Origin of the sequence: Niabella agricola (assembly GCF_021538615.1) — a bacterium.
In the GTDB taxonomy this organism is placed as follows: domain Bacteria; phylum Bacteroidota; class Bacteroidia; order Chitinophagales; family Chitinophagaceae; genus Niabella; species Niabella agricola.
Genome location: NZ_JAJHIZ010000003.1, coordinates 4,209,345 through 4,267,015, shown reverse-complemented (window position 1 = coordinate 4,267,015; position 57,671 = coordinate 4,209,345). Strand labels below are relative to the sequence as shown.

Annotated in this window: 45 protein-coding genes (1 of these 45 only partly in view); 22 read left to right on the top strand and 23 right to left on the bottom strand. The window is 48.8% G+C overall.

Annotation, left to right across the window (positions count from 1 at the left end; genetic code table 11):
- Positions 1-246 precede the first annotated feature (246 nt).
- From LL912_RS23170 to LL912_RS23130, 9 genes are all read right to left on the bottom strand, one after another.
- Complete coding sequence (locus LL912_RS23170; protein WP_235555999.1) at positions 247-1,830, bottom strand: DHA2 family efflux MFS transporter permease subunit; 1,584 nt, start codon at positions 1,828-1,830, stop codon at positions 247-249.
- A 137-nt stretch (positions 1,831-1,967) separates the two neighbouring features.
- The gene (locus LL912_RS23165; RefSeq protein WP_235555998.1) at positions 1,968-3,083 is read right to left on the bottom strand and encodes an HlyD family secretion protein; all 1,116 of its coding nucleotides are present in this window, start codon (positions 3,081-3,083) and stop codon (positions 1,968-1,970) included.
- A gap of 34 nt (positions 3,084-3,117) precedes the next feature.
- On the bottom strand, positions 3,118-4,452 hold the full coding sequence (locus LL912_RS23160) for a TolC family protein (RefSeq protein ID WP_235555997.1): 1,335 nt from the start codon (positions 4,450-4,452) through the stop codon (positions 3,118-3,120).
- Positions 4,453-4,490: 38 nt separating this feature from the next.
- Positions 4,491-5,129 carry a TetR family transcriptional regulator gene (locus tag LL912_RS23155; protein ID WP_235555996.1) on the bottom strand — a complete coding sequence of 213 codons (639 nt, stop codon included), beginning with the start codon at positions 5,127-5,129 and terminating at the stop codon, positions 4,491-4,493.
- Between the two features lie 410 nt (positions 5,130-5,539).
- The gene (locus tag LL912_RS23150) at positions 5,540-6,817 is read right to left on the bottom strand and encodes an amidohydrolase family protein (protein ID WP_235555995.1); all 1,278 of its coding nucleotides are present in this window, start codon (positions 6,815-6,817) and stop codon (positions 5,540-5,542) included.
- 18 nt (positions 6,818-6,835) lie between these two features.
- A complete protein-coding gene (locus tag LL912_RS23145) occupies positions 6,836-9,886 on the bottom strand; it encodes an amidohydrolase family protein (protein WP_235555994.1) in 3,051 nt (1,016 codons plus the stop codon).
- Positions 9,887-10,144: 258 nt separating this feature from the next.
- Entirely contained in the window at positions 10,145-11,464 is a 1,320-nt protein-coding gene (locus tag LL912_RS23140) for an ammonium transporter (protein WP_235555993.1), read from the bottom strand.
- A 305-nt stretch (positions 11,465-11,769) separates the two neighbouring features.
- Entirely contained in the window at positions 11,770-12,969 is a 1,200-nt protein-coding gene (locus tag LL912_RS23135; RefSeq protein WP_235555992.1) for a pyridoxal phosphate-dependent aminotransferase, read from the bottom strand.
- Positions 12,970-13,062: 93 nt separating this feature from the next.
- Positions 13,063-13,452: a DUF1573 domain-containing protein gene (locus tag LL912_RS23130; protein WP_235555991.1), complete on the bottom strand. Its 390-nt coding sequence runs from the start codon at positions 13,450-13,452 to the stop codon at positions 13,063-13,065.
- A gap of 136 nt (positions 13,453-13,588) precedes the next feature.
- On the opposite strand from LL912_RS23130, the gene LL912_RS23125 reads away from it, so the two are divergent.
- From LL912_RS23125 to LL912_RS23110, 4 genes are all read left to right on the top strand, one after another.
- Positions 13,589-15,976 (top strand): alpha-ketoacid dehydrogenase subunit alpha/beta, encoded by a 2,388-nt coding sequence (locus LL912_RS23125; protein ID WP_235555990.1) that lies wholly within the window; start codon positions 13,589-13,591, stop codon positions 15,974-15,976.
- 126 nt (positions 15,977-16,102) lie between these two features.
- On the top strand, positions 16,103-16,441 hold the full coding sequence (locus tag LL912_RS23120; protein WP_235555989.1) for an L-rhamnose mutarotase: 339 nt from the start codon (positions 16,103-16,105) through the stop codon (positions 16,439-16,441).
- Positions 16,442-16,580: 139 nt separating this feature from the next.
- Positions 16,581-17,078 (top strand): hypothetical protein, encoded by a 498-nt coding sequence (locus LL912_RS23115; protein WP_235555988.1) that lies wholly within the window; start codon positions 16,581-16,583, stop codon positions 17,076-17,078.
- 177 nt (positions 17,079-17,255) lie between these two features.
- Positions 17,256-17,825 (top strand): cupin domain-containing protein, encoded by a 570-nt coding sequence (locus tag LL912_RS23110; protein ID WP_235555987.1) that lies wholly within the window; start codon positions 17,256-17,258, stop codon positions 17,823-17,825.
- Between the two features lie 84 nt (positions 17,826-17,909).
- On the opposite strand, the gene pyrF is transcribed toward LL912_RS23110, so the two are convergent.
- Both pyrF and manA read right to left on the bottom strand, forming a co-directional pair.
- On the bottom strand, positions 17,910-18,710 hold the full coding sequence (gene pyrF / locus LL912_RS23105) for an orotidine-5'-phosphate decarboxylase (protein WP_235555986.1): 801 nt from the start codon (positions 18,708-18,710) through the stop codon (positions 17,910-17,912).
- Between the two features lie 30 nt (positions 18,711-18,740).
- Positions 18,741-19,949 (bottom strand): mannose-6-phosphate isomerase, class I, encoded by a 1,209-nt coding sequence (manA, locus tag LL912_RS23100; protein ID WP_235555985.1) that lies wholly within the window; start codon positions 19,947-19,949, stop codon positions 18,741-18,743.
- Between the two features lie 38 nt (positions 19,950-19,987).
- On the opposite strand from manA, the gene LL912_RS23095 reads away from it, so the two are divergent.
- The 5 genes from LL912_RS23095 (at position 19,988) to LL912_RS23075 (ending at position 24,093) form a co-directional block, all read left to right on the top strand.
- Positions 19,988-20,341, top strand: coding sequence for a YraN family protein (locus tag LL912_RS23095; RefSeq protein WP_235555984.1), 354 nt, complete (start codon positions 19,988-19,990; stop codon positions 20,339-20,341).
- A 116-nt stretch (positions 20,342-20,457) separates the two neighbouring features.
- The gene (locus LL912_RS23090; protein WP_235555983.1) at positions 20,458-21,138 is read left to right on the top strand and encodes a hypothetical protein; all 681 of its coding nucleotides are present in this window, start codon (positions 20,458-20,460) and stop codon (positions 21,136-21,138) included.
- A gap of 55 nt (positions 21,139-21,193) precedes the next feature.
- Entirely contained in the window at positions 21,194-22,102 is a 909-nt protein-coding gene (xerD, locus tag LL912_RS23085; RefSeq protein ID WP_235555982.1) for a site-specific tyrosine recombinase XerD, read from the top strand.
- 257 nt (positions 22,103-22,359) lie between these two features.
- A complete protein-coding gene (locus LL912_RS23080) occupies positions 22,360-23,190 on the top strand; it encodes a DUF2911 domain-containing protein (RefSeq protein ID WP_235555981.1) in 831 nt (276 codons plus the stop codon).
- 24 nt (positions 23,191-23,214) lie between these two features.
- Positions 23,215-24,093, top strand: coding sequence for a DUF6263 family protein (locus LL912_RS23075; RefSeq protein WP_235555980.1), 879 nt, complete (start codon positions 23,215-23,217; stop codon positions 24,091-24,093).
- Positions 24,094-24,149: 56 nt separating this feature from the next.
- On the opposite strand, the gene LL912_RS23070 is transcribed toward LL912_RS23075, so the two are convergent.
- Positions 24,150-26,288 (bottom strand): S9 family peptidase, encoded by a 2,139-nt coding sequence (locus LL912_RS23070; protein WP_235555979.1) that lies wholly within the window; start codon positions 26,286-26,288, stop codon positions 24,150-24,152.
- Positions 26,289-26,466: 178 nt separating this feature from the next.
- Here LL912_RS23070 and LL912_RS23065 point away from each other — a divergent pair, with 178 nt between their 5' ends.
- Positions 26,467-26,967 (top strand): hypothetical protein, encoded by a 501-nt coding sequence (locus tag LL912_RS23065; RefSeq protein ID WP_235555978.1) that lies wholly within the window; start codon positions 26,467-26,469, stop codon positions 26,965-26,967.
- An 88-nt stretch (positions 26,968-27,055) separates the two neighbouring features.
- On the top strand, positions 27,056-27,763 hold the full coding sequence (locus LL912_RS23060) for a hypothetical protein (protein WP_235555977.1): 708 nt from the start codon (positions 27,056-27,058) through the stop codon (positions 27,761-27,763).
- Positions 27,764-27,820: 57 nt separating this feature from the next.
- On the opposite strand, the gene LL912_RS23055 is transcribed toward LL912_RS23060, so the two are convergent.
- The 6 genes from LL912_RS23055 to LL912_RS23030 form a co-directional block, all read right to left on the bottom strand.
- Positions 27,821-31,213, bottom strand: coding sequence for a glycosyl hydrolase (locus LL912_RS23055; protein WP_235555976.1), 3,393 nt, complete (start codon positions 31,211-31,213; stop codon positions 27,821-27,823).
- Between the two features lie 22 nt (positions 31,214-31,235).
- Positions 31,236-33,242: an aceric acid hydrolase gene (locus LL912_RS23050; RefSeq protein ID WP_235555975.1), complete on the bottom strand. Its 2,007-nt coding sequence runs from the start codon at positions 33,240-33,242 to the stop codon at positions 31,236-31,238.
- Positions 33,243-33,557: 315 nt separating this feature from the next.
- Positions 33,558-35,801 (bottom strand): alpha-L-rhamnosidase-related protein, encoded by a 2,244-nt coding sequence (locus LL912_RS23045; protein ID WP_235555974.1) that lies wholly within the window; start codon positions 35,799-35,801, stop codon positions 33,558-33,560.
- Positions 35,802-35,805: 4 nt separating this feature from the next.
- On the bottom strand, positions 35,806-37,377 hold the full coding sequence (locus tag LL912_RS23040; RefSeq protein WP_235555973.1) for a sodium:solute symporter family transporter: 1,572 nt from the start codon (positions 37,375-37,377) through the stop codon (positions 35,806-35,808).
- 214 nt (positions 37,378-37,591) lie between these two features.
- Positions 37,592-38,668: a Gfo/Idh/MocA family protein gene (locus LL912_RS23035; protein ID WP_235555972.1), complete on the bottom strand. Its 1,077-nt coding sequence runs from the start codon at positions 38,666-38,668 to the stop codon at positions 37,592-37,594.
- Positions 38,669-38,892: 224 nt separating this feature from the next.
- Entirely contained in the window at positions 38,893-41,379 is a 2,487-nt protein-coding gene (locus tag LL912_RS23030; protein ID WP_235555971.1) for a right-handed parallel beta-helix repeat-containing protein, read from the bottom strand.
- A 208-nt stretch (positions 41,380-41,587) separates the two neighbouring features.
- On the opposite strand from LL912_RS23030, the gene LL912_RS23025 reads away from it, so the two are divergent.
- The 11 genes from LL912_RS23025 to LL912_RS22980 all read left to right on the top strand — a co-directional run bounded on the left by LL912_RS23025 (position 41,588) and on the right by LL912_RS22980 (position 52,812).
- Positions 41,588-41,806, top strand: coding sequence for a hypothetical protein (locus LL912_RS23025; RefSeq protein WP_235555970.1), 219 nt, complete (start codon positions 41,588-41,590; stop codon positions 41,804-41,806).
- Between the two features lie 106 nt (positions 41,807-41,912).
- Positions 41,913-42,041: a hypothetical protein gene (locus tag LL912_RS26015; protein ID WP_255785828.1), complete on the top strand. Its 129-nt coding sequence runs from the start codon at positions 41,913-41,915 to the stop codon at positions 42,039-42,041.
- Positions 42,042-42,226: 185 nt separating this feature from the next.
- Complete coding sequence (locus tag LL912_RS23020; protein WP_235555969.1) at positions 42,227-43,834, top strand: carboxyl transferase domain-containing protein; 1,608 nt, start codon at positions 42,227-42,229, stop codon at positions 43,832-43,834.
- A 472-nt stretch (positions 43,835-44,306) separates the two neighbouring features.
- Entirely contained in the window at positions 44,307-44,768 is a 462-nt protein-coding gene (gene tnpA, locus LL912_RS23015; RefSeq protein WP_235555968.1) for an IS200/IS605 family transposase, read from the top strand.
- A gap of 777 nt (positions 44,769-45,545) precedes the next feature.
- Complete coding sequence (locus tag LL912_RS23010) at positions 45,546-46,325, top strand: enoyl-CoA hydratase/isomerase family protein (protein ID WP_235555967.1); 780 nt, start codon at positions 45,546-45,548, stop codon at positions 46,323-46,325.
- A 54-nt stretch (positions 46,326-46,379) separates the two neighbouring features.
- Positions 46,380-48,377 carry an acetyl/propionyl/methylcrotonyl-CoA carboxylase subunit alpha gene (locus LL912_RS23005; protein ID WP_235555966.1) on the top strand — a complete coding sequence of 666 codons (1,998 nt, stop codon included), beginning with the start codon at positions 46,380-46,382 and terminating at the stop codon, positions 48,375-48,377.
- Between the two features lie 43 nt (positions 48,378-48,420).
- Positions 48,421-49,566: an acyl-CoA dehydrogenase family protein gene (locus LL912_RS23000; RefSeq protein WP_235555965.1), complete on the top strand. Its 1,146-nt coding sequence runs from the start codon at positions 48,421-48,423 to the stop codon at positions 49,564-49,566.
- Positions 49,567-49,644: 78 nt separating this feature from the next.
- Entirely contained in the window at positions 49,645-50,517 is an 873-nt protein-coding gene (locus LL912_RS22995) for a beta/alpha barrel domain-containing protein (protein WP_235555964.1), read from the top strand.
- Between the two features lie 27 nt (positions 50,518-50,544).
- Positions 50,545-51,141, top strand: a complete 597-nt coding sequence (locus LL912_RS22990) for a DUF6992 family protein (protein WP_235555963.1) — start codon at positions 50,545-50,547, stop codon at positions 51,139-51,141.
- 235 nt (positions 51,142-51,376) lie between these two features.
- Positions 51,377-52,066 carry a CoA transferase subunit A gene (locus LL912_RS22985; RefSeq protein ID WP_235555962.1) on the top strand — a complete coding sequence of 230 codons (690 nt, stop codon included), beginning with the start codon at positions 51,377-51,379 and terminating at the stop codon, positions 52,064-52,066.
- An 86-nt stretch (positions 52,067-52,152) separates the two neighbouring features.
- Positions 52,153-52,812: a CoA transferase subunit B gene (locus LL912_RS22980; RefSeq protein WP_235555961.1), complete on the top strand. Its 660-nt coding sequence runs from the start codon at positions 52,153-52,155 to the stop codon at positions 52,810-52,812.
- A gap of 253 nt (positions 52,813-53,065) precedes the next feature.
- Here the strand turns inward: LL912_RS22980 and LL912_RS22975 are convergent, their stop codons facing one another.
- The 5 genes from LL912_RS22975 to smc all read right to left on the bottom strand — a co-directional run.
- A complete protein-coding gene (locus tag LL912_RS22975; protein WP_235555960.1) occupies positions 53,066-53,440 on the bottom strand; it encodes a YdeI/OmpD-associated family protein in 375 nt (124 codons plus the stop codon).
- Between the two features lie 2 nt (positions 53,441-53,442).
- Positions 53,443-53,661, bottom strand: a complete 219-nt coding sequence (locus LL912_RS22970; protein ID WP_235555959.1) for a hypothetical protein — start codon at positions 53,659-53,661, stop codon at positions 53,443-53,445.
- Positions 53,662-53,812: 151 nt separating this feature from the next.
- Positions 53,813-55,927, bottom strand: coding sequence for a penicillin-binding protein 2 (mrdA, locus tag LL912_RS22965; RefSeq protein ID WP_235555958.1), 2,115 nt, complete (start codon positions 55,925-55,927; stop codon positions 53,813-53,815).
- Positions 55,928-55,950: 23 nt separating this feature from the next.
- On the bottom strand, positions 55,951-57,456 hold the full coding sequence (locus LL912_RS22960; protein ID WP_235555957.1) for a succinate CoA transferase: 1,506 nt from the start codon (positions 57,454-57,456) through the stop codon (positions 55,951-55,953).
- A 204-nt stretch (positions 57,457-57,660) separates the two neighbouring features.
- Positions 57,661-57,671: the end of a chromosome segregation protein SMC gene (gene smc, locus LL912_RS22955; protein ID WP_235555956.1), read on the bottom strand. It continues 3,520 nt past the right edge of the window; only the last 11 of its 3,531 coding nucleotides appear in the window; its start codon lies beyond the right edge, outside the window; the stop codon is at positions 57,661-57,663.

Here is a 57,671-nt window from a genome sequence, read left to right as displayed (position 1 = left end):
CTCCATTACAGTCAGCATGACGATCGCGATAATTAGTTAAAATATCAAATACCAAAAGACAAGAACCAAATAAAGGACAAAGCATTAAATTATAGATACTAAATTCTATGGCTCAGGATCTGGCTTCCGGAGGACTGTAGTAACATATCAAAAATCAAATTAAAAAGTAAGGCGTTCAATACATCAATTCAGATTAAAGAACAAACATTGTTCACATGCAGGATCCGGACCTGGAACTGGTCCTGGTTAATGCATCATTTCACCCATATCCATTTTCTCCTGCTTCCCCCTTTTCTTTTTAATAAACAAGATAAAGGGGATACAGATCAGGAACATTAATCCCAGGTAAAGAAATACATCCATATAGGAAAGTACAGTAGCCTGTTTGGTTACGGTAAAATCGAGGATCTTATGCGCCGACGCCAGGGCCGCATCCGGCGTCATGCCTTTAGCGGTAAAGTTATGTTGCAGGGCGCTCACACGTTGCTGTACATTAAGATCGTTTACATCCAGCTTCGATACCAGGTCATTGCGGTAAAGCATGTTCCGGTTTGCAATAAATGTAGTGATGGCGGCTACTCCGAAAGACCCTCCCAACTGGCGCATCATCCCCGTAAAGGCAGCACCCTGGCCAATCTCCTGCCCTTTAAGGGTCGACAATGCCAATGTGGTAATGGGTATAAACAACAATCCCAACCCTACCCCCCGAACAATCAGCATCCAGAAAAACGCATCCTTCCCTGTGTCCGGCGTAATGATCTTATAGCCCCAGAAGCTATACACAAAGAAGAGGAATAACCCAGTAGCTACAAGGTATTGCTGTGGAACGCCCTTTGCAATCATCCGTCCGATAAAGGGCATCATGAAGGCGGTGGCCAGCGTAGCCGGTATCATCAACATCCCCGACTGAAGCGCCGTCCACCCTAAGATGCTTTGGGTGTACAGCGGAACAATAAAGGTGGACCCATACAGACCGAAACCCAGTATAAAGGACATTACTGTACCGATCCTGAGATTCCCGTTCTTCAATACCCGTAGCTCTACAATCGGGTTCTTATACGTTAATTCACGCCAGATAAAAAAGAACAATCCCAAAACTGCCGTGATGGTCAGCACTACTATGATCTTACTGGAAAACCAGTCATCCTCATGACCCCGTTCCAGGATATATTGCAGGGATCCGACAGTTGCACTTAACAGAAAGATGCCCAGCCAGTCAATTTCATGCGCGGCTTTTTTTTCTGCATATCTTGGGCTGCGCACAAATTGCAGGGTCAGCAACGTGGCAATAATGCCCAGGGGGATGTTGATATAAAAGATATACGGCCAGCTGAAGTTATCTACGATATAGCCCCCAAGTGGAGGTCCCAGTGTTGGACCGGCAATTACGCCCAACCCATAGATCGCCTGAGCCATCCCTCGCTTTTCTACGGGATAGGATTCGGTAATGATCGTTTGGGATGTTACCAGCAGGGCACCGCCGCCTACTCCCTGCAGGAAACGGAATGCTACCAGTTCCCAGATGTTGGAGGCATTGCCACACAAAAAGGAACAAATCGTAAACAATACAATCGATACGGCAAAATAATTTCTCCGGCCAAATTGCTGCGAAAGCCAGCTCGTCATAGGAACAATGATTACGTTGCCGATGGCGTAAGCTGTAATCACCCAGCCTACTTCAGACAAAGTGGCACCAAGGTTTCCCTTCATATCGTTCAACGCCACATTCACAATGGTACTGTCTACAATCTCGAGCAACGCACAAATGATCGCAGTAACGGTAACAATTACACGCCGCGCACCATATTCTACAAGGGAGTCCTGTTGCATATTTTCAATATCTGTTTATTGTGTATGGTCTGGTATGAATAGTCAATTGTCAATGGCGAGATGCGAAATGTGGGCAGAAAGAAATGCGCGTATAACAAGAACCTATTCACCATTAACTATTCACCATTCACTGCTCACTAATTAAGATGAACATCTACCAGCACGTTCATACCGGCACGAAGTTTTTGAATCAGGGAGTCATTTTTATTTACGAATTCTATTCTTACCGGAACCCGCTGCACCACTTTTACAAAGTTGCCGCTGGCATTGTCTGCAGGTAACAATGCAGATACCGATCCTGTAGCCGGGGCAAATGATCCTACCACTCCTTCAAAGGGATGCTTCGGAAATGCGTCGACGCTAATTTCCACTTTTTGCCCGGTTACCATCCTCGACAACTGGGTTTCTTTAAAATTTGCTACTACCCATTTATCATTATCCAGAATAATGCTGAAGAGTTGCGCACCGGCCTGGATGAACTGTCCGATTTGTACCGGAACCTTGGAAACCACCCCATCTTCATGAGCCACGATTGCCGCATAGCTGAGGTTGAGTTTTGCATTTTCCACATCCACTTCCCGCTGATGTGCGGTTGCCGATGTAACGCCTATTTCCTTGGAGGTAGCTTTTGTTTGAAAACTAACAGCCCCGGTTTGCGCCGTCGCCTGTCCCCGTTGTTCCTTCAGGATAGCAAGCTGCCGGTCGGCTGTTTGTTTGGCCGCAAGCGCCTGTTCATACTGCTGCTGGGTAATGGAATGATCTTTTATCAGGTTTTCATAACGTTTCAGATCTTCCGTTGTACGCCATACATTTACTTTCGCTGCTTCGATCTGCGCATCTGCGGTGGCAACAGCAGCGTTGGCCGTGCTGATACTTTTATGAGCCGCCTCTGTGCCTGCCCGGGCCGCTTCCACATTGCTTCGTGCCGTGGCCAGGGCTGCTTCAGCCTGCTCCAGCGCCATCTTCAGGTCTCTTGTATCCAACATCACCAGCGTATCGCCTTTGTGTACAAACTGGTTATCCTTTACCCTCACTTCAGCTATATACCCGGAGATCTTGGAAATAACGGGATTCACATTGGCTGCCACCTGGGCGTCGTCTGTATCCTCATGATGTTTGCTGTAGATATACGATTTGATTCCAAAATAACCACCGACCAGTACCAGTACTGCAAGTATGATAAAGAATACAGGGCTTCTTTTTTTCTTTTGATTGGTTTCGTTTGGTTGGTCCTGAACTTGTCCGTTTGCCATGGTATAACGATTTATAATAAGCTTTTTAATATAGTTACTGAGCGAATGCCCCCGAGCTTTCCAGCAATTTCTGATAGGCCAGGGCAGCATCGGCCTTTGCATTTAATACATTGATCTTTGAAGATAACAGTGCCACGTTAGCATCCAGCAGGTCGGTAATGGTAACCAGGCTATTGTCATATTTATTTTTGGTGATTCGGTAATTCTCTTCCGCCTGTATAAGGGATTTATCATGCACTTCGATCTTTTTCTTTGCCAGCAGTGCATTCTGATAATCCCTGTTGATCTGCAGCCGGATATTATCAGAAAGCATTTCCTGGGAAGCAGCCAATTGCTGAGCCTGTGCTTTTGCTTTTTTGATGGAAGCACCGGTCTTCCAAAGGCTGGACAAATTGTACTGCACACCGACTCCTCCGTTTACGGCATTGGTCACCGTCAGGAATTTAGGAACATTTACCGCAACATAGCCACCTGTCAGTGCCAGCGAAGGCAGGTAATTCGCTTTTGCTGCTTTGATGCCCAGGTCTGCGGCCTTTTGCTGATAGCCCAGGGCTTTTATATCCTTCCGGTTCTCCATAGCCTGCTCCTCATAATAGGTATACGAACGTGCTTCCTGCACCTCATTAATAAACGCCGGATCAACTTCAATCAGCGTATTTTCGGGTAACCCCAGCAACAGGTCCATATTGACATTGGCGATATTATAATTACTTTGAGCTTCCAGCAAACGTAATTCAATATCAGAAGTTTGCAGCTGCGCTTTTAACCGGTCGTTACGAGCCATCAATCCGTTATTCTCCAGCCGTATGAAGTTAGAGTCGCGGCTCTGGGAGGCCACCAGGTTTTCTTTGATCACGTCGATTACTTGTGCCGCTTTAAAAAGGTTGGTATAGGCTTCAATAAGATTATACACAATAGCGTTCTGATCGTTGCCGGCACTCAACTTTTCTGCTTCCAGCAGGTATTTGGCAGACTGGATGCCATATTTGATCTTACCTCCTGCATACAGTGGCAGCGACAAACTGGCCATGCCATACATTGCCTGCGAAATTTTTGGAACATCACCACCGGAACCACTTCCGGATGAAGCATCTTGTTTTTGCGCAGTCTTCAAATCAATATGAGCCGTTGTTAAACGCAGGTACGACCCACTTATTTTAAAGTCGGGCAACTGACGGTCTTTTGCTTCTTCCAGCGCTGCCGTTGCCTCCAGAATTTTTGCCCGATCGATCTTTAAATGCTTGCTGCTCTGCAATCCGAGCTCCACCGCCTCCTTAAGTGTAAGCCGTTTCACTTCCTGGGCAGCAAGCTGATTGCCCAACACCATAAACGCCAAAAAGGCTGCAATGGCTGTTATTCTTTTATTCATATACAAATTGAGCTTTTACAAATGATACGTTCTTCAAATTATTTATCAGCCACCAGCAGGTAACTTCTAACAACCGCTTTAAGGTGCACTTTCAGCCGGGGAATGATCACTTTCAAAAATTCGGCTTCATTATCCGGATCGATGCGATATTGTTCACACAAGAAGCGCTGCGTGTTAAAGGCCTGGTTGATGGTACCGAATACTGTTAATGCCAGGATGGTGATGTCTACATTCTTTTTAAAGATCCCGGCCTTCGCGCCTGCTTTTATGGCACTTTTGATCAGCGAAGTATTTTTCAGCTTCAGGCTTTTTACACCGTCGTACATTACCTTGTTCTTCATCACCCCCTGCTCCCGAACCATCAGTAAATGGAAATGGCGGTTGGCGGCAATGGTATCGATATACGTTTCAATGATCCGGTCGATCTTTTCGGCCGGCGTTACGTCGTGGGCAAAAACAATCTCCTCCAGTTTGCCCCGCATGGTGGTTACATATTTTATAAATATGGCCTCCAGCAGTTTTTCCTTCGAACCAAAATAATAAGAGATCATGGCCACATTTACATCGGCAGCCTTTGCAATGTCACGAACGGAGGTATTATCGAACCCTTTGCCGGCAAAGAGCTGTACCGCCGCCTCCATAATTTCCAGTTGCTTTTGTGTAAATGTTGCTGACACTTTTAAAAAATTCCACTACAAAGATATTAAACAGTTGTTTAAAAATTCAAACACTTGTTTAATTTTCTGAAAATCGGGCGAAAAATTAACTCACATCAAGTCGTAAGTATCAGTTATTTAAAGCCAATAACAGCTTGGCCATAAAAGTATATTTGGTGTTATTTAATTGAATTACAAATCTGCATACCTTCACTCCGGTGTTTGGAGATCATGCATATTGCCGGTTCCGGGAATTTCGAAACGGCAGCTGAAAACCGGGGAAAACGGCGCCGGCTACCGGAGTTTTGATACCACAAAACGCCCTGCCGGCAACATCAATTGCATTCCTTATTATTCCCATAACCACACGAAGCGGCGAAGAACGGTGTCACCCGGTCCCTGTTAATGCATTGCGCTTTCGAAACAATGGATTATTGCAACTGGTATTTATGCCGATACCGTTCGTACAGTTGTTTATGTTTGTTATTCAGATCGATCCTCCGCCCCTGGATCAGCGCATCGGTTACCACGCTGTTTTTCATATCGAGGATATCGCCGGCAGCAATGACGATATTGGCATCCTTGCCCGCCTCCAGCGAGCCGGTCTGGTTGTCAATTCCCAGGATGCGCGCTGCATTCAGCGTAACGGCCTGCAAAGCCTCTTCTTTAGTCAGCCCGTATGCGCTGGCAGTACCGGCAAAGAATGCCAGGTTGCGGTACCGGCTCGAACCTTCGTCGTCATTGAGCGCAAAAAGCACTCCGGATTTCTGCAATATAGCAGGTGTCTTGAATGGCTGATCCACATCGTCATCTTCCATTGTTGGCAAGGCATGGATCGAGTTTAGGATAACCGGAATATGATGCTGCTTTAGCAGGTCTGCCAACAGGTAACTCTCACTGCCGCCCACAATTACCACACGGATATCAAAGGTTTTCGCAAGATCAATGGCCATTAGAATCTGCCTGGAGATATCGGCGTTAACAAACAGTTTTTGCTTTTGCTCAAACAGTGGCCGCATGGCTTCAAATTTGAGATTGGTCACTCCTTTTTCTGCTCCTTTTAAATACGCTTTCGCTTCCCGGAAAAAAGTTTTTAATGTTTCGATCTTTTTCAGGTCTTCTTTTACCGGGTCCGGGCCGGTGGATCGCGGCGAGCGGAACAATGCCGGCAGGTTAAGAAACATACCGATGTCGGCGGTGTACAGGGCATCCTCCCAACTCCAGGCATCAAGCTGCACAACGGATGATGTTCCGGTCAGTAACCGTCCGGAGGGAACTATATTTGCCAACAGGATCCCGTTAGACCGGAGCGTGTTGATCATCTTTGAATCGGCATTGTAGGCTACTATGGACCGCACATCGGGGTTATAGTCGCCCAACTCATAAAAATCGTTACTACCTCTTACACCACTGAGGATTTCACGCAATCCAAGATCCGTATTGGCCAGTATCAACCCGGGGTAAACATGCTTTCCCGTTGCGTCGATAACCGTAGCGCCGGCAATGTTTTCCGGCTGGTCTCCTACTTTCTGGATTTTCCCGTCCTTTATAACCACTGCGCCCTGGGATATTACCTGGCCGGAGCCGGTATGAATGGTTCCGTTATTGATAACAATCGTTCCCGTTTGTTTTTTTGCCGGATAAATATTGTCCTGTGCGATTGCCGGGATTATTAAAAACAATGAAAAAATGTATGCCAAAAATTTCATAACCTATTTTTTTAACAATTAAAGATCAAAGGCGTCCACGCCCAATATTCCTTCTGCTTGTTCATGCGCTTCGCAATGCAGCACCACTTGTGCGGTAGCTTTGGCGGGTACTGTGGGCGCTCCGTTTTTTGTAGCGGAGAGCATTTTTTGCAGCAACCGGTTCCGCTCGGCGGCCGCCTGTACCCGGGATTCCCGGTCCTGCTCCCGGTTAAAGTAGATGGCGCCATCCACCCATGTATACAATGCACGTGCATAAATGCTTAGCGGATGATCGCTCCACAATACCAGGTCGGCGTCTTTTCCTACTTTAATACTCCCCACCCGGTTATCAATGTGCAGGGCTTTTGCAGGATTCAGGGTCACCATTTTTAGCGCGTCTTCCTCGGACACGCCTCCATATTTAATCGTTTTTGCAGCCTCCTGGTTGAGCCGCCGCGCCATTTCGGCGTCGTCGCTGTTGATGCAAACATTCAGTCCCAGTTGCTGCATGAGCGCAGCATTATAAGGAATACCATCCTGTACTTCGTTCTTATAGCCCCACCAGTCTGAAAAGGTTGACACGCTTGCTCCATGCTGGCGGATGCGGTCGGCCACTTTATACCCTTCAAGTACATGCGTGAAAGTATTTACCTTAAAACCGTATTTCTCGGCTATATGGATCAGGCCCAGTATTTCACTTTGCACATAGCTATGGCAGGTGATGAACCGTTTCTTATTCAGGATTTCCACCAGGGCATCCAGTTCCAGGTCGCGCCGTACAGTTTTGTCTCCTGATTTCAGCGCCTTTTCATAATCGCGTGCCCGCTGAAAGGCATCATTCAGCACTTCGTATACGCCCATGCGGGTATCCGGATACCGGTTGTTTCCCTGTGTAACTGTAGTGCGTTTTACATTTTCCCCCAATGCAAATTTTATAAATGAATCGGCGCCTTTAAACTTGAGTCCCTCGGCATCTGCGCCCCAGCGCAATTTAATCAGCTGGCTTTGTCCGCCAATGGTATTGGCAGACCCATGCAGGATCTGTGAGGTTGTTACCCCACCACTTAGCTGCCGGTAGATATTAATATCATCGGGATTCAGGTTGTCACCGATCCTTACTTCCGAAGTAACAGACTGTGCGCCCTCATTTATTGAGAACACCGCAATATGCGAATGCTCATCAATGATTCCCGGCGTGAGATGTTTACCGGTTCCATCGATCACCCGCACTCCGGCAATGGAAAGCCCCTTTCCAATCTGTGCAATCCTGCCGCCTTTCACCAGTACGTCTGTTTGCTCCTGTTTGCCACCGGCCTCATTGGTCCATACTGTTGCATTTTTTATCAGAACCGTTTCCTGTTGCGGCAGGGCAGTACGTCCGTAACTGCTGAACGGAAACACGACGCGGGCTCCGGGTTTTTCCCAGGTGGAGTGCACCGAATCTTTTGCTGCCGCTATTCCTTTTGTAAGGGTAGCCACCCAGCTCACCGGCGCTCCATTCTCATTGGCGCCCACTCCCTGCCAGCTGCTGCCATAGTTTACGCCGCTTAACCGGACCAATGCCCCCGACTGTTTATTTTCAAAAACAGAATCTTTTTGTCCGGTTCCTATGATTTTGGTGGTGGGTTTTAAAGAAAAGCTCAACGACACGAGGTTACCATCCGAACTGAATTTGGTCGTCAGGGCTTCATTTGCCTTAACTGTAGCCAGACTATTGCTTTTTACCTCCAGCTCATATTGTTTAATGCCATCAACGCCTGTAACGGTTAACGCATATAATCCTCTTAATTCCGTGCTGCTTTTTGCATTGATATCATAAGGCTCTCCCTGGATCCAGTTTTCCAACAGGGTGGTTTTTTCTGCAAAAAGATTGCCATTGGTGATCAAAAAATTTGCAAGGAGCCCCGGCTCCAACCGGCCCACTTTGTCTCCTATCTTTAAAAAGGCCGCCGGTGTAATGGTTAACGCCTCCAGCGCTGCTTTTTCTGAAAGCCCCGCCAGGATTGCCTTCCGCAGATTCGGCCAGAAGGTTTTCGGATCTTTCAGATCGGCAGCGGTTAGCGCAAAAGGAATGCCTTGCCTTTCAAAAACCGCCGGATTGGTAGGCGCCAGCTCCCAGTGCGCCAGATCCTTCCATGCAATAAACCGGGAATCTGAAGGATCCTCCACCTTTTGGGCATCCGGGAAATTTAACGGAAGGATATATGGCGCTTTGGTAGCTGCAATTTCGCCGATGCGCTGGTATTCATTCCCTCCTCCTTTTATAATATACTGTACGCCGAACTCGTCTCCAACCTGGTCTGACCGCAAACCCGCCCATTTATCCGTTGTTTCAAAGATCTGGGGAAGAGTCTGAAGCTCATTCCAGGCTTCGAGCGTTTTATTAACGCCTTCTTTTCCGGGTCTTGTTTTATACCACTGTGCATCCAGGTAATTCTGCCGTAGCAATGCCACGGCCCCCATAGTACTGGAAGGATAGCTTTGTTTGGAAGAACCTTTGTTAAATGAATAGAACGCAGCGGCCCTTTCTTTTAAAATGGTCAGGTTTTCCTTTTTTGCCGACAATGTGGCCACCACACCACTTCCTCTTGCAATTCCGTCTTTTTGATGCGACAACACGGTCCCAAATCCCAGTTCCCTTAATGGCTGAGCCTTTGCCTCATCTGTACCGAACAGGTCGACTGCATTTACTTCGCTTCTTATAGCCTGGTTCCAGTTATAGGCGCCTTTTGTGGCACTGTTGAACTGCTGGGGCGCCGTGTAATCAAAGGGATCCGACTGACGCTGTGGCGTGGATATACCATAATCACTATAGATATCGATCAGCGAGGGGTATATAAATTTGCCCTTACAATCAATTATCACCGCATCCGCCGGAACAGCACTGTTGCCTACGCTGACCACTTTCCCTTCCCTTATAAGCAATGTGGCCTTTTGTAATGTAGTTGCGGGATCTTTCACAATCGTCGCATTGATAAAAGCGTAGCAGCCAGACCGGGGGTCGGCAACACCGTTGACCGGAAAGGTAGTTTGGGCGGTAGCAGCCAGGGTCAGCAGCCAGCTTACTGGCAGCAGGAGCAATTTTTTCATTCGCAAAGAAATTTTCAGGAAAATAGGAAAAATAATCCGTTTCTATAGATTCATCAGGGGTTCAGTGGGGGAAAATGTATGAATAATATTACAAGGGTTATACCCGCGGGTATTATCAGCTTCCTTTAATAACGCAGATCGTATGCATCCGGTACCACCGGCTGCTCGCTTTTTCCCCGGATCACTGTATAAAAAAATTGTGGGAGACCGGCTGGTCTCCCACAATGCTGCCGCATGCAGCAGCCTTATATATGGCGTTTATAAGCTTTCTCCGTGCTGAGACCGGTCCAGGCCTTCCAGCTCTTCATCTTCGCTTGCGCGCAGCGGCGTGATCAGGTCGGTAATTTTCAAAAGAATGAATGAAGCCGCTAATACAAAAACAATCACTCCCAGTAACACCAGTACATGAGTGGTAAACAATTTGGTTTCGCCAAAGAACAAACCATTACCGGTTGTGTTGGCTGTATTGATTGCTTTATTTGCAAAAACGCCGGTCAGCAGCATACCTACCATTCCTCCCACACCATGACAGGGAAATACATCCAATGTATCATCGATGCCGGTTTTTGTTCTCCATTCTACCATCATATTGCTAATGATGGCTGCCACCACACCTATTACCAGTGCATGCGGCAGGCTTACAAAGCCTGCTGCAGGGGTAATGGCCACCAGTCCTACAACAGCTCCGATGCTCGTACCCATAGCAGAAGGTTTTTTGCCCCGCAGCGCATCAAAAATAACCCAGGCAAAGGCAGCAGCTCCGGAAGCCACTGCTGTTGTAGCCAATGCAGAGGCAGCCAGGGCGTTGGCGCCCATTGCAGATCCGCCGTTGAATCCAAACCAGCCAAACCAAAGCAACCCGGTGCCCAATAAAACATAGGTGATTCTTGCCGGCTTGTTTTCACCAGTATCGGTTCGCTTCTTAAGATAAATGGCCCCTGCCAGTGCTGCAAGTCCTGCACTCATGTGCACTACTGTACCCCCCGCAAAATCAAGCACTCCCAATTTAAACAGGAACCCGTCCGGATGCCAGGTGGCATGTGCCAGCGGACAGTAAATAAAAATAATAAACAGGCATATAAAGAATATATAGGAAGTAAAACGGATGCGTTCTGAAAATGCCCCGGTTACCAACGCCGGCGTTATGATGGCAAATTTTAACTGGAAAAAGGCAAAAACCACCAAGGGCACCGTTGGTGCCAGCGTCCAGGGTTTGTGCTCCAGTACCCCGTTCATCAGGAAAAATGTACCCGGGTTACCGACAAAACCGCCAATGGAATCACCAAAGGCCAGGCTAAAACCGAAAACCACCCAAATGATCGAAACAATCGCCATGCAGATGAAGCTTTGCAACATCGTAGAAATTACATTCTTCTTTTTTACCATGCCTCCGTAAAAGAAAGCCAGGCCGGGCGTCATGATTAATACCAGTGCAGCAGAGGTCAGCATCCAGGCCGTATCACCGGAATTGATCTCTGCAAATTGCTTGATCTCGGTAGGATTATGACCAAACAACAAACTGAGGATTACAATCAGAATTAATAGGGCAAAAGGAATGATAGCTAGTTTTCGAGTCATTGACATATTATATATATTTAGTATTTTAAATTATCAATTAGAAACTATGAATATAAATAAAAACAGACTGTTTGTTCACCAAAAATATGGATCAAAAACCAAAATATTCAAAAAATGAATAAATTTTATTCATATAATTTTATTTATAATATTTAAAAAAGACAATTATTCCATGATTACTAGGTATTTGACATCCAAATAGAAATATTACACTTTTATTTCATATTAGTTTCGGACATAAAATGGCATAAAAAAACGGGCTGTCTCAAAAGCCCGCTTCCGTTTATCGTTGTTTTAAACTTTTTTTATCCGCGTTTGCCCGGATATTGTTTCAAGGCCTGCTCCAGGCAATCCATAGCTGCGTTAATAGCATCTGTATTTAATACATAGGCCAGGCGTACTTCGTTAAGTCCCAATCCAGGTGTTGCATAAAAACCGGTTGCCGGCGCCAGCATCAGCGTTTGATTATTGTAGCTAAACGATTCCAGTAACCATTGGCAGAACCGGTCGCAATCATCGATGGGTAAACGGGCAATTGCATAAAAAGCACCACCGGGGTTAGGGCAAAACACACCTTCCATGGCATTCAGCCGGCGCACCAGCAAATTGCGGCGGCGTTCATATTCCTCTTTGGTAGCGTCAAAATAATTTTCAGGAAGATCCACTGCAGCTTCGCCCATAATCTGTGCCAATCCTGGCGGACTGAGCCGCGCCTGTGCAAATTTCAATGCCGTGCTGTAAACGTTAGCGTTGCGCGTAACCAATGCCCCGATCCGGGCGCCACAGGCGCTATAGCGTTTGCTAATGGTATCCATCAATACTACGTTTTCATCCAACCCCTGGAGCTGAAGCGCGCTGATATATTCGGTATCTGTATAGCGAAACTCCCTATAGGCTTCGTCTGAAAAAAGATATAACTGGTATTTGCGGCAAATGGCCCCCAGGGCTTCTACCTCCTGCCGGCTGTACAGATAGCCCGTAGGGTTATTGGGGTTACAAATGAGAATGGCCCGGGTCTTTTCGGTGATTACCCGCTCAAATTCCGAAGCCGGGGGCAATGCGAACCCGGTATCGATGGAAGACGGAATGGGTACCACTTTTATACCTGCTGTGCAGGCAAACCCGTTATAATTCGCATAAAATGGTTCCGGAATAATCACCTCATCACCCGGGTTCAGGCAACTGAAAAACGCAAATAATATGGCCTCACTTCCCCCGGTGGTCACCATGATCTGTTCGTGGGTAACGTCGATCCCGATCCGCCGGTAATACGTTACCAGCTTACGGCGATAACTTTCATTTCCTGCACTGTGGCTGTATTCCAGAACCGGCATCTGCACCTCCCTTACCGCCTGCATGATGGCCGGAGGGGTTTCGATATCGGGCTGGCCGATATTCAGATGATAAACCGTCATCCCTCTTCGCTTTGCCGCTTCGGCATAAGGAACCAGCTTCCGGATGGGTGAAGCCGGCATATCCACTCCTCTTTGAGAAATTCTAAGCATACTGAAAAATAAGAGGGCAAAAATAAAAAAATTCCATCTTTGCAGATGGAATAAGTTGAAACTGTTCAATAAAACTAAAAAAAACTAAACTCTTTAGATGATCTCACCGGTAAAATATACCGTTTTGGGCTGAGCTCCTTTTATTTTAATGGTTACATCTTTTTTAAATGCACTTCCTGCAGCTGCTGTAGCATCATATCCCACTTTAATTTTTCCAACCTTTCCGGGCATGATGGGTGCTGATGGCTTTTCCGCTACAGTACAACCGCAGCCAACCAATACATTTTCTACAATCACCGGCTTTTTGCTGATATTGGTAAATTCCATAAAAAAGGTAGTCCCCTCTTTAAATTTCAATTTTCCCAACTGATATTCTTCTTTTGCCATTTTAATCACCTGGTCTGCCGGCACTGCTTCCTGCGCATGAGAAGCAACTGCAAAACCCATCAAAAACAAAACCGCGAAAAGATAAAATTTCTTCATATTCCTATTTTTTGTGATGACTGATGTAAAAACAACAAAATTACGATATAGATGTTCAACAGTTTCCAAAAGTTGCACGCTTCTTTGAAAAATTATTCAGCAATGAGTATATTGTGATATCCCTATTTTTGCCATTATGGAGAATCAGACTTCCAACCTTACTACCCCGGGTGAAATGCTTTCTTTTGATCGGTTCAAGGACGGCGTGCTACACGACTATTATATTGCCTGCCTGAGTCGTGAAACCAGCTTGCTGGGACGAAGGGAGGTACTGACCGGCAAAGCCAAATTCGGGATTTTTGGAGACGGAAAGGAAGTTGCCCAGGTGGCGATGGCTAAATTTTTTAAACCGGGTGACTGGCGCAGCGGGTATTACCGCGACCAGACCTTTATGTTTGCAATAGGTGTAGGCACCCCGCAGCAATATTTTGCCCAGCTGTATGCAGATCCCGACCCGAACAATGAGCCATTCAGCATAGGAAGGCAAATGAACAGCCACTATACCAGTCGTAATGTGGATGCGGATGGGAACTGGCTGAACCTGACAGAGATCAAAAATACAGCTACAGATATGGCCCCTACTGCGGCCCAGATGCCGCGGTCCTTTGGCCTGGCGTACGCATCTAAAAGTTTCCGGGAGGTTCCGGAACTGCAGCAGTTTAAAAACTTATCCAACAATGGAAACGAGGTTTGTTTTTGTACCATTGGGGATGCATCTACCAGTGAAGGCCATTTTTGGGAAACCGTAAATGCGGCCGGGGTGGCCCAGGTGCCCCTCGTGATTTTTGTATGGGATGACGGCTACGGGATTTCCGTACCGCGTGAAATGCAAACAACCAAAGGATCCATTTCCGCAGCCCTGAAAGGGTTTGAAAAAGAAGAAGGCACCAATGGTTTTTATATTTCAAAAGTGCAGGGCTGGGATTATATGGGCATGATCGAGGCTTTTGAAGAAGGCATCGCCCTGGCGCGTGAAACGCATACACCCGTGCTGTTTCATGTAGATGAACTTACACAACCGCAGGGGCATAGTACTTCAGGAAGTCATGAGCGGTACAAATCGACCGAGCGCCTGGAATGGGAGCGGGAACGGGACTGCCTGAAAAAAATGAAGGAGTGGATCCTGAAAAACGGGCTTACGGACGAGGCCACGCTTGAAAAAATGGAAGCCGATGCACGCAATAATGTAAAAGAAGGCCGCGACAATGCCTGGAGAGCATACCTGAAGCCGATCAAGGACCAGGTAGAGCAAACTAAAAACCTGTTGCATCAACAGATACAGGAACTGCCCGAAAAGGCCGCCGAATTAAAAAAGCTGATCCCCGACCTGGTTACCAACCGGGAGCCGCTCCGGAAAAATGTGTTACAAACCCTCTACAAGGCGATCCTTATCTGTGGTGACAAGGCCGGCAGCATACAGGCTTATTATGATACCTTATGCAGGGAAAACGCCGCTATTTATAATTCCAATTTATATAACGAGGGCGCCAAAAGCGCTTTAAAAGTAACACCGGTGGCTCCGGTGATCACAGAAAGCTCACCCCTTATTAATGGATATGAGATCCTGAACCACTATTTTGACCAGCTCTTTGCCAACAATCCCAAAGTATTGGCTTTTGGAGAAGACCTTGGCCAGATCGGGGATGTAAACCAGGGATTTGCCGGCTTACAAAAAAAGCATGGAGCAGAGCGGATCTCAGATACCGGTATTCATGAGCTGAGCATTATGGGACGCGGTATCGGACTTGCCCTCCGGGGATTGAGACCGATTGCCGAAATCCAGTACCTGGATTATCTTGTATACGGATTACAACCACTGACCGATGATGTAGCCTCGCTGCAATACCGCACCGGCGGACAGCAGTTTTGCCCGATTATTATCCGGAGCCGGGGGCACCGCCTGGAAGGTATCTGGCATAGCGGATCTCCCATGGGCATGATCATCAACTCGCTGAGAGGAATACATGTTTGTGTACCCCGTAATATGGTGCAGGCCGCCGGCATGTATAATACGCTATTGCAAAGCAACGACCCTGGGCTAATCATTGAAAGCCTGAACGGCTACCGGCTAAAAGAACGGCTACCGGAGAATCTTGAGACGATGACCGTTCCCCTGGGTGTACCCGAAATATTGCAGGAAGGAACAGATATTACGATTGTCAGTTATGGGTCTACCCTTCGGATCATACAGGACGCGCTGCAGAAAATTGCACCAATGGGCATCAGCTGTGAGCTGATTGATGTACAGACCCTGCTACCGTTTGACATTCATCACCGGATTTTAGATTCCCTCAGAAAAACCAACCGCATTATTTTCATTGACGAGGATGTGCCGGGAGGTGCGGCTGCATATATGTTTAATAAAGTAATGGAGGAGCAGGGAGGCTATCGCTACCTGGATGTAGCTCCACGCACGATCACCGCAAAAGAGCACCGCCCCGGTTATGGAAGCGATGGCGACTATTTCAGCAAACCCAACGCAGAAGAGATTGCTGCAGCGTTGATTGATATGATGCGGGAATGATTTTTTTGTTCCGGGTTTAAAGTTTAAGGTTTTATGTTTGAGAACTGATAAACTGACCACTGATAAACTGACCACTGATCTGATCGCTCTCTGTTCGTTACCCAATTTCAAATCCCAAATTCTAAAATGGAAACATTAAAAAGATATTGCCTGGCCCTGGATTTAAAGAATGATCCAACGCTGATTGCCGAGTACGAGGCGTATCACCGCGAAGTGTGGCCGGAGATCCGGCAAAGCATCCGCGATTCTGGTATCCGGCATATGGAAATATTCCGGGTGGAGAACCGTTTGTTTATGATCATCGAAGCCGGACCGGAATTCTCCTTTGAGAAAAAACAGGCGGCTGACGCGCAAAATGCGAAGGTCCAGGAATGGGAAGCGCTGATGTGGAAATTCCAGCAGGCATTGCCTTCAGCCAATCCCGGTGAAAAATGGATCCTGACACAGTCCATTTTTAAGATCTGATTGATCCTGATTAACTAATGCAGGCACTACACATCTTTGTGCATCTTTTTAACAACCGGCATCGAACCTTTCTTTGAAGTCCGCCGTCTATCCCTCAAAATTTGGCATTTCAATTGCATAAAGCATAAAAACATTGATTATGAAAAGAATTTCACAAATCGCCCTGCTTCTGATTACCATTTCTGTTATAGGCATGGCCTGTTCCAATAGCAAAAAAAGCGCCTCCACTACTGTGCCCCGCCAGGATTTTAAAGGCACCTGGGTCGTAACCGGAACCAGCATTGAAGGTACCGATACAAAAAACCTGAAAGTGGAAGCCTTTGATGATGCAGCATTGAAGTGTTTTGAAGGTAGTGTATGGGTATTTCCCAATAATGGCTATGGCAGTTATACAATCAACGGGCAGGACTGCTCGGGAGGCGCACGCCAAATCCTGTGGTCGACCCGCAATATCAATGGTGTAACCCATCTCAATTTCAAGCGTGTAGACGGACTGAAAAAGAATCAATCTAAAAATGTGGCAGAAGGATATTCAATGGAAGTAACATCCTCCGGGCAGGATCATTTCATCGCTCAATCCCCGATTTCCTTTGAAGGAAAAACCATTTATATTGTTTATAATTTCCAAAAACAATAACCATTAACCTTCCAAATAATCAAAACCGTTTCTGCCTGGAAACGGTTTTTTTATTTATATGGCGTGCATGCCAGGTCTTTGAATGTTTTGCAGCTGTTTTTCTGAAGGCAATTGTCAAAAGAGTGATATAAATCTACCATAGTCAGGTTACTGGCATATGAGTTGCAATACTAAAATATGCCCAAAAAAAATAACCCCCGTGAATGGGTGCCCTGGGAGCAGCGACGGATCAATCCGGATATCTTTTACTTCAGGGAAGAAAACTCTATCCCCAACAGCCCCCACCCTTTACTTATTTACAGAGCCTTTTTTAATAAAACAGGTGATGCCTGCGAAAACTGGTTGAAAAAGAAGTTCATGATCAATAAGTGGTTCCCATTGCCCGGTGTACCACCTCTTGATGCTACTTTTTATTATACCAACACTCATGTGGTTTTGGGCGTTTGCGCCGGAGAAGCGAAATGGCAGTTCGGAGGTACACTGGGGCTGACGATGGTTATTGAAAAAGGAGACGTGTTAGTAGTGCCCGCGGGAGTTGCCCTCCGGCATCTTGAGTCCGGTACCGGTTTTAAGATTACTGGCGCAGCCTCTCCTGGTGTAGTGCCAAAGATCCGTAAAGTATTTTCCGGCCATTCAAAAGCTTCCGGCCCCATTACAGATGTTGCGCTTCCCGATACGGACCCGGTCCTTGGCACGGATGACGGGCTGCTGGGCATCTGGTTACAGGCCGATCCCTATACCCGATAGCTCTTCTTTAAACCCGAAGTTTTTCTAAAGCCAGAGGCCATTCAGTTTTTGTACAGGATGCTTACCGGTTACCGATGTCTCCTGTTATAAATACCTGCCCATTTCTTCCTGATATTGTATTGCCACGGCGGCCGCTGCGCCGGCAAAATTTTCCTGTGCTGAAGCATAAATCACGGCCCTGCTTGCATTTACCAAAAGCCCGCAGTCCTTGGTCATTGCCTTTTCGGAGATTTCCTGCAGGCTTCCGCCCTGGGCGCCCACCCCTGGTACCAGGAGGAAATGATCGGGAACCAATTCCCGGATCCGGGTAAAGGCTTCCGCCTGGGTGGCGCCAACCACGAACATCAGGTTTTGAGCCGTTCCCCATTTAGAAACCGTTGTCAGAACTTTTTCATACAGCAGTCCGCCGCCACTGGCCTGCAATTCAAAATCCCGGGCCCCTTTATTGGAAGTAAGCCCCAGTACAATGGCCCATTTTCCGTCATATTCCAGGAAGGGCCTTACGCTGTCCTCTCCCATATAAGGAGCTACCGTTACCGCATCAAAGGGAAGCGTTTCAAAAAAAGCCCGGGCATACTGATCGCTGGTGTTGCCGATATCACCCCGCTTGGCATCCGCAATCTTAAAATGACCGGCGCCAATATAATGCACGGTCCGTTCCATTGCATCCCATCCTTTTGTACCCAGAGCTTCATAAAAAGCCGTATTGATCTTATAGGCTACACAGGTTTCCCTTGTGGCATCAATGATGGTCTTATTAAAATGGAATATCGCATCCGGATTTGCCAACAGGTGGGCGGGAATCTTTGCAATATCGGTATCCAATCCTACACATAGATAGGATCTTTTTGCATATATCTGTGCAACTAATTGTTCGCGGGTCATGTTTATATCCGTTTATTTAATCTTCTTAAATCATAAGGGAACTGTAGCCCTGAATATCCGGGAGGAGGCACCAGCCAGTACTTTTACAACTGCACCCGGAAAAGCCGCTGCAGCAATGGCTCCGGTTTTTAATACAATACGGGTATCACCGGCCGACAATTCCGCCTCGCCCTCTGTTAACAGGAACAGTTCAGCGGTCACCGGCTTTAACTCCAGTTCATCACCGGTCTTCAGGTCGTAGGAATGCAATTCAAAATCGGGCACCGGAGCCGGGTAAACTTTTTCTTTTTCATCGGCCTTTGCGGGAATAACCTGCGGATAGGTGGCTTCGCATTTTGTATGTTTCAGCAGTTCCGCCGTATCAATATGCTTGGAGGTAAGTCCGCCGCGCAGCACATTATCTGAGCTGGCCATAATTTCTACATTATACCCTTCCAGGTAGGCATGCGGCACACCGGCGTCCTGGAATATGGCCTCTCCGGTTTTCAGATGAACGATATTAAAAAAATAGATCGAAAAGATCCCCCTGTCGATGGAGCCAGGCTGTAAAAAGGTCTGTGCCGCACGAGCCGCCCAGAAATCCTCCGAAGACTTGTTCAGTTTTTCCTGCTGGTACAGCGGGATGATGCGGTTGATCAGCGGCTGTAGCAGTTCGTTTACTTCCTCCTGCGGTAACTCCATCGCCATTTTATACAACCCTCTATACCCTCCGGTTTTAAACACCGGTATAAAAACATGTAATTCCGGTACCGCCTCCAGCGTTTGTAGCAACTGCTTTTCCGGTTTAAAGCCGTGCAACAGGTAAAACCCGCTTAACGCCACCATCAACTCGGGTTTGTGGTTGGCATCTTTGTAATTCCGGTCGGACGCATTTAAAGGAATGCCTTTCCGGTTCTCTGCCTCAAAATCCAATGCAGCCTGTGCTTTAGACGGATGCACCTGAATAGAGAGCATATCCTTTACATCCAATACTTTTAACAAATAAGGCATTTGCCCAAAAGCGGCTTCTACGGCGGATCCAAGCAGCTCCTGCGGGTTTATCCGGATATAATCCCGCAACAACAGTTCCCGGCCGTCATCCAGCGCGAGGGTACAATTTGCACCAGGATGCACACCCATCCAGTACTCCGCAAAGGGTTTCATCTGCGGATTTTCAACCTGAAGCAGCGCTGGAATAAACGACACACCTCCCCAATCGTAATGCTTTACATCTCCTTTGAGTAACGCCAGTTTTTGCATATTAAAAATTGGATTAACTTGGGGGTAAAGATAACTGAATGGCTACACATAATCAATTAGGAAAACATGGTGAAGACCTTGCAGTGACCTACCTGACACAAAGCGGTTATACCATCCTGTTTCAAAACTGGCGCTATTCGCATTATGAAATTGACATTATTGCTACCAAAAACAACAAGTTGCACTTTGTGGAGGTAAAAACCCGGAGCAGCAACCAATTTGGCTACCCCGAAGAAAGTGTCACCAAAAAGAAATTCCGTTATTTACAACAGGCCGCAGATGAATTTCTTTATCAGCATCCCGGACATTACCGTATTCAGTACGATATTTTGTCGATTACACTCCGCGCAGGGCAGCCCGAGTTTTTTTTAATCAAGGATTTTTTCTTGTGAGGCTTCAGATTTAAGATTCGAGATGGTTCCGTCGGAAATCTCCTTTCTCAATTCTCAATGCTTCTTTGTAAATTAGCGATCTGCATTTATTTTTATAACGATCTAAACAACAAGGAATGAGACTAAAAACCTTTTCATTAAGTGCTGTTGCGCTGGCCACCCTGCTTGCCTCCTGTGGCGGCGGCGCTGAAGGAACCACCGAAACAACAGCTACTTCTTTTTGCACCGACTCTGCCTGTATTAAAGACCCTATCCGCCTGGGCAGCCCCACGCCGGATAAGCCTTCCGTAACCGTAAGTTTTAAAGATTGCCAGATTGATTCTATTGTTTTCGACAACGGAAAGGTAGGAAATGCCAAAATCGGCTTTGCAGATTTCTTTGGGGGCCGTACCGTAAAGCCGGGTAAATCACTTTTCGGATATGAATTTGGCGAAGGGCAGGCCGCCTGGTTAAAATTCAACGACTGTGCAACCGGGCGTGGTTATCTTATTAAAGTGCCTGCAGCCAAAGGCGTTAGCCCGATGAAATATTTTAGCGCGGTGAACAGTTTCGACCCGAAATTCAGGGTTGCAGACGGCCTCGTATCCTATTATGATAATACCTTCCTGTATGTCGAAGACGTGCAAACCGGTAAGGTGGCAAAAACCTTGCTTACCGATACCGGTGTAAAAGGGGTGGATCACGACAATGTGCATTCCTTTCTGGATTCTGTTGATATCCGGAAAGACCACCTGTATGCTAAAATCAAATATGAGGGCAAAGACATTGTGCATGATGTGCCCCTTTCTTTTAAGTAATTAAATAAAAAACCGTAAAGACGCTGCCTGAAAGAAGACAGCGTCTTTTATTTTTATGTGGGAGTCTTATAAAAAAAGTTTCCAGGCCTATTTAAAACTGGAGAAATCGCTTTCCGGAAATTCCACGGAAGCTTACCTTAGGGATATCGACAAGCTAACCGATTACCTGCAACTGCAATCGCTGGCGCTTGCACCGGCAGATATTACATTAAAACACCTGCAGTCTTTCCTGGCCTGGATCGCGGAACTGGGCATGCAACCAACCACCCAGGCAAGAGTGATTTCGGGGATCCGCGCTTTTTACCGGTTTTGCCTGCTGGAAAACATCGTGCAACAGGACCCGACCCTGCTGGTAGAAGCTCCTAAAACCCGGCGTACGCTTCCGGATGTGCTGAGCTTTGAAGAAATTGAACAGATCCTTTCCGCCATTGATCTGAGCAAGCCCGAAGGTACCCGTAATAAAGCAATCATAGAAACAATGTATAGCTGCGGGTTACGGGTGAGTGAAGTAGTACAGCTAAGGATTTCACAACTCTACCTCGATGTAGGATATATCCGGGTGATTGGCAAAGGCGATAAAGAGCGGCTGGTACCAATCGGAGGCACAGCCATCAAACATATAAAAATATACCTGCAGGAAATCCGGCCGCAACTGACCGTAAAACCGGGCAATGAGGATTTTGTTTTTTTAAACAAGCGCGGTACACTGCTTACCCGGGTAATGATCTTCCTGGTGATAAAAGCCCTTGCCACAAAAGCTCAGATTCAAAAAACCATTTCACCGCACACCTTTCGTCATTCTTTTGCTACACACCTGATCGAGGGCGGAGCCAACCTCCGTGCCGTGCAGGAAATGCTAGGGCATGAGAGTATCACCACCACCGAAATTTACACCCACCTGGACCGGGAATTTCTCCGCAAAACACTGGACCAGTTTCACCCGCTTTTCAACAAAAGCAGCTGAAAATTGTTAGGTTGCAGGATGCCGGATCAAGCACCTTGTATTAAAGATGCCTTTAAGTTTTTTCTGCAGATCCCTGATAACCAGATCGCAGTTTGCTGAACGGTAAATCGGGTCATTAGCTGGTTTCCGTCAACCGGCAACGATCAAAGAGAAGACCCCGGTTCCGTCCGGCAAAAAATTTTCCCGGATGCTGACTAAATAAGCAAGGGCAACTTATAATATTCTTCTATTTTCGCAAGTACCAAAAACAATCATCAATGAAACGTATCTTTTTATCTTTTCTTTTGGCAGGAGCCTTATTTTCGGCACAGGCGCAGGTAAAAGTCCCGGCGGCCAGCCCCGCGCAAACCATTAAACAGGATTTCGGGCTGGGCTCCATTGAATGGTCTTACAGCCGCCCCAGTCTAAAGGGCCGCCAGCTGTACACCGATCTCGCTCCTGCAGGAAAACTCTGGCGCACGGGGGCCAACGGTGCCACTACCCTAACCATCAGCGATGAGGTTATGATCGGAGGCAAAACCATTCCTGCCGGCAAATACGGATTGCTTACGATCCCCGATCGTAAATCCTGGACGGTTATTCTTACAAAACAAACCGATGTAACCAGTGATCCTACCGCGTATAAAGCATCAGACGATGTGGTAAGGATAGCGGTGGTTCCGGTAACTACAAAAAGCAGTACGGAAACATTTACCATCCAGCTGGCAAATATTACACCCACAACAGCGGAATTACAGCTTTCCTGGGGTAATGTACTGGTGCCCGTTCCGGTAAAAACCGTTATCGACGCGCGGATTATGGCATCTATTGATGCATCCATGCAATCCGATAAGCCCGCCTATTTCCAGGCAGCCACTTATTACCTGGAAAACAACAAGGACCTGAACAAGGCGATCGAATGGTTTGCAAAAGCAGCAGCAGCCCAACCCAAGGCTTACTGGATCCAGTACCAGTATGCAAGGGCCCTGGCAAAAGCCGGACGGAACAAAGAAGCACGTGCCGCAGCAGAGACATCTATGCAGCTGGCCAAAGAAAACAACAACGATGATTATGTGCGTAACAATCAAAAGCTGATCGCTACCCTGTAAATCATCCACACCTAAAACATCATCATGAAAAAAATTACCCTCGCACTCTTCGCGGTTGCCGCATCGGCGGTTTCCCTGTTGCATGCTCAAACCGTTTCACTGAAATTCAATCCTGCAAATGGGAGCCGGTATGATGTAATCAATACCAATAGCCTCCGCATGAAACAAACGTTTATGGGTCAGGTAATGAACATGGACTTTAGTACTATTTCCAACATGCGCTATGAAATAGCAGATGCGGGTGCTGAAAAGGCACTGACCCTTACCTATGGCCCGGTAAAAACGGATATCAGTTTCGCAGGGCAGGAAATGCATATCGATAGTGAAAGTCCGGATACCGCCAATGCCGCCAACAAAGCATTGCGCTCGATCCGTGGCAAAAAAGTTAAAGCCTTCGTTGCCGCTGATGGTTCTGTAAAAAAGATGGAAGGCTGGGAACTGGTAACAGATGCGCTTGGCTCCAATAAGGAATCCCAGGCAATGGTAGCTGAATTATTCTCTGAAGCCACTATAAAAAGCTTACTGGAACAGGGATTCAAAATGTACCCCGGAGAAGCGGTATCAGCCGGAAGCACCTGGACATCTGCCATCCAACTCGAAAAACCGTACAAACTGACCATGCACAATCTTTACACCCTCAAAAAAATTGAAGGAGGTAAAAGCCTGATCAGCATCGATGGTAAGGTCGGCACCGGGGGCGTTACAAAAATGGAGCAGCAAGGCATGGAAGTGGAAATAAACCTGGATGGTACGGTTAGCGGCACCATCTCGATGGACAATGTAACCGGCATCACCGACACCTCTACCCTGGTTCAGCAACTTAAAGGCACGATGAAGGTGCAGGGAATGGACGTTCCAATGGAAGCCACCGTGGAAACAAACATCCAGATGAAGGAACGTTAGAGCTCCGGATTTTTCCAACAAAAAAACGGTCCGTATTTGCCCGGACCGTTTTTTATTTATTGTGTATTGATCTTATAGTCTTTTGGTGGTGTGGCTCCCAGCAGGTGCTCCACGAAATAATCCCAGCGGCGCCGCATCATATAATAAGCGTCCGTTCCGTAACCATGCCTTGCATTGGGGATTACCACAAGGTCGAAGGATTTATTCGCCTTGATCAACGCATCAGCCACCAGGTAGGTATTATAGGGAGGCACATTATCATCCATGCCACCGGTTACCAGCATGAGTTTTCCCTGCAGGTTTTTTGCATAAAGCTGGTTGGCCTGTTTTTCATAATTATCGCCTTCCAGCAAACCGATATACCGTTCGCCCCAGTCGTCCTCGTAATTCCGGTTATCATGATTCCCGGATTCAGCAATCCCCACTTTAAAGATCTCGGGATATTTAAACATTGCCGACGCCGTTGCAAAACCACCACCAGAATGTCCCCATATGCCCACGCGATCCAGATCCATAAAGCCGTTTTTGGCCGCCAGTTGCCGCAGGCCCGCGATCTGATCGGGCAAGGTATTTTCTCCCATATGGCCATAACAGGCATCATGAAAGGCTTTGGAACGGTTGGGATTACAACTGCCTTCCAGCCGCACTACAATAAATCCCAGTTCCGCCAGGGCCTGAAAATCTCCGGAAGCCGCATTAAAGGACCAGCTGCCAACGCTGCCACCCTGTGGTCCGGGGTAAATATATACCACAACAGGATATTTCATTGAAGGATCCAGGTTCCCCGGTTTATAGAGCAACCCATAAAGGTCAAACTGCTGGTTGGCCGATTTTACGGTAAAGACCTCCGGTGCCAGCCAGCCTGCCTGTTTCAGTTTTGCGAGATCCATTGTTCCCAGTTCCCGGATGGTTTTCCCCGACAGATCTTTCAGCTTTGTCACTGGTGGTATAACCGGTGTGGAATATTTATCGATGAAATATTTTTTATCCGGCGAAAGGGTAATTGCATGATTTCCCGGCTCAGGTGTCAGCGCAACCACCGCTTTGCCGCTAAAATCTGTTCTGTAAAAATGACTGAAATACGGATTTTCTCCCGGCTCTTTTCCTTTGGCTTCAAAAAGGAGCTGCCGCTTCTTTGTATCTACTTCCAGCATTTTTGTTACCACAAAATCGCCCCTGGTAATTTGTTGTTTCACTCCGCCGGTTGCAAGGTCGTACAGGTAAAGATGTCCCCATCCGCTCCGTTCCGAATACCAGATGGCTTCATTGGTTTCCGGCAGAAATTTCCAGTTCGCCATGCCCTGGCCCGATTCATACTGGGTGGGCACCTTTTCCTCAAATACCGTACGCACGGCCCCGGAACCGATATCTGCAATCCGGAACTGCGCTATTTTATGATCCCTGCTTACCGATACAAAGGCCAGTTGCCTCCCATCGGTGCTCCATTCGTTATCGCCAAAACTTCCGTCGCAGGCAATATCATCACAAAGCGTTCCGCGACGATCATCCGGCGGCATTTTAAACCGCGTTGCAGCGGCTGTTTCCACGTCAATTACCAGACGGTGTATTTTTATAATGGCGCTATCACCCGGTAGCGGATACTTCCACTGTTCCAGCTCCGGTGCCCCTACTTTAGTGCGCACCAGGTACATATCCTTCACATGGCGCTGGTCCTGCTGAAAAGTGGCAATCTTCTTACTATCCGGCGACCACAAAACAATCGGCCGGTCTGAATGCGTCCACCCGGCATTATCGGTAGCATACCCAAAATCCTTTACGCCATCCGTTGTCAACGGCTGCTCTTTACCAGAGGCAAGGTCTTTTACCCAAAGGTTCCAGCTTTTTATATATACTTCTTTCTTTCCGTCGGGCGATACCACACCCGGGGCAGCAGCTTTTCTTCTGGCCGCCGGCTTTCCCGCATCCGGAGATTGACCAGTGATTACCTGCCCTCCTTTCTTAACCGCAGGATCGATGATCACATACTGTTTGGTTGAGGGCTCCTGGTACCAAAGCTTTCCGTCAGGCAGCCATTGAGGATTTACGGCCTGGCTATTGTACGCTTTTGCAGCGCTGCCTCCACTCATCGCGCGTACTGCCCGGTCATAATCAGCTGTGGTGACTACTTTTTTTTCCTGGGCCGTCAATCCTATCCCCACATACAGAAACCCGGTCAATAGTAAATATTTCTTCATAAACAACAACATGATAATATGCTTGAAAATTTCCGGCCAAATTAGTTTAATTTTTCGGAAATTTGTATCAGACGGTAGGTTATCGGATTTCAGGCCGCCGGGTGCTGTTATATTGCTATGATTGAATGCTACCTGTTATATTTCTTGATGCCAATACGTCTTTTGTTAAAAACAGGAAATGAATGGTTTCAGGTACATAGGATTACTGCTTGCTCTTGGTATTGCCGGAACCATGGCCGGTTGCCAGAAGAACGGCGATTCTACGCCTGACGGCTACACCCGCACTACCATTTTCGAAAACCCGCTTCCGGAACCCGTCACCATACAATATTTTACAGCGCGGATCAGTCCCAAAGGCGATACCACCATTCTTTTCTCGGGCGAAAAGATCATCGTAGATGCCAATTCGAGTACCCAGGTTGTTGAAACCATCTGCCTGAAGGATTGTGCGCCGCATCTTTCGCCACCCGTTCTCAACATGGCGCGTATAACCATTGGAGACCGGCAAAAAACAGATGTCAATTGCAACGCGACGCCTTCCGGTAAACCGATCCCCGATTGCGGAAAAGATCCTTCCAATATTTTCAATGAATCCTTGTGGTCGGTAACGAAAGAAAGCTCAGGAGACGTGCTTAAAACCTATACCTTCAATGCCGCAGATTACAGCAAAACCCGGTAATCGTTACGCGCGGCCGCTAAGGGCTTTTAACAAAACATTGGACATACTACAGGCCACGAACGAAAAAGCCTGCTTAATTTTAATCTGCATGTTATCCAGACTTTTAATATTATCACTCATCCTGCTGACGCTTCCGGCGACGAGTTTTAGCCAAACCTTTCTGCGGGGAAATATTTTCATGTATTCGAATGATACACCGGTGCCCGGGGCGTCCGTCACCAATCTTACCACCGGTAAAACCATCCTTGCTACGCCTGCCGGCACCTATGTGATTGAAGCCCGGAATAAAGACATTGTTGTATTCTCCTTTACGGGCCTCACGAGCGATACGGTGAAAGTAGAGGAACAACTGTTAAAAACCGGCTACGATGTAGGACTTAAAGAAGACCCGTACACGCTAAAAAATGTAACCGTAACCAGCAATTACCAGCTGGACTCGCTAAGGCGGAGAAATGAGTACAGCCGGTACTTTGAAAAGGGGCCAGGGATTACCGGGGGAAACCGCCCCCCGGACGGAGTAGGTATCTCAGTAAGTCCTATCAGTCATTTCTCCAAAAAGTCGCGCGAACAACGAAAATTCAGAAAGCAGCTGCTCAAAAATGAGGAAGAGGCTTATATCGACTATGTTTTTTCCCCGGTTTGGGTTGGCAAGCTTACCGGTTTAAAAAATGATTCACTACGCCAGTTTATGTACCAGTACCGTCCTTCCTACAAACTAGCCCGCAGCCTGGACCATACCGATATGATCGTCTATATCAACGATCGCTACAAAGAATTCATACGCCCCAAACGATAACGATGTTCCGGGGATGCATCGGATGGACACGATTTGATTACAGCTTCGCCATTCCCGTTATTGCACAATCCGTACTTCCCCTTTCAAACCTGCTGGCAGCAAAGGTTTTCCCTGCAGCCGGAAGGGTGCGGTGGTCCAGGTAAGCCGCTTTGCCTCCGGCAATTGCTGGTCGCCAATCAGCCGGTTGGCCCAGGTATTGGTAACGGCTATTTCCAGCATATTGGTTCCTTTTTTAAGCGCTTTTGAAATATCCATCCGGAGCGGATAGGTCCAGATGGTACCACAATTCACTCCGTTTACGGTTATGGTGGCCAGGTTATACAGGCTATCCAGCTCCAGCCAAACGGGTTTACCGGTCACCTCTTCCTTCCAGTCAAATTGATTCTTATATATGGCCGTTCCGGAATAATATTTGATAGCCGGCGCATCAAAGGCATCCCAGCTTTTCAGCACCGGCATGCTTACTACGGCATGCGGACCTCCAAAAACCGGATCGAATGTTACCTCCCAGTTGCCGGTTATGATGACCCGCTCTTTCACCGGAACAGGTTGGGGTATGGATGCCTGCTGCGGCTCCCGTTTTTGAAAGTGTACAAACACTGCAGCATTCGGCTCCAGCAAGAACCTTACAACGGTACGTCCCGCTTTCCTGCGCCAGTCAGTTGCAGGAGTCACTGTGCCGGTTACCGCATCCAGTAATTGAGGCACACCGTCTTTTACCCGGAATGCAATCTCCAGTGTACGCTTCCTTTCAAAGGGATTCGAAATAAAGTATAGATCCCCGTTTGCCAGGCTGCGATGTGCCCAGGCAATAGTATCACCACCTTTCAATACCTCCACATCCTGTTTCAAACCCAGGCTGCTGAGATCCGTCTGCCGGAAAGGCGCTGTAACCAGTCTTCCTTTTGAACGTGCAGCGCCGTATAACGCTTTCAATACCTGCCTTAGCAACAGCGGATCTTCCTTAAAACCAACAGGCGCCTCAAATCCTTTTTCCATGATCACCGTAGCGCCGTTGTGCACCAGTTCCCGTATCTTTTGGGCTATGGCAACCGGAAGCAGGCGGTTATTGGGATTCAACGCCTGCCTGCCCGGAATTACCAGCACGGCATAGGACGCGCCGCCCGGGGTTACCACCCTGCCCCGCTCCACGCGCATCTGTAACAATACATCCGGGTTAAAACAATCGTATTTATAGCCATGCAATGCATTTACATAATTGCCGGGATCCGCCATATTTGCTGCATGCAGCACTCCGGAAGGACGGGTAGTTACGGGTGCTCCCTTATTCTCCATCCGCTGTCTTTCATAGGCAACAGCTGCAGCACCAAAAAGACCAGGCAGGGTTTGAACCAGCCGCTCCGGCAATACAGAGCGCCGGGGCAGCTCCGTTCCCGTAAACACTGCTATATCCGAAACCGGTTTGCCCAGCTGCAACAAGGCAGAAGTCCTTGCCAGGTAATCGATCCAGGCCTTGCCCGGTTGCATCCAGGTTTGATCTCTCTGAAAATACAAGCCAACCCCGTCCAGCGTTACACCTGGCTTTTTGCTCAGGAACGGATTATGGGCAAACACGTGCAACACCATTTTGTTGATCCCCATTGCAAAATTGCGATCTCCCAGTACCTTAATATTTCCGGGATGTTCGCTCCAGTCCATCCGCAGCGTGGTAAAGGCTTCCGCCTGTATAATGTTCTTGCCATAGATGTGGGCACCGCTGATGGCATCCAGCATATCGTTGGGCTTATCATGCGTAGGGCTGTTGAGCCAGAATTCGCCCATGGGAATATCCACGAACTGGTAGTGCATCAAGCCATCGCTCACCATGGTTGGTGCCACGCTTTCCGCGCTGAACGCGGTGCCCTTTTCATGGGCAAGCGCTTTCAATGTTTTGTAAAAAATATCCTGAACCAGTTCAGCAATGGTATTGCGTACATCATGCAGAATCTGTTCTGAAACCACCGCGCTTTCCAAAGGCACACCGGTCATTACCAGCAGCCAGGGCCGCAGGTCATAGCCCCGCCGCTGTTGAAACTCGGTAAGAAAATTCCGGCTCCAGTTCTGGCTGCCACATTCCCAACTGTCTACATGAAAGACTTTCAGCACGTCCTTTGCCAGGCCCGGGTCTGTTTTTTCAAAAGCTTTGGCAAACCAGTTGTTGAATTGCAGTTGTATGGCTTCCGGATCAAACTTATCACATTCCAACCCCTTTCCCGCTCCGCCGGTGGCGTTTACATGCCCGGTACTGGTATGACCAATGCGGACAATAACCCAGTTACCTGCCGGGGGTATCCAGTGCAGCGTTCCATCACTGCTCATTTTACTGCTCAGATCAACAATACTCTTTAACGGCACCGCGTCCCGGTCCGGAACCTGCACGGTATCTGTATTTGCGGCCACTCGCCAGATGCTGCCGTTCTTTGCCTCATACTGGTTGATCACCGGTTCATCATCCAAGTAGATGCCCATAACCTTCAACGAAGGCTTCCATTTTGCAGCGTCCAGGTCTTCTGCCCCCGGCTCCGACCCCGTTTTATCATAAACAAACCGGAAATATTTTGCTGAAGTTCCCGGTAATGAAAAGGTATAATCCGCATCTGTATCCTGCCAGCCGTGGCGGGGCGGCTCCAGTTGGGTAATGGTTTTAAAATGGATACCGTCGTTGCTGCTTTGCACCACGAGGCGAAGGGCCTGGTAGTTATTGCCGCCAATATGAATGCGCACCGACCTTGCCGTAAACGGCCGCGGGTACTCGTAGCGGATCCATGCGTCTGTATCGGTTTTAAAACTTTGCTTGCCGCCCACATCCGGCAATGCCAGGAAATCCGCCGTCACGCCGGTACTGGTGGTTACCCTTGGCTCTATGTTTTCACCGGTAAACGCAGCATTGCTTTTTGCAGGGTAAGCAAATACCGCAATATCCCTGTAATAGCCCTCGTTCGTTTCCGGCTGATCCAGCTTTATGGGACTGTTGGCTTCGGACCTTGCGTATCGTTTGCTCCAGGTTATTTTTTGCATGGATCGCTCCGGCGTGATCCACGGGCCACCTCCCAGTGCAAACCCATCGCTGAAATGCATGGCCAACTTTAAGTTGAGCCGTTTTGCTTCTTTCATCGCATGATTGACCATGCCCCACCACTCCGGCGTTAGCTGCCGTACCGGATGATCAAACGGCAGTTTCGCCGATGTATCGCCAATCGGCATCAGGTACGCTCCGCCAATACCCGCGCTCTTCATGGATTCAAGATCTGCGGTGATCCCTTCTTTAGAAACAGCGGCATGCATCCAGTACCAGAATACCCAGGGGCGCGCCTGCTCCGGCGGATTTGTAAAAGCGGTCTTTACATCAGCAGCCGTATGCTGCCCGAATGCCATCTGCCCGCAGCACAGACAGCACCACCCTAAAAGCAGCTGCCATATGATCACTTTCTTCATTTTATTTTTCCGCATTCCGGATGTTCGTTTAAAATCATTAGCGTGTTAATGGTAACCAAACGCGCATATCCGATGCGCCCCTGTTTGCCCAGGCATAATAAGGAATCAATGTTACCGGTTCCGGCCGCAATTCCTTTCTTACCTCCCGGTAAAGGTCCTGCTTCCTGTTTTCCACGGTAACGGCTTTTGCGGTTCCGGTTAGAGCTATGAATCGCGCTTTACCAATGGCTTCCGGTACAGGGCTCAATTTTATATCTGCCGGAATCAGCAGGTCTGTTATATTGTTTCCTTTATAATCCGGAGATTCCAGGCAATAAACAACCGGCCCCCTTTTTATCGACACCTGGTTACGGGTCTCCTCCACCAGCGGATTGCTTTCCATCAACTGAACCGGCATGTCCAGGTTTAGTTCAATTTTATCGCCCGGCTTCCAGTTCTTATCTAATCGTATATATTGTCCGCCCGTTACGTTCTGTGTGGTTCCCTTGCATTTTACCACAGCGTTTTTGCACCACCCCGGGATGCGCAGGTAAAGGGGCATGGCTGCCGGCGCTCTTTGAATGGTAAGGGTTATATTCCCCTCCCAGGGATAGGCGGTTTGTTGCGTCAATTGTATTTTATTTCCATCCCATGTTGTTTTGAGCTGGTTGCTGCTGTAGGTATTGATGTACAAGCCGTTTTTGCCGATACCATACATATAGTTACCCACTTCCGCAAGGGTTCGTACCAGGTTGGGCGGACAGCAATTCGACAGGCTGATATAAGGCTTCCGTCCACCGTTCCACCGTAGCTGGTAAGGGTAGTCCCTTGCTGCCGCAAGCGGGTTGGTATAAAAATAATCCTTCCCGTCCAGGCTCACCCCACTCAACACGCCATTGTACAAAGCCAGTTCCACGATATTCATATAGCGCTCCTCCCCGGTCAGTAAGAACATGCGCCAGTTCCAGAGCATATTACCGATATTGGCACAGGTTTCATTGTGTGCGCTTAAATTGGGCAGCTGGTAATCTCTCCCGTAAGACTGATGTACTTTTTGTACCGTATCGGGGTTATAGGAGGTACCGTCTACTGAAACACCGTCATACAAGGCGCCGCAACCGCCGGTGATGTACATCTTTGTGAAGATGACATTATCCCATAACTGATCCAATGTTGTTTTCAACGTTTGATCCCCGTTTTCTGCATACAGGTCTGCCACCCCCGCCATCAGGTAGTTGGCCCTTACAGCATGCCCTACGATCTTTTTCATTGCGCGAAAGGGGGCACGGTCGCTGTTATCATCCGTACCTTCTACGGCACCGCGGAGGTCGATCAATTTTACCAGCAGCTGGAGGTATTTTTTTTGATGCGTGGTACGGTACAATTCCGCCAGGCCCATATAGTGCGAAGGACAAATGGCGTTGCGTGCCTGCTCCGGCGTGGCGGTATTATAAAACCCGGTCAGGAAATCTGCAGCCTTCGCAGCAATGTTTAGCAGGTTGGTTTTACCCGTTGCCCGGTAATGCACACAGGCCGCAGTCATCAGGTGGCCAAAATTATAGGCTTCAAAGCTAAGCCTGTCTTCAAACATCTTTTGTGCGCCGGTACGCCGCTGGGTGATGATATTTTTTGTATAGATATAACCGTCTGCCCGCTGTGCTTTACCGACCACCGCAATGGCTTGTTCCAGCCGCTGATTCAATCCAGGATCTTTTGTAACCGCATACATGGCCGACAATGCTTCCAGCGTTTTATAAAAATCACCATCGTGAAAAGAAGGCCCCCTGAAAGTCCCGGTATCCAGCCCCGCAGCAATCCTGAAATTCTGAAATGCATAACAGATCGTATCACTGGTATACGTTTTCCAGAGCGTGGGCACCATTTCATTGCGACAGACCGCAAAACGTTCCGCCCAAAAGCCATCGGTAAATTGAACCGCTCCCAGGCCCACTGTCGACAAGGCGGCATAGGGACTGTTGCCTGTATTTACAAGGCCTTGCTGGGTGTAAACAGTAGTGCCGATATTACACAAGGCCAGGCTTATTGTCAAAAAATATTGCTTCATTTTTAACAGCTTCATTCAATTGTACTTTCTATCCATATCATTTTAAAGCCTGCCTGCTATTTTAAATAATAACGAGCCGGTATCCAATTCATTTTTATTCCCGGCCAGTGTGGACACTGTTCATATTTCTAATATAATGGATACCCGTCCGAGATGCTTTGTTTTTTCCCCTTGCTCCCCCGATCGCTGCAGAGACAGGAAACGAAGCAAGACTGTCCGCATCACCTGGCTGGCCCGGCAACTCCGGGATGGATTCTCCTGCACCCGTTCGCGTCCGCTGCACCCGGTTCGTGTCCTCACGAACCGGGAGAACATTCACATTGCCTGATACCGGATCGAATACTTCTTATCTTTTTCGATCGTTAATGCGTATACATTATTCCCCTTGCTTACTATCTCCCCTTCCTTGCACACCGGTTTTGTTTTACTGGCAATGATCAGCTTTCCGGTACCCACCGGTGAAGTAATTTTAATTTCCTTATCACTGCAATACAGTTCTATAGTACCCGCCGGGGTAGGTACTTTTCCCTCCATCCATTTTAAGCCACCCAGTGCAGGCTTTACTTCATACTCCGTGTATCCCGGGGCCGTTGGGCTTATACCCAGGTAATATTTGCCCAGCAGGTATAACGGACTGGCACCCCAGGCATGGCAGAGACTTTTACCATATTTCCTTCCATACATCGCATAATGTTCCGCTCCTTTTTTGGACGGATCATATTCCTCCCAAAAAGAGGTAGCACCCAGCCTGAGCATGCCGCCCCAGTAGTCTTTCATTTCTTTCAGCACATAGCCCTGTTCGCCTAATGCACAAAGCGCTTCCAGCTCATAAAACCGCATATACGGGGTAGTGATCTCCGGCACATTCTTATTCAGCAATACCGAAGTTTTTACCGCCTGTTTCTGCTGCTCGTTAAAATAATTAAAGAAGATCGCGAACATGTTGGCATAACGGGTCACATTTTTGGTGGGTTGACCATTCACCCGGCTGTGCACCAGTGCTTTTGCAGTATCGCTCCAGTAAATAGAAAACAGTTTTTGCTTCAGCTCTGCCGCCGCCGTTTTATATTGCATAGCATCTTCCCGGCGCCCCGCCAGTTCGGCGCAAAGGGCCATGGTTTCCAGTCCGCGTGCAAAAAGTAATTGCTCAAAGCTCACTTCTCCCTCCTTGCTCAACCCCGTCGCCCAGTCGATAAAAATCCAGTCGCCCGGCAACCCCTCCAGCAGGCCATCCTTATTGCGCCGATTCCAGACAAAATCCATCAGGGACTTCATCCGTCCGTAATTCTGTACCAGGAAATCTTTATCGCCGCTATACAGGTAATAATCATAAACCCCCATAAACCAGTAAAAGGTATAATCCATAATGGTGTTGATATGACCCGTTACGGGATCCTTTCCACGCAATGCATAGGTGGTACGCTTTACGGTTTCATTGTCATTCATCAGGTAATAGTTCATCAGGTAGCTCTGATAGGCATCCCCGCTCCAGATCCAGCGGTCGCGCTTGATCCCGTCTACAAAAAACTCCCGCGTGCTCAGGTGTAATGTGTATTTCGATACGTCATAGATCCGGTTGATCGCTTCATCATTGCAGCGGAAGTCCCCTTTATCTTCCAGCCGTGCATACTCATGCAAAAGGGAGGCATGATCCAGTTGCACATCACCATCCGTTACAATATTTACATATCGCAATGCCTTTGAATGCGGATTGATGGTATCGCCGGCCTTTACCTGATCAATTGTAATACGATCAAAGGTCTCCGACGCAGCCGTATCCAGCGCCTCTTCCCGGCTTTCACCATAGTAAAGAGAGATCGTACCCCGGCCCTTTACCCCATGCAACTTCACAAAGCCAAAGATTTCCCTTCCAAAATCTACCAGCAAGGTTCCGTTTGCTTTTTCTGCTGATACGGCTGCCGCAGGTGCTACCGGCAATTTATAAGCTGATGGTGTTGCTGCAGCATCATTAAAATTCCAGCTGCCCGCATGTTTGAATACCGTGGCCGACAGATCCGATGCTTTGCCCGTTTCATCGATCCATTCCTTATCTTCAAAGGTTACCCGCCAGCTGCTGTCCGATACGATGATTGTTCCTTTTACAAATACCGTGGGCGGTGTGGCCTGGTTGAATACTTTGATATTGATCTTGTGTTTACCTGCCGGTACTTCAATCGCCGCCGGTGTTCCGGGAAAGGCCCTGCCATCCAGCTTTACGCTGTATCTTCCTTCCGCACGGATCGTTACGGTTTCCGGCTGCGCCAGGTTAAAATCCTTATGAAAATCTACCAGGGGATAGTGACTGTCTACCTTCCAGAATACCGGGTAAAAAGTACCCCGTTCCGTTCGCCGGTTCTGCATCTCATTCGACAACCATATCTCATAGTCGCCGGGATACCAGATCCAGGTTTGGGCGGATGCGGTGAGCCACGAAGACGCAAAGACACAAAGACACACGAAGGGTTTCAAACGCTGAACCTTGCACCGCTGTACAAGTGAGTGACACAACGCAGCGGCCACCTGCACTACAGCCCGTAACCAAATAAAATTTCCTTTCATATTATTAACCAAATATTAAATACAAAATGATCATTACCGTACACAAAGCGCCCCAAACGATTTTTACCCGTTTGGTGGGCTTCGCCAGTTCCTGTGTAACGACGGCCGTACGTACCGGGTGCGGGTCTGTAACGGCGATCAATACCGCAATGACTACCAGCAGCAGGAAAATAAAGAACGACAGCAGCAGGTAGTGCGGCCAGAACGGGTACTCCTTTGCCGGCAACACCCATAAATAAACCACACCGATCCCCAGGCTGATGGCCGATCCCCAGGAAAGCGTAAAGTTCACCGCCCGGCGCGTGGTCTTTTTCCAGAACACGGTCAGCAGGAACACCGCAGATAACGGCGGCGCAATAAAGCCCAGCACCGCCTGGAATACATCAAATAAATTGAGCCCTTTGATACTGTCGATAGCAATGGCCATCATTATTGCAAACCCGCAACCCGCCAGCACGGTGAGCCGGCCTACCTTAATGATCTGCCGGCTGGTGGCCCCGGGATTTATTTTCTTTACATAAATATCGGTTGTAAATACCGTGCTGAGTGCATTTAATGAGGAGCCGATTGTACCAACCAGTACCGCAATTAATACTACAATCACCAAACCGTTCAAACCGGCGGGAAACAGGTGCGTAACCATCGTCATATAGGCTTCATCCGGACTTGCCAGCTGCGGATACAATACCGAACAGGCAATACCCGGAATAATGAATAAGGGTATGGAAAGGATCTTCAGCCAGCCGATAAAACTTACACCCAGTTGCCCCTGCTCCAGGTTGCGCGCCCCCAACACGGATTGTACCATGGCCTGATCCGTACAAAAGAAAGCAACAGCCGACACGGGATAGCCCAGCAAAATAGCCGGCCAGGGATAACCCGGATCCGACGCGGGTTTTACCAGGCTCCAATAGGATGCCGGTGTTTTTGAAAATAATGCAGAAAGTCCGCCCACTTTCTGAACGCCCAGCACACAAAGAATGCAGGATACAATGATTAGCAGGATCATCTGGAACACATTTACACGTGCGATCGCTTTGAGACCGCCCGCTACGGCAAACAATGCAGCGAACAAAACCAACACGATCACTGATTGCCACATGGGGATGCCCAATATCTGCCGCACCAGAAAACCGCCCGCAAACAAACCGAGCGATAACCAGGATATCAATATTTTGATAAGCGCATACCAGGCAAGAATATTGCGGGTACCTTCTCCGTACCGCTGTCCCATGAACTCCGGCATGGTGGTTACATTACTGGCCAGGTACCGTGGGGCGAACACCATCGCCAGTAATAGCAGGAACACAAAAGCATACCATTCAAAATTACCGGCCACAATCCCCGTGGCATAACCGATACTGGCAAAGGCCAGCAGCATCGAGGGGCCTACATTGGTACCCCACATATTGAAGCCGATATTGTACCAGTTGAGCGACTTGCCGGCTAAGAACAAGGTCTCATCTTTTTTCTTTTTGCCAAAGCTGGCGCGGTAGCCAATAACCAGCAATACCACGAGGTATACTACCACAATGGCATAATCGATCGGTTGTAATTTTGAAATCAGATGACTCATTACTTATTATCATTTGTTTTTCCCCGGCGGTTGTGCTCCTATCGGCTGCGTTGCGTCGCACTCTTGTGCTGTGGTGCAACCGGAGCCACCGATAGCGCTCCTATGGAGTGTTTTACCTGCTGTTCCTTATTCCTGTTGGTTGTTCGTCTTTTTTTATCGACAGGAAGCACCTACGGAGCTCTTTATTTGCTGCCCGCCATTCACTATTTACCATTCACCCCAGCTTGGCCAGTCCATACTCTTTCAATAAGGCCTTCACCCCAACCGGCTGCCGCGTTCTTAAACTGCGATCCATGGCTTGTAGCAGGGCCACCGTTCCAATGCCCTCGCGCATATCCGGGTATGCAGGGGCATCGTTGGCGATGCTATCAGCAAAATATTCCAGGTAATTCTGGTACTCACCGGCATGGTGGCTCTGGCCTTCAAAACGAAAATAATGATTTAGCTGCGCATCCCCCCAGGTGATCAGCTGCTGCTCGCCTTTTTTATCGGTAATGGCATAGCGCAGCTCGTGGTAGTCTGCCTGGCTGGCGCCTTCCGTACCCCGAAGGATGCAGCTCATCTCGCTTTCGCGGCAGGTAGGTTGTACCGGGCCGGTATAAGCACCGCTTACACGGGCTATACGTCCGTCCTTATTCCGGAAAATAAAATGCATGGTATCTTCATTTTTTAACCCGGCCTTTTTACCATTGGCACTGATCATGCCATAGCCCATCACTTCTTCGATATCCGGCAGGTACCAGCGGATAAAATCAACCGGGTGGCTCAATCCGCCATATAGCCATTTAAATGATTTTTCCAGCGCCCATTTCTTTTTGAGGAACCAGCGGTGATCGGCGTTATAATGACTTTCCACCGTGATCAGCTCGCCAATCAGGCCTTTTTCAAAATCGGCCCGCTGCCGTTTATAAGGTTCAAAAAAACGAGAGCTTTGTCCCACAAATACTTTTTTTCCCGTTTCCTGCTGTAGCTTCAGCAATGCTTTTGCATCGGCCAGATCATCAATAAACGGTTTGGTACATACCACATGCTTGCCATGCTGTAATGCCAGGCTTACATGCTGCGCATGCAGATGATCCGGCGTATAAACGGCTACGATATCGATATCCGGGTTGTTCAGCAGCTCCTCATACTGCGTGGTATAATACTCAAACCGGAACTCCTTACTGCGTTGTTTACACAATGCCTCATTTGCATCGCAGATCATCTTTAATTGCAATTTTTTACTCTGCAATGCCGCCGACATCGTGCTGCGGCCTTCTCCCAATCCTACAATTCCGATATTCAACATGTATTTATTTTTTTTCATTCATCCGTCTACCAATAGGGTGCTCCTATGGCGCACGGGATCTGGGCTGGCCAAACCTATTTCACCAATACGGCCGCGCGGAGACCGATCTGACAATGCGTGACCAATAGGGCGCTTCCTATGGAGCGGGCGGTATCAATATAGCCGTTACTCCCACTTGCTACCCGCTATTTCCTATTCACGCTTCGCTATTGCCTATTCACCACTCACTCCAACACCACCCAGGTCTCTCCCTTCTCGGTGCCTTCAATTCCTTCCTGGTAGCCGCTCATTATCTTGTTCCATTCGTTCACCCGTTGGTTGTTTTTGGTTGTCAGGGGATTCAGCTCCTTCAATGTTTTTCCTTTGGGGATGCTGATCACTAACATCAGTTGTCTGCCGTTCTTAAATACCCGCAACTGCTGAAAATCTGCTTTGCAAAACCCGTTGGATACCTCCGGCCATTTTTCAAACTGCGTGGCGTGGTAATCGAGGTATTCCCGCTGCTTTTGAGGGTCCTTTACCAGGTTGGCGGTCATCATGATATCCGTCCAATCTTTTGCAATAGCCGCACCCGGGCAGCGCGCAGCACGATCAAATTCATATACCATATCATGATATACCCGGATCGTTGCATCCGGGTATGCGTTTTGTAATTGACTGCGCAACAGGTTCACGTCGGTTATCAAACCATATACCACGGTATGCCCCTTCCATTGCCCGATGGTTTCCTGCTGCACACCCTTTTCGTGAAGCAGTATCTTCAGCTTTCTTAAATCAACCAGGTCGCCGGCCTTGCTCACCAGCTCAATGAGCTCTTTGCGCTGCCGGTTGATCGCCTGGTGTACGGCTCCTGAAGTTTTTTCATTCAGCAGCGCACGGTATTGTTTTTCGGGTCCGGCGTTATTTTTTACGGTCGCGGCTACCTGTGGGCCATTGTTTTCCCACCGGTTACCCGGCCCATTATTATTTTGCAAATACTTTTGAGCAGGCGTCCAGTTGTTCCGAACGGCAATGCCCGATGAGCCTTCATCCGCATACAGGTAAAACCAATGCGTGGGCAGGTGCGCATAGGGCGCTTTGTAAATACTGTCGATGTAATTCTCTTCAATCAGGGTTCCCGGCTGCGCACTTAGGGTATAGATACCGGCACAGTCATAATTGGTGCGTCCATAATGATGGATCTTATTATATCGGATAGAGTTTTGTGCCATTATATTTTTTGCAGGCGTCCAACCCCAGCCCATACTGATGCCGGAATAGGGCAGGTTCTCCATCTCGTTGTGCTCAATCGTGATACTCCTTGAAAATCCCATCCCGATACCCACAGCCCCCCAGTCTTCATTGCCCGCATCGGTAACCAGGTTGTTTTTGATCGCAATGTTTTCGCAGATCACCCGCGGGTCTGCAGGATTGTAAGGCCTGTGGATCTCGGTGCCATCATCACCAAAATAACCGCCCTGGATGGCCGTTCCGCCAATATCTTTAAAAAGGCTTCCTGTTACGGAGGAAGACTTTACCCCCACTGTAAAATCGAGACCCGTGGCCGCAAGGTGCTCAAAACGGTTACCCTCAAAACGGATATGACTTGCATAAGAAACCGTTACGGCAGCTTCCGGCCGGCCTACCCAGGCCTGGTTATCCAGAGAAGGTTTCTCCGGAGTACCCGCCGGTTTGAGCTTATAGGCTTCGGTCATATAAAGCCCTGCCTGGTGTGGCACATGCCCCTGCAAGAAGGGGCGGTTCCAGGCACTGTGCTGGAAGCGGATGTCGCTGATGATTACATTTTCAACCGGATGCTCAGAAGTACCGCTGAGCACAAAAAGCTGCTCTAAAAAGGGAATCACGGTTTTTGCCACCTTCATGTTTTCCTGTACCCGCGGATAATAATAGAGGTTCCGGGCGGGCGCATCATAATACCATTCTCCCGGCTCATCCAGAAAAGCAATCGAATTGACCAGATAAAAAGCGGAGTTCCCTGTTTCGGGTGAAAGCCAGGGCGCCGGCCAGGGGTGCTCATTCTGTATGCGGCTTTCCGGCTCGTAAAAATAAACCCGGCAACTGTCGCCTCCTTTTTCCAGTTTGCGAACACGCAGGTTGGCCACCTCCCACCATTGATGGATCAAGAACTCCAGGCCTTCGGTTACCTCCAGGTGCTCAAACGGATGTAATGGGATCACTGCCGTGGCTGTTGTTTTATCCCAATTCCATATACGCTGCATGGTATTACCAGGTGCACTTTTCGCGCGGGTTGCCTTCCGGTCGTTTACCCAAAGCTGACGCGGTGCAAGAAGGCCGGCTACAGCAGGTACATGAGCAACCCAAACCCGGCCCCTTGCCGCTTCCGGCAATCCTTTTACTACAGTTCTATTTTGCTTCCAGTCTTTTATCAGGATGCCGCCGCTGATTACAGGTGCTGCTCCCGGGGCGGATGTAATCACCAATGGGGATGTGGGCGTACCGCTGTCTTCAGAACGAACCCGGACCGGCTCTCTTAAATAATACGTACCGCTTTTGAGCAGGATCCTGCTTTCAGGCTCCTGCTTTAGCCGCCGTAGCTCCCGTACCTGACGAATCGCCGCGTTCAGCGTTGCCTTGGGTGCCTCAACCGTACCCGGGTTGATATCCTTTCCATCCGGAGCCACATATACCTGTGCCCCGGCAGTTAATGAACCAAAAATTCCCGTAATCAAAGCAATGCACAACCGTTTCACAATGGCATTATTTTACCGTTTTTTACAAGAAGATAAATGTACTGGAAACCCCAGGAATGCTGATGCCTGTAATCACTAATATACTGGAAAATTTTACTAAAGGACGCTGTCCGTGTTTTTACCGGCATCTTCGCTCGTTTTACCGATCGGCCCTGGTAACGGAGTCGCAAAGGGTTCATCTTTGTATCCTTAATCAACAAAAAAAAAGATGAAAATAATCTGCGTTTTATTTGCCCTTATCGCCAGCATACTGGCTGTTGTTGCATTCATTCCTTTGCTGGGCTGGCTCTACTGGCTGGTGATCCCCATCGGCATCCTATCCCTGATCGTTTCCGTAATCGGGGGCTCTTCTACTGGTAAAACCCTTAGCATCATCGTGATCCTGGTAGGCATTTTCCGGCTGATGATCGGTGGCGGTGTTGTATAAAATGAGAAGCTCCGACGACTGTCTTTATCATTATCACCTATGAACACAAAGATGACCAACATTTGTTTATAGCAGCCCCCGAAGGTTTAGGGTTGTTTCAAAATCTATGCTTTTAAGACAGCAGAACCATTCCAAAGACTACCTGAGCGGCACAACAACAGAAGACTTTGGTCAGGCCCCGCTAACCGGCCGGGTCTGCATTGCTCCTTATGCCGTTGTATGCGCTGCAGCATAAGTGTGTGATCCACCACGGCGGACAAGCGCAGGGAAGCCGATAGTAGTACTGTAGCCGGTAACCAAACCATTCATCCGCTGATGGCCCCGTTTATGCAAATGCCTGACAATAACTAACAATTGTTAGTTATTGTAAAGAAAATTCCTTTACTTCGTATAACTTTAGAGGAATAAAAAACAGCGCCTGTGTACCGGATTCAATCAGCGGTGGATACGCACTCCGATGCGTTTAACGAAAATAGAAATGCCTACCGGCAGTTGCTGGAGCAGTACAACCAGCGGATGGAAGCCGTGCAGCATGATGATGCCTCGCCGGCGGTTCAGAAACATAAAAAAAGAGGCAAGCTGCTGGCGCGGGAGCGGGTAGACAACCTGCTTGACCCGAATACCCCCTTCCTGGAGCTATCACCCCTGGCGGCTTTTGACATGTACAACAATCAGTTTCCTGCCGCGGGGATCATTACCGGCATTGGCACGGTGCATGGCCGCATGGTAATGATCATTGCCAATGATGCTACCGTAAAGGGCGGCACGTATATGGAACTGACGATCAAAAAACATGTGCGGGCACAGGAAATTGCACTGGAGAACCAGCTTCCCTGTATTTATATGGTGGACTCCGGCGGGGCCTTTCTTCCGGAGCAGGATAAGGTATTCCCGGACCGTCATGATTTTGGCCGTTTCTTTTACAACCAGGCCCGGATGTCGGCCGCGGGCATTCCACAGATCGCTATCGTGATGGGCTCCTGCACCGCAGGCGGGGCCTATGTTCCGGCTATGAGCGATGAAACCATCATTGTACGGAACCAGGGCACGATCTTTATCGGCGGACCGCCCCTGGTAAAAGCTGCTACCGGTGAGGAAGTAAGCGCTGAAGAACTTGGCGGCGCCGTGGTACATACCTCCATTTCAGGGGTGGCGGATCACATTGCAGAAAACGATCAGCATGCCCTGGCCCTATGCCGGAACATTATACAAACCTTTAAGCAACCGGAACCGCAGCCCCTGGAGCGGGTTATACCGGAGGCGCCTTTTTATGATCCGCAGGAACTGTACGGACTGATATCAACGGATTTGAAAAAATCAGTAGACGCCAAAGAGATCATCGCACGCCTGGCAGATGGCAGTCGCTTCCATGAGTTCAAAGCGGCATACGCGCCTACCCTGGTCACGGGTTTTGCACATATCATGGGCTACCCCATTGGCATCATCGCCAACAATGGTGTATTGTTTGGGGAGTCTGCTTTAAAGGGCGCACACTTTGTAGAACTGTGCACTGCCCGCAAAACCCCGATCTTATTTCTGCAGAATATTACCGGTTTTATTGTGGGCAAGGAATACGAGCATAAAGGCATTGCACGCGATGGCGCCAAGATGGTGCATGCCGTGGCCAACGCCAATGTGCCCAAATTCACCGTGGTCTTTGGGGGTTCCTTTGGTGCGGGCAACTATGCCATGTGCGGCCGTGCATACGATCCTCGTTTTTTATTTATGTGGCCGCATTCCAAAATATCCGTGATGGGTGGCGAGCAGGCAGCGGGCGTGCTTACCACGGTAAAAGAAGAACAGCTAAAAGCTGCCGGCAAGGAGTTTGCGGCAACAGAAAAGGATGCCCTGCGCCAGTCGATCTTAAAAAAATATGAAACGGAGGGTTCGGCCTATTACAGCACGGCAAGGTTATGGGACGATGGCATTATCGACCCCGCGGATACCCGGCAGATCATTGCGTTGGGCATCGCTATTTCATTAAACAAAAAATGGGAGGAAACAACAAATGGGGTTTTCCGGATGTAGGCAACGGCAGCGGGTGAGGGGCATATTTTTTATGTACCAGACTGCGGTGCAGGTGGCAGCTTCCCTGCGCCTGTCCGCCGTGAAGGATCGCACACTTCAGCACTGTGTATGACTAAACAGGCCGCCCTTGCGGGGCTTCAATTAAAGCAGGTTCCGGGACAACGACTATTAGCAGCAAAACCGTTTTTAAATAATCGTCAAAAGAACATACAACGCAGCATCATGAATACGTCATAAACAAATCGAAAATAAAACAGAGATATGGGTTGTCTCAACAGTTCGGAACCGCCTTTTTGCTCCCGCTCCTTGCGGGGACGAAGCGGAACGGATAAATTTCATTATGATCAAAAATTAAATCTGGAAGATTTATTGGCATCACTACGTTACACTCGAAATAATGGGCTTTTAAGATAGCCACATCTGTATTAAGATACTTTCATCGACCCCGCAGGAGCGGCCTATCGAACGAATTATGGCAAACACATATACACAGATTCATCTCCAATTGGTATTCGCTGTTAAATACCGGCAATCCCTTATTGAACATTCATGGAAGGATGAATTGTATAGATATATAACCGCCATCATTCAAAACCAAACGCACAAGCTGCTTATCATAAACGGAATGCCAGATCACATACATATATTGATCGGGATGCGCCCCACACAATCTTTATCCGATCTTATGCAGCACATAAAAGGTGATTCTTCAACATGGATCAATGAAAGAATCTTCACCAAAGGAAAATTTGAATGGCAGAATGGTTACGGGGCTTTTTCATACAGCAAATCACAGGTACCAGATGTCATTACCTACATTAAAAACCAGGAGCAGCACCATTCCAAGAAGGCTTTCATGGAAGAATATCTGGCGCTTTTAAAACAATTTGAAATTGATTATGATGAACGATACGTTTTTAAAGATCCGCTCTAACAGGCCGCCCCTACGGGGCTCCGAATACTCCGCATACAACCTGCTACCCTTAGCGGGCACCTACGGCGCCGCAAATAGGGTTTCAACCAGATCCGGCCAATTAACAGCGCATAAACACGTAGGTCTTACGGTAACAATTAAAATATACTCCCGAATACGTCATCAACACAGCATCCATCCGGTCTCATCAGGACATCAATCGGCAGCAACAACACATCCGGATATCATGAGCGCATCGCAAACATATTCCAACAACGCAGCATCCATCCGGTCCCATCGGGACCATCTATCGGCAGCAACAACACATCCGGATATCATGAACACATCGCAAATATATTCCAACAACGCAGCATCCATCCGATCCCATCGGGACCATCTATCGGCGGCAACAACACATCCGGATATCATGAACACATCGCAAATATATTACAACAACGCAGCATCCATCCGGTCCCATCGGGACCATCTATCGGCAGCAACAACACATCCGGATATCATGAACACATCGCAAATATATTACAACAACGCAGCATCCATCCGGTCCCATCGGGACCATCTATCGGCAGCAACAACACATCCGGATATCATGAACACATCGCAAATATATTACAACAACGCAGCATCCATCCGGTCCCATCGGGACCATCTATCGGCAGCAACAACACATCCGGATATCATGAACACATCGCAAATATATTACAACAACGCAGCATCCATCCGGTCCCATCGGGACCATCTATCGGTAGCCCCGTAGGGGCGGCATATAAAATAAGCATCATGTATACAACCATCGAAACAGAACAGCATTATCACATCGCCACCATCTGGCTCAACCGGCCGGAAGTACGGAATGCGCTGAATGATACCATGACCACGGAGCTCATCCAGGCTTTCAAAACCCTGAGTACCGACCCTGCCGTGCGTGTCATCACCTTGCGGGGAAAAGGTAAAGTGTTTTGTGCCGGCGCCGATCTTAAATGGATGAAAGCAACCGCCGCCTATAGTTATGAAGAAAACCTGGAAGAAAGTGCACAACTTGCCCGTTGTTTTCAAACCGTGTACCATACATCGAAACCCACGATCGCCGTGGTACACGGGGCCGCAATGGGCGGTGCCAATGGGTTGATTGCCGCCTGTGATTTTGCCTACGCTGCGGATGACACCCTGTTTGCTTTTTCTGAAGTGCGGCTGGGCCTGGTGCCTGCCACTATTGCGCCCTATATTTTAAAAAGAATCGGGGAATCAAAGGCGAAGGAACTCATCCTTACCGGTCGTCCGTTCCATGCAAAGGAAGCGGCAGAGGCCGGACTCATCAACCAGGTATTGCAGGCTATGGAACTGGAAAGCAAGGTAGCCGAGCTGATACAGGAATTGCTGCAGGCCGGACCTGGCTCCATCGCCGCCAGTAAACAGCTGTTACATCACCTGTCAGCTAAAGAACTGGAAGCAGCCATTCCGGATACCGTGGAGGCGATTGCAAAGGCGCGTAGTTCCGCCGAAGGACAAGAAGGTATGCAGGCATTTTTTGAAAAACGGAAACCCAATTGGAGACTGTAGCAGCCTCCTGCACGCTGCAAACTTATCATTATACAAAAGCTCACTTTTCACTCAATGAACAAGATCCTCATAGCAAACCGCGGCGAAATCGCTTTACGCATTATCCGGACGGCAAAAAAAATGCAAATCAGCACCGTACTCGTTTATGCCCCCCGGGATGCCGGCGCTGCCTATCTCCTTGAAGCAGATAAAACGGTATTGCTCGAAGGGCAATCGCTCGGCGAAACGTACCTGAATAGCAGCAAGATCATTGCCGCAGCAAAGTCGGTGGGGGCAGATGCCATTCATCCGGGTTATGGCTTTCTTTCGGAAAACGCTGCATTTGCGCATGCCTGCAGAAAGGAAGGCCTTATTTTTATCGGCCCCACACCGGAAGCGATGGAGGCCATGGGAAATAAGATCGAAGCCCGGCGCACTGCTTTGACAGTGGGAGTACCGGTTACACCAGGCATTACTGGCACCGTACCGGAATTGTTAGCGCAATATCCGTCTGTTGGCTTTCCACTGCTGATAAAGGCCGCAGCCGGCGGGGGTGGCAAAGGCATGCGGATGGTACAGCAGGAAAATGAATTAAAGAATGCGCTGGAGGCCACGGCGCGGGAAGCCCATAATTATTTTGATGACGATACCGTTTACATCGAAAAATACATCGAAGCGCCCCGGCACGTGGAAGTGCAGGTGCTGGGCGACCAACACGGCACGGTCATTCACCTCTTCGAGCGGGAATGCTCCCTGCAGCGACGGCATCAAAAAATCATCGAAGAGGCCCCCTCCCCTACCTTAACGCCGGAAGTAAGAGAACAAATCTGCAAGGCAGCCGTGCAACTTGCTGCAGCAATAGATTATCAGAGTGCCGGTACCCTTGAATTTTTGGTGGCTCCCGATCACAGCTTTTATTTCCTTGAAATGAACACCCGTATTCAGGTGGAGCACCCGGTTACGGAGTTGACCACTGGTATCGATATTGTTGAGCAACAGATCCGCATTGCACGCGGAGAAGCGCTGAGCCTGCAGCAAAAGGACATCCGTCAAAGCGGGCATGCAATCGAATGCCGTATTTATGCCGAAGATCCGGAACAGCAGTTCCTGCCCGCGCCAGGCACCATCCGCTTCTACAAAGAGCCCTACGGCGAAAATATCCGCATCGATGGCATGATGCTGCAGCAAGGAATGGCAATTACGGGGGACTTTGATCCTATGATTGCAAAACTCATTACCTGGGGCACCAATCGCGAAGCTGCCCGGATAAAGATGATCGAAGCCCTGCAGCAATACTTTATCTATGGCATTAAAAACAATATTGCCTTCCTGCTGGGACTGTTGCACCATGCTGATTTTGTGGAGAACAAGATCTCAACAAAATATATCGATATACATCTGGCCAGCCTGTTGCTACAGTTTGAGCGTCGTAAAAAAAGCGAAGACATACGAATCCCGATGACAGCCGCGCTGGTATTCAGCCTGTCGCAAAAAGACAAGAAACCCGCTTCGATATGGGAGGAAACTGGTTACTGGCGACTGGTGAATCAGCTTTCCCTGAACGTCGACGAGGAGAAGAGTACGATCCGGCTCGGCAGACAGGTGCTTCCTACCCTGGATTTCGAATACCACCAGCAATGGTACGCTGCTACCTTGCAGCCCATAAACTCAGAACAGTTTACTTTAATACTGGATCAGCAAACATATCCTGTTCATATCGTTGCAATCGCTCCCGGCATCTATATAGTACGTTATAATGGATTTGATTATACGATCACACGCAATGATATTTTACAGCTGACTTCGGATGCACTGCCTCCTCCACCGGCCGCAACGGCAGCAGCCGGAAATATCCGTGCCCCCATGCCGGGCAAAGTAATCAAGATTGCTGTTGAAACGGGATCTGCGGTAAAAACCGGCGACCTGCTGCTGATTGTAGAGGCAATGAAAATGGAGAACAATATCCTGAGTCCGAAGGACGGCGTAGTAACCGCCATTGACGTAGGCGAAGGTGATAAAGTAGATACGACGACAACGCTGATCCATATAGAGGATCCGCTGGCGGGTTCATGAGGACACGAACCAGAACAGAATAACGACAAAAGATCATTTCAATATGGACTACTCATTAAGCGAGGAGCACCAGGAAATCCGGAATATGGTGCGGACATTTGCGGAGAAAAATATCAAACCGCAGGCGCAGGAACTGGATGAACGGGAAAAATTCTCACCGGAACTCACCCGGCAAATGGGGGAACTGGGCCTGATGGGCATCTATCTCCCGGAAAAATATGGCGGCGCCGGTATGGACTACCTGGCCTATATCATCGCCGTGGAAGAAATTGCCCGGGTAGACGGATCACAGGCGGCCACCCTGGCGGCACATAATTCCCTGGGTATTGGCCCTATTTACAACTATGGTACCGAAGAACAAAAACTGCAATACCTGCCCCAACTCTGTACGGGAAAAGCCTTGTGGTCGTTTGGACTGACCGAGCCCGGCGCCGGAAGTGATTCGCGCGCCTCAAAGACCACGGCAAAATCCGATGGCGATTATTGGGTGATTAATGGCAACAAGATCTTCATCACCAACGGATCAGTTTCGCTAAACCGCGGCACCACGGTGCAAGCGGTTACCAACGAGGTAAACGGCAAAAAAGAATTTACCACGATCATTGTGGAGCGGGATACACTGGGCTTTTCGCAGCAGGCCATGCATGGCAAAATGATGTGGCGGGCCAGCGATACGGCCCAATTGTTTTTTGACGACTGCCGCGTTCCCAAATCGCATACGCTGGGCCCGGTGGGTGAAGGCTCCAAGATCATGCTGCGCACCCTCGATGCCGGCCGGCTGAGCATCGCGGCCATGGGCCTGGGCTGCGCGCAGGGTGCCTTTGAAATGGCCTTAAGCTATGCGCAGGAACGGCGGCAGTTTGGCAATACGATTGCCTCCTTCCAGGTAAACCAGTTCAAGTTGGCAGATATGGCATTGAAGATCGAACTGGCACGCACGTTTTTGTATAAAGCCTGCTGGCTAAAGGATACCGGGCAGCCCTTTACCAAAGAGGCTGCCATGGCCAAACTTTATTGCTCAGAAATTGCTAAAGAGGTAACAGACGCCGCCGTACAACTTCATGGCGGCTACGGGCTGATGAAGGAATATAATATAGAACGTTTTTACCGCGACCAGCGGCTGTTACAGATCGGGGAAGGCACATCGGAGATCCAACGGATGGTGATCGCGAAACAGTTAGGCGTTTAAAGTTCGCTGTTTAAGGTTCAACGTTGAACCTTAAACAGCGCCAGTGCTTATATTAAACAGCATCTAAAACATTTCATCATGAACAATTTAGACCGCATTCGCCTCACCGAATGCCCCCGCGACGCACAGCAGGGACTTCCTTATACCATCCCCCCGGAAAAACGGGCGGCCTATATCAACGAGCTGATGCAGGTTGGCTTTGAAGTGATCGACTTCGGAAGTTTTGTTTCGCCCAAAGCGGTACCACAGATGGCGGAATCGGCAAAAGTGCTGGAAGGCATTCATAAAGAAGGATCGCCCACCAAATTACTGGCGATCATCGGCAACCCAAGGGGCGCCACCGAAGCCGCCGCACAACAAAAGGTTGATGTGCTGGGATTCCCCTATTCCATCTCCAATACCTTCCTGGAACGGAATATCCATTCAGATTCCTCCAAAGTCCTGCATGCACTCCATGAAATTGCCGATATCAGTCAAAGCAACGGAAAAGAATTAAGAGTATATATCAGTATGGCCTTCGGCAATCCTTATGGAGATGAATGGTCTGAATTTATCGTACAGGATGCGGTTTATTTACTGGCAGGCAAGGGTGTTCAAACCATCACTCTTTCCGACACCACGGGCCTGGGAACGCGGGAAGTGATTTACAAACTTTTTAAAACATTGATCCCCCGGTTTCCGGAGGTGGAACTGGGCCTGCACCTGCATACCCAACCACAGGAGGCTATAGGCAAGATTGATGCCGCCTGGCAGGCCGGCTGCCGCAGTTTTGACGGGGTTATTAATGGTTTTGGTGGCTGCCCGCTTACAGGCTACGAGCTGCTGGGCAATCTGAATACCCTTACCTTGCTGCAATACTGCCGGGATAAAAACATTGCAACGGGGCTGAATGAAAACCGTATGGAGCAGATCGTTGCAGCTTATCCCAACTTTGACGGGCTGCGATCTTAAATAGGATGATGTAACTTAGGATAAAAAATGAAATACTTATCAGTCCTGTTATTATGTGGCGCATACTGTTGTTTACAGGCACAGGAAGGCAGCCGGCCAACTACAGAGGCGCTGCATCAGCAACGGATCGAAACCAACCGGAAGGGCATGTGGCTGCTTTCGGGATGGGGTGTAGTCAATATGGGCAGCGGGATCATCGGAGCGCTGAGCACCAACAACACGGAAGTAAAGGCCTTTCATACGATGAATGCACTGTGGGGCGTGGTTAATACCGGTATTGGCGTGCTGGGGCTGATGCGCGTCCACAAAGAAAAAGGCTTGTCCGTTACAGACGCCGGCAAATACAGGGCTTACCGGAATGTAAAAAAATTATACCTGGTCAATGGCGGGCTGGACCTGTTGTATATGGGCACGGGTGCGTTTTTAAAGGCAAGGGCGGATCGTGCAAAAAACCCGCCGCGAAACAGGGGCTACGGTCATTCGCTGATCGTACAGGGCGCCGGCCTGCTGTTGTTTGATGTAACCATGTACCTGAGCCATCAAAAACAAAACCGGTACTGGAAGAAGGCCGCACCTGAATTTGCGGTTACGGAAAACGGTGTCGGTATGATTTATCAATTTTAGCGTCTTGAGCCACGAGGGGCCCGAAGACAGAAAGAAACACAAAGCATAAAAGGTTAAACAGCCTTGGGATTCCGGCGATTCAGTAGCAGCAAACAAGCTTCCTGTTGATACTTCGCGTATTGATGTCTTCGTAACAAAAAAAAGGACACGGCCATCAAAGGTAATCACAACGAACCAGGTCTTAGTGTTACTTGGAGGCTAGTGACTTTGTGGCTGGTAACAAAAAACAAATATCATGAACAAAGTAGTACAAAATGCAAGGGAAGCGATTGCCGGTATTCAAAGCGGCATGACATTAATGGTTGGAGGCTTCGGGCTTTGCGGCATCCCGGAAAACTGCATTCAGGCGCTTACCGAAACCGATCTGAACGGGCTTACCTGTATTTCCAACAACGCCGGTGTAGATGGTTTTGGCCTGGGCCTCCTGCTGCAGAAAAAACAGATCAAAAAAATGATCTCCTCCTATGTAGGAGAAAACGCCGAGTTTGAGCGGCAGTTGTTACATGGAGAACTGGAGGTGGAGCTGATTCCCCAGGGCACCCTGGCCGAGCGCTGCCGTGCAGGCGGGGCGGGCATCCCCGCCTTTTACGTACCAGCGGGTTATGGCACCGAAGTAGCCGAGGGCAAAGAAATACGGGAGTTCAACGGAAAGCCGCATTTGCTGGAGCATGCGCTGACCGCAGATTTCGCCATTGTAAAAGCCTGGAAGGGCGATACCCATGGCAACCTCATTTATAAAGAAACCGCCGGCAACTTCAATCATCCTATGGCCACAGCAGGAAAGATCACCATTGCTGAAGTAGAAGAGCTGGTACCGGCGGGGCAACTGAATCCTATGCAGATCCATACACCCGGGGTATATGTACAACGGATCTTCCAGGGCATGCATTATGAAAAAAGAATTGAGCAACTGACGGAGCAATAATTTGAAAATTTGAAGATGTGGCAATTTGAAAATGCCGCGTCTTTCATTTTCAAATCTTCAAATCTGCTAATTTTCAAATTGACAAAATGAGCCTTACAAAACAACAAATCGCACAACGCATCGCACAGGAATTAAAAGACGGGTACTATGTAAACTTAGGCATCGGCATTCCTACCCTGGTAGCCAATTATATTCCCGAAGGTATTGAAGTGGTGCTGCAGTCGGAAAACGGCATGCTGGGCATGGGTCCGTTTCCGAAAAAGGGCACGGCCGATCCGGACCTGATCAACGCCGGTAAACAAACGGTTACCATCCGGCCCGGGGGAGCGTTCTTTGATTCGGCCACCAGTTTTGCCATGATCCGCGGTGGTCATATCGACCTTACCGTGCTGGGCGCTTTTGAAGTAAGCGATACCGGCGATATTGCCAGCTGGAAAATCCCCGGCAAAATGGTAAAAGGCATGGGCGGGGCTATGGACCTGGTAGCCGCTGCCAAAAATATCATCGTGGCCATGCAGCATACGAGCAAGGACGGGCAATCCAAACTGTTAAAACAATGCACCCTTCCGCTTACCGGTGTAAAATGCATCAAAAAAATTGTGACCGACCTGGCGGTGCTTGAAGTTACAGACGAAGGGTTTGTATTACTGGAGCGCGCGCCCGGTGTATCGGTTGAAGATATCAAAAAAGCAACCGAGGGCCGGCTGGTGATCAAAGGTGATATACCGGAGATTGCACTGGCATAAGCACCGGCTTTGTTCAGTCGATCCGAAATGCAGTCGAAGAGTAATTTTTAAATCAGGCTTTTGAGTGGCCTTCATTTTACCGCTCCGCCCCGCAGTTTTTCTCCGGAAGGTGCAAATCCCCGGAGATGTCATCCGGGAAAACCTGGTGCTGCACCTTGCTTCGCCGGCCAGTACAAAAGAAGAAATGGAAGCACAGTTAAAATTGGCTGAAGCGGTAACCGGAACGGGGATCAACAACGGCCCCTGCGCTGGTTTACACCTCGAGCCAGGTTCCTTTGATTTTTGCAATTTCGATCAGCCGCAGCCCTGCCGCGGTCATTTTTCCATCCACGATCATCCGTTTCGCCCTTTCGATATTGGGGGCGCTCCAGTTGCTTTTCTTCGGGTTGCGGGGTGAAAAGGTAAGGTAATAGCTTTCCGCGTCCCGTTTCTTACAAAGGCTGTCGATCCAGCCAAAACAAAGCGCCTCTTCCGTAGCTTCAATGCGGTCCACCGAAGGTGTTTTACAGCCCTTGTGAAAAAGGATCAGCCATACCGGTTCCTGTTTGCCGGCATGCTTTTGGAGCCAGGTACGCCACTGGCGGCGGTTTTTGGCATACACGGCCATTTTTCCATCTTTTATCTCCATGGTTAAAGGGGTTTATCTTTTTCAAACAATTCAGCTTGTTCTTCCTTAACGGACATCATCCTGAAAATAGCGCCAAACGGATCCACGACGGAAGCCGTTTCAAAAAGCCCCTTTCCCTCGCTATGGTCGGTAACCCGCTGTTGCCGGGTGGTTCCTTTTACCAACAGCCGGTAGAGTACGGTCTGCAGATCATTTACCTGTCTTTGAGCCATTGTTGTCATATCATCTGGTTTAAGTGATTCAACAATACAAAGCTATTCCGGAGTGGTGACAGCCTTATGTCAGCAGTATTTTAATTTATTTTACGCATGTACAAACGCCCGGAAGGCCGCCTCTGCAAATGGCAGCTTCCCCTAAAAACATCCGGGAACATTACCGTCTTTTCCCGTTACCCGCCCAGGCCGGTGCTATCGTTTCATAGTTGCTAAAAGGTTGCTTTCCCCTGCCGGAAGCCGGGGTCTGCGTGGACTTTACCACAACACCAACGTTGCCGGATTTCTTTGCTACAGGCCGTGCTGCAGGTTTTAAGAAACCGCGCAGCCGGGTGCTGTCCTTTGTTAGTTGAGTCCATTGTTCGGCCCGGATGGAGTCCGTCACATATTGCAACCGGTCATAATACCAGGGCACCAGGTTGGCATTAGCAATCCGTTCCAGGTCGGCCTTGCTTCTATTGGTCAAACTGTCCAGCAGGTATTGCTCCATCAGGATGCGGGCAATGGGCCCGGCCCAGGTACCTCCATAGCCGGCATTTTCCACCACCACCGCAATCGCAATTTTAGGATTGTTCTTTGGCGCAAAGCAGATGAACATGGAATTATCCTCCAGCTGTATGCGCCGGCCATCCAGTATGGTAGCATTTTCTGCCGTGCCGGTTTTGGCACACACTTCAATGCCGGGGATGGCAGCCACTTTTGCAGTGCCCTGGGTCACTACATCCTGCATCCCGTTAATGATGGCATCATAAGCAGCAATTGAAATATGCGTTAATGGTTCCTGCCGTTGCCGGTACTTTTGCAACAGCCGGGCGTCTGCCGGTGTTTCCCGCTCAACGCTGTTTACAAAATGCGGAATATAGTAATAACCCCTGTTGGCAATCATGCAGGCAGCATTGGCCAGCTGCAGGGGCGTAGCCAGCATCTTATCCTGCCCCATACCCAGGGTCAGATTGGTACAGGAGGTCCACTGGCCCTTATACTCCTTGTCATAAACCGCTACAGTGGGTATATTGCCTTTGTCTTCACTGGGCAGGTCTACCCCCAGGCGCACCCCCAGCCCCAGCTTGTGCATATACTCCTCCCATTTTTCATAGCCCCGTTTCACATCTCCGTATTTGGGGTTATCTACCGTAAGCCGGTAGGTATTAACGAAAAACGAATTGCAGGATTGGGCAATGGCCACGCGCAGGTTATCGGCATGCCCGGCCCAGGCTTCCAGGCAGCCTACCCTCCGGCCGCAGGCATCATAGCCGCCCCTGCAGGGATAGCCGGAAGCCGGGGTAATGACTCCTTCATCCAAAGCCACCAGTCCGCCCAGCGGTTTAAAGGTGGAACCCGGCGGATACCGGCCTTTAATGCCCCGGTTTAATAAAGGCCGCCTTACATCCAAGGCCATTTTTGCGTAGTTGGCATTTTTTTGCGGACCGGTAAGGTCATTGGGATTGAATACCGGGGCGGAGGCCATGGCCAGGATGCCGCCGGTTTGGGGATCCAGCGCCACCACAGCGCCCACTTTATGGGCCATCAGCTTTTCGGCCAGTACCTGCAGGTCCACATCCAGGTAGGTTTTTAGTCCCCTGCCCGCAATAGCCGTGGTATCAAAACTGCCATTTTCATAGGGCCCTACCAGGCGGTTCCTATGGTCTTTGATCATATATTGCACGCCCCGCCGCCCCATCAATATGTTTTCATACTGGTATTCCAGCCCGTTCTTACCCCTGTAGTCACCCATATGGTAAAAATTGCCAGATCCTTGTATATCTTTTTCATCTACCTCCCCAATATATCCCAGAAAGTGGGCCCCTATGTTATACGGATAGGTACGTACCGGGCGCTGCTGCAACGCAAAACCAGGAAAGCGCCAGCTGTTTTCCTCAAAGCGCGCCTGCAAACCTGGCTCCAGCAGCGACTGAAATACCGAGGGGCGCACCCGGGTGTTTTTTACAATGGCATTAACCATACGGCTCCGGAGCGTTGCCGTATCAATACCCATCAATTTACAAAATGCGGCCGTATCCAGGTGCTTTACTTCGGCCGGCGTTACCACCAGGTCAAACATGATGGTATTATTTAAAACGGGACGGCCTTTCCGGTCATAAATAATCCCCCGTTCCGGGTATATGATCTTTTGAAAAACGGCATTATCTTTTGCCAGCTCCAGGTACTTGCGGTTTACCAGCTGCAGGTTGGCCAACTGGGCCACAATCAGCGCAAATACACATAAAATAACCAGCTTTACCACATAGCCTCTCGGCTTATTGAATACGGGCATAACGGTGCTTAACGCGTTGTTGTTTAAAGTTGTTCTGGTATGGGTTTCATCGATCCTGTTTCCCGGAGGCGGGTATGCCAGCTCAGGGCTTCTTCCAGTATATGCGGGGTATGGCCACCCCTTTGGCAGGCCCGGTCAAAATACGACTGCAAAGCCTGCTTATAATCCGGGTGCACACAATGATCAATGATGGCCTGTGCCCTTTCCCGGGGCGCCAGGCCTCTCAGGTCGGCAATACCGGTCTCCGTAACCAGTATGTCTACATCATGCTCCGTATGGTCTACATGCGATACCATGGGCACAATATGGGAAATGGCATTTTCTTTCGATGCAGACGGTGTTACAAAAATGCTCAGGTAGGCATTGCGGGCAAAATCGCCGGAGCCGCCAATGCCGTTCATGATCTGTGTACCGCCGATATGAGTGGAGTTTACATTGCCATAGAGGTCAAATTCGATAGCGGTATTGATGGCAATCACCCCCAGCCGGCGAATCAGGCCCGGCGTATTGGAAATATTCTGCGGCCGCAACACAAATTTTTCCTTGTACTGCTGCAGGTTTTCAAATAACCGCCGGTGCCAAACTTCAGATACGGCCAGGGAGGAGGCGGAAGCAAAGGAAAGAATACCGGCATCCATCAGTTCAAACGTACTGTCCTGCAGTACTTCGGAAAATAGGGTCAGGTCATAAAAATTGCTCTGCCGGAACTCCGCTAATACGGCATTAGCCACCCGGCCGATGCCGGCCTGCAGGGGCAGGAGCCGGTCGGTAAGATGTCCCAGGGCTACCTCCGCCTCAAAAAAGTTAAGGATATGCGCGGCCATCGCCGTTGTTTTTTCATCTGGCGGCGCCATATCTGCAGGGCTGTCTGGGATATCTGTAAATACGATGGCGGCTATTTTATCCGGATCCACGGGAATGGATTTACGGCCGATCTTATTCCAGGGCGCTACAATGGGTATAACGTTCCGGTGCGGGTAATCTTCCGCCTGGTAAATATCATGGATTCCGTATACCTCCATGGGTATGGTGGTATTGATTTCGATGATCACCTGTTTGGCAAAGGCCGCAAAGGTTACCGAATTGCCTACGGAGGTGGTGGGTACCAGGCTGCCGTCGCGCTCAATAAAGGCTACTTCAATTACGGCCATGTCCAGCGGGTCGATGATCTTATTGTGGATCTGTTCTGCGCTTTCGCTCAGGTGCTGGTCAATAAACAGGACCTCACCCTGGTTGATCTTATCCCTTAGCACCTTGTCCACCTGAAAGGGCATCCGCTTTTTTAGGGCATGGGCGGCCGCCAGTTTTCCATCGGTACCATGCCCCAGGGAGGCGCCGGTAATCAGGTTGATCTTTAACGGTTCCTCTTGTGCACGTGCGGCCAATGCGGGCAATACCACCTTACTATCACCCGCCTTGGTAAAGCCGCTGGCCCCCACCGTCATGCCATCCCTGAATAATTTTACCGCTTCATCCACGGTGGTGATTTTACTTTTTAACCGCTCCAGCCGTATGCGTTCGTTAAACATGATCCCGGTTTTATAAATGATTGATTTTTACGAACCGCAAAATTACGGACCGGCCGTTATTGTACACTGATGCAAATCAGCAACCGGCATAATTTTTTGCAGGCACATTCCCGGCCGCCTTTGCCAGGTGCATTGACACGTATGATGGTCACAAAAAAAAGCCACCCGTACAACAGGCGGCCTATTAAAATAACAACTAAAAACCTAATTCTGCG

Bases quoted from the DNA above. Each gene is read 5' to 3' on its own strand.
- LL912_RS22980 (WP_235555961.1), top strand. From the start codon at position 52,153: ATGAGCCTTACAAAACAACAAATCGCACAACGCATCGCACAGGAATTA.
- LL912_RS26015 (WP_255785828.1), top strand. From the start codon at position 41,913: ATGCTTTTAAGACAGCAGAACCATTCCAAAGACTACCTGAGCGGCACA.
- LL912_RS22985 (WP_235555962.1), top strand. From the start codon at position 51,377: ATGAACAAAGTAGTACAAAATGCAAGGGAAGCGATTGCCGGTATTCAA.
- LL912_RS23170 (WP_235555999.1), bottom strand. From the start codon at position 1,830: ATGCAACAGGACTCCCTTGTAGAATATGGTGCGCGGCGTGTAATTGTT.
- LL912_RS23075 (WP_235555980.1), top strand. From the start codon at position 23,215: ATGAAAAAAATTACCCTCGCACTCTTCGCGGTTGCCGCATCGGCGGTT.
- manA (WP_235555985.1), bottom strand. From the start codon at position 19,949: ATGCAAAAACTGGCGTTACTCAAAGGAGATGTAAAGCATTACGATTGG.
- LL912_RS22970 (WP_235555959.1), bottom strand. From the start codon at position 53,661: ATGACAACAATGGCTCAAAGACAGGTAAATGATCTGCAGACCGTACTC.
- LL912_RS23000 (WP_235555965.1), top strand. From the start codon at position 48,421: ATGGACTACTCATTAAGCGAGGAGCACCAGGAAATCCGGAATATGGTG.
- LL912_RS23160 (WP_235555997.1), bottom strand. From the start codon at position 4,452: ATGAATAAAAGAATAACAGCCATTGCAGCCTTTTTGGCGTTTATGGTG.
- LL912_RS23110 (WP_235555987.1), top strand. From the start codon at position 17,256: ATGCCCAAAAAAAATAACCCCCGTGAATGGGTGCCCTGGGAGCAGCGA.
- LL912_RS22995 (WP_235555964.1), top strand. From the start codon at position 49,645: ATGAACAATTTAGACCGCATTCGCCTCACCGAATGCCCCCGCGACGCA.
- tnpA (WP_235555968.1), top strand. From the start codon at position 44,307: ATGGCAAACACATATACACAGATTCATCTCCAATTGGTATTCGCTGTT.
- LL912_RS23060 (WP_235555977.1), top strand. From the start codon at position 27,056: ATGTTATCCAGACTTTTAATATTATCACTCATCCTGCTGACGCTTCCG.
- LL912_RS23025 (WP_235555970.1), top strand. From the start codon at position 41,588: ATGAAAATAATCTGCGTTTTATTTGCCCTTATCGCCAGCATACTGGCT.
- LL912_RS22975 (WP_235555960.1), bottom strand. From the start codon at position 53,440: ATGGAGATAAAAGATGGAAAAATGGCCGTGTATGCCAAAAACCGCCGC.
- LL912_RS23090 (WP_235555983.1), top strand. From the start codon at position 20,458: ATGAGACTAAAAACCTTTTCATTAAGTGCTGTTGCGCTGGCCACCCTG.
- xerD (WP_235555982.1), top strand. From the start codon at position 21,194: ATGTGGGAGTCTTATAAAAAAAGTTTCCAGGCCTATTTAAAACTGGAG.
- LL912_RS23035 (WP_235555972.1), bottom strand. From the start codon at position 38,668: ATGTTGAATATCGGAATTGTAGGATTGGGAGAAGGCCGCAGCACGATG.
- LL912_RS23040 (WP_235555973.1), bottom strand. From the start codon at position 37,377: ATGAGTCATCTGATTTCAAAATTACAACCGATCGATTATGCCATTGTG.
- LL912_RS23135 (WP_235555992.1), bottom strand. From the start codon at position 12,969: ATGCTTAGAATTTCTCAAAGAGGAGTGGATATGCCGGCTTCACCCATC.
- LL912_RS23115 (WP_235555988.1), top strand. From the start codon at position 16,581: ATGAAAAGAATTTCACAAATCGCCCTGCTTCTGATTACCATTTCTGTT.
- mrdA (WP_235555958.1), bottom strand. From the start codon at position 55,927: ATGCCCGTATTCAATAAGCCGAGAGGCTATGTGGTAAAGCTGGTTATT.
- LL912_RS23045 (WP_235555974.1), bottom strand. From the start codon at position 35,801: ATGAAAGGAAATTTTATTTGGTTACGGGCTGTAGTGCAGGTGGCCGCT.
- LL912_RS23150 (WP_235555995.1), bottom strand. From the start codon at position 6,817: ATGAAATTTTTGGCATACATTTTTTCATTGTTTTTAATAATCCCGGCA.
- LL912_RS23005 (WP_235555966.1), top strand. From the start codon at position 46,380: ATGAACAAGATCCTCATAGCAAACCGCGGCGAAATCGCTTTACGCATT.
- LL912_RS23165 (WP_235555998.1), bottom strand. From the start codon at position 3,083: ATGGCAAACGGACAAGTTCAGGACCAACCAAACGAAACCAATCAAAAG.
- LL912_RS23070 (WP_235555979.1), bottom strand. From the start codon at position 26,288: ATGAAGAAATATTTACTATTGACCGGGTTTCTGTATGTGGGGATAGGA.
- LL912_RS23080 (WP_235555981.1), top strand. From the start codon at position 22,360: ATGAAACGTATCTTTTTATCTTTTCTTTTGGCAGGAGCCTTATTTTCG.
- LL912_RS23145 (WP_235555994.1), bottom strand. From the start codon at position 9,886: ATGAAAAAATTGCTCCTGCTGCCAGTAAGCTGGCTGCTGACCCTGGCT.
- LL912_RS23095 (WP_235555984.1), top strand. From the start codon at position 19,988: ATGGCTACACATAATCAATTAGGAAAACATGGTGAAGACCTTGCAGTG.
- LL912_RS23140 (WP_235555993.1), bottom strand. From the start codon at position 11,464: ATGACTCGAAAACTAGCTATCATTCCTTTTGCCCTATTAATTCTGATT.
- LL912_RS23125 (WP_235555990.1), top strand. From the start codon at position 13,589: ATGGAGAATCAGACTTCCAACCTTACTACCCCGGGTGAAATGCTTTCT.
- LL912_RS23010 (WP_235555967.1), top strand. From the start codon at position 45,546: ATGTATACAACCATCGAAACAGAACAGCATTATCACATCGCCACCATC.
- LL912_RS23050 (WP_235555975.1), bottom strand. From the start codon at position 33,242: ATGAAGCAATATTTTTTGACAATAAGCCTGGCCTTGTGTAATATCGGC.
- LL912_RS23130 (WP_235555991.1), bottom strand. From the start codon at position 13,452: ATGAAGAAATTTTATCTTTTCGCGGTTTTGTTTTTGATGGGTTTTGCA.
- LL912_RS22960 (WP_235555957.1), bottom strand. From the start codon at position 57,456: ATGTTTAACGAACGCATACGGCTGGAGCGGTTAAAAAGTAAAATCACC.
- LL912_RS23120 (WP_235555989.1), top strand. From the start codon at position 16,103: ATGGAAACATTAAAAAGATATTGCCTGGCCCTGGATTTAAAGAATGAT.
- LL912_RS23065 (WP_235555978.1), top strand. From the start codon at position 26,467: ATGAATGGTTTCAGGTACATAGGATTACTGCTTGCTCTTGGTATTGCC.
- pyrF (WP_235555986.1), bottom strand. From the start codon at position 18,710: ATGACCCGCGAACAATTAGTTGCACAGATATATGCAAAAAGATCCTAT.
- LL912_RS23055 (WP_235555976.1), bottom strand. From the start codon at position 31,213: ATGCGGAAAAATAAAATGAAGAAAGTGATCATATGGCAGCTGCTTTTA.
- LL912_RS22990 (WP_235555963.1), top strand. From the start codon at position 50,545: ATGAAATACTTATCAGTCCTGTTATTATGTGGCGCATACTGTTGTTTA.